47 protein-coding genes, 1 rRNA gene, 1 pseudogene and 1 riboswitch are annotated in these 49,494 nt (G+C 71.5%); of the genes and pseudogenes, 19 read left to right on the forward strand and 30 right to left on the reverse strand.

All coding sequences use genetic code 11. The features are described from left to right. Positions 1 to 188: 188 nt before the first annotated feature. A complete protein-coding gene (locus ACFWIA_RS29595; protein ID WP_387010325.1) occupies positions 189 to 791 on the forward strand; it encodes a TetR/AcrR family transcriptional regulator in 603 nt (200 codons plus the stop codon). 160 nt (positions 792 to 951) lie between these two features. Then, on the forward strand, positions 952 to 2,175 hold the full coding sequence (locus tag ACFWIA_RS29600) for a thiolase family protein (protein ID WP_387010326.1): 1,224 nt from the start codon (positions 952 to 954) through the stop codon (positions 2,173 to 2,175). 63 nt (positions 2,176 to 2,238) lie between these two features. On the opposite strand, the gene ACFWIA_RS29605 is transcribed toward ACFWIA_RS29600, so the two are convergent. From ACFWIA_RS29605 to ACFWIA_RS29625, 5 genes are all read right to left on the reverse strand, one after another. Further along, positions 2,239 to 3,147 carry a class I SAM-dependent methyltransferase gene (locus ACFWIA_RS29605; protein WP_387010327.1) on the reverse strand — a complete coding sequence of 303 codons (909 nt, stop codon included), beginning with the start codon at positions 3,145 to 3,147 and terminating at the stop codon, positions 2,239 to 2,241. Between the two features lie 80 nt (positions 3,148 to 3,227). Continuing rightward, positions 3,228 to 4,349 carry an NAD(P)-dependent alcohol dehydrogenase gene (locus tag ACFWIA_RS29610; RefSeq protein ID WP_387010328.1) on the reverse strand — a complete coding sequence of 374 codons (1,122 nt, stop codon included), beginning with the start codon at positions 4,347 to 4,349 and terminating at the stop codon, positions 3,228 to 3,230. Beyond that, positions 4,346 to 5,749, reverse strand: a complete 1,404-nt coding sequence (locus ACFWIA_RS29615) for an aldehyde dehydrogenase family protein (RefSeq protein WP_387010329.1) — start codon at positions 5,747 to 5,749, stop codon at positions 4,346 to 4,348. Before ACFWIA_RS29615 ends, ACFWIA_RS29610 begins: the two co-directional genes overlap by 4 nt. 8 nt (positions 5,750 to 5,757) lie before the next feature. Continuing rightward, a complete protein-coding gene (locus tag ACFWIA_RS29620) occupies positions 5,758 to 6,513 on the reverse strand; it encodes a (5-formylfuran-3-yl)methyl phosphate synthase (RefSeq protein WP_387010364.1) in 756 nt (251 codons plus the stop codon). A gap of 201 nt (positions 6,514 to 6,714) precedes the next feature. Beyond that, on the reverse strand, positions 6,715 to 8,052 hold the full coding sequence (locus ACFWIA_RS29625; RefSeq protein WP_387010330.1) for an aminotransferase class I/II-fold pyridoxal phosphate-dependent enzyme: 1,338 nt from the start codon (positions 8,050 to 8,052) through the stop codon (positions 6,715 to 6,717). Between the two features lie 103 nt (positions 8,053 to 8,155). Here ACFWIA_RS29625 and ACFWIA_RS29630 point away from each other — a divergent pair, with 103 nt between their 5' ends. Continuing rightward, positions 8,156 to 8,818: a pyridoxamine 5'-phosphate oxidase family protein gene (locus ACFWIA_RS29630; protein ID WP_387010331.1), complete on the forward strand. Its 663-nt coding sequence runs from the start codon at positions 8,156 to 8,158 to the stop codon at positions 8,816 to 8,818. Here ACFWIA_RS29630 and ACFWIA_RS29635 read toward each other — a convergent pair. The 7 genes from ACFWIA_RS29635 to ACFWIA_RS29665 form a co-directional block, all read right to left on the reverse strand. Then, on the reverse strand, positions 8,815 to 9,846 hold the full coding sequence (locus ACFWIA_RS29635) for a DMT family transporter (protein ID WP_387010332.1): 1,032 nt from the start codon (positions 9,844 to 9,846) through the stop codon (positions 8,815 to 8,817). The two genes, ACFWIA_RS29630 and ACFWIA_RS29635, sit on opposite strands and share 4 nt — an antisense overlap. A gap of 6 nt (positions 9,847 to 9,852) precedes the next feature. Beyond that, entirely contained in the window at positions 9,853 to 10,725 is an 873-nt protein-coding gene (locus tag ACFWIA_RS29640; protein WP_387010333.1) for an ABC transporter ATP-binding protein, read from the reverse strand. A gap of 46 nt (positions 10,726 to 10,771) precedes the next feature. Further along, positions 10,772 to 11,824, reverse strand: coding sequence for a FecCD family ABC transporter permease (locus ACFWIA_RS29645; protein ID WP_387010334.1), 1,053 nt, complete (start codon positions 11,822 to 11,824; stop codon positions 10,772 to 10,774). Then, positions 11,821 to 12,939 (reverse strand): iron chelate uptake ABC transporter family permease subunit, encoded by a 1,119-nt coding sequence (locus tag ACFWIA_RS29650; RefSeq protein WP_387010335.1) that lies wholly within the window; start codon positions 12,937 to 12,939, stop codon positions 11,821 to 11,823. Before ACFWIA_RS29650 ends, ACFWIA_RS29645 begins: the two co-directional genes overlap by 4 nt. Continuing rightward, complete coding sequence (locus ACFWIA_RS29655; RefSeq protein WP_387010336.1) at positions 12,936 to 13,823, reverse strand: siderophore-interacting protein; 888 nt, start codon at positions 13,821 to 13,823, stop codon at positions 12,936 to 12,938. The genes ACFWIA_RS29650 and ACFWIA_RS29655 overlap by 4 nt, the downstream gene beginning before the upstream one ends. Next, complete coding sequence (locus ACFWIA_RS29660) at positions 13,820 to 14,839, reverse strand: ABC transporter substrate-binding protein (RefSeq protein ID WP_387010337.1); 1,020 nt, start codon at positions 14,837 to 14,839, stop codon at positions 13,820 to 13,822. The genes ACFWIA_RS29655 and ACFWIA_RS29660 overlap by 4 nt, the downstream gene beginning before the upstream one ends. A gap of 119 nt (positions 14,840 to 14,958) precedes the next feature. Next, positions 14,959 to 15,849 carry an AraC family transcriptional regulator gene (locus ACFWIA_RS29665; protein WP_387010338.1) on the reverse strand — a complete coding sequence of 297 codons (891 nt, stop codon included), beginning with the start codon at positions 15,847 to 15,849 and terminating at the stop codon, positions 14,959 to 14,961. Positions 15,850 to 15,905: 56 nt separating this feature from the next. Between ACFWIA_RS29665 and ACFWIA_RS29670 the strand changes: the two genes are divergently transcribed. Both ACFWIA_RS29670 and ACFWIA_RS29675 read left to right on the forward strand, forming a co-directional pair. Next, a complete protein-coding gene (locus ACFWIA_RS29670; protein WP_387010339.1) occupies positions 15,906 to 17,699 on the forward strand; it encodes an ABC transporter transmembrane domain-containing protein in 1,794 nt (597 codons plus the stop codon). After that, positions 17,696 to 19,462, forward strand: coding sequence for an ABC transporter ATP-binding protein (locus ACFWIA_RS29675; protein WP_387010340.1), 1,767 nt, complete (start codon positions 17,696 to 17,698; stop codon positions 19,460 to 19,462). The genes ACFWIA_RS29670 and ACFWIA_RS29675 overlap by 4 nt, the downstream gene beginning before the upstream one ends. 59 nt (positions 19,463 to 19,521) lie before the next feature. Here ACFWIA_RS29675 and ACFWIA_RS29680 read toward each other — a convergent pair whose 3' ends face one another. Next, positions 19,522 to 20,136, reverse strand: a complete 615-nt coding sequence (locus tag ACFWIA_RS29680; protein WP_387010341.1) for a Clp protease N-terminal domain-containing protein — start codon at positions 20,134 to 20,136, stop codon at positions 19,522 to 19,524. A gap of 208 nt (positions 20,137 to 20,344) precedes the next feature. Here ACFWIA_RS29680 and ACFWIA_RS29685 point away from each other — a divergent pair, with 208 nt between their 5' ends. Next, positions 20,345 to 20,533, forward strand: a complete 189-nt coding sequence (locus ACFWIA_RS29685; protein ID WP_387010342.1) for a hypothetical protein — start codon at positions 20,345 to 20,347, stop codon at positions 20,531 to 20,533. A gap of 63 nt (positions 20,534 to 20,596) precedes the next feature. Here the strand turns inward: ACFWIA_RS29685 and ACFWIA_RS29690 are convergent, their stop codons facing one another. Continuing rightward, positions 20,597 to 21,199, reverse strand: coding sequence for a PadR family transcriptional regulator (locus tag ACFWIA_RS29690; RefSeq protein ID WP_387010343.1), 603 nt, complete (start codon positions 21,197 to 21,199; stop codon positions 20,597 to 20,599). A 287-nt stretch (positions 21,200 to 21,486) separates the two neighbouring features. Here ACFWIA_RS29690 and ACFWIA_RS29695 point away from each other — a divergent pair, with 287 nt between their 5' ends. Together ACFWIA_RS29695 and ACFWIA_RS29700 are read left to right on the forward strand one after the other, a co-directional pair. After that, positions 21,487 to 21,891 (forward strand): TnsA-like heteromeric transposase endonuclease subunit, encoded by a 405-nt coding sequence (locus ACFWIA_RS29695; protein ID WP_387010344.1) that lies wholly within the window; start codon positions 21,487 to 21,489, stop codon positions 21,889 to 21,891. Between the two features lie 454 nt (positions 21,892 to 22,345). Continuing rightward, entirely contained in the window at positions 22,346 to 22,699 is a 354-nt protein-coding gene (locus ACFWIA_RS29700) for a hypothetical protein (RefSeq protein ID WP_387010345.1), read from the forward strand. A 939-nt stretch (positions 22,700 to 23,638) separates the two neighbouring features. Here the strand turns inward: ACFWIA_RS29700 and ACFWIA_RS29705 are convergent. Beyond that, positions 23,639 to 24,604 carry a helix-turn-helix transcriptional regulator gene (locus ACFWIA_RS29705; protein ID WP_387010346.1) on the reverse strand — a complete coding sequence of 322 codons (966 nt, stop codon included), beginning with the start codon at positions 24,602 to 24,604 and terminating at the stop codon, positions 23,639 to 23,641. Between the two features lie 96 nt (positions 24,605 to 24,700). Between ACFWIA_RS29705 and ACFWIA_RS29710 the strand changes: the two genes are divergently transcribed. From ACFWIA_RS29710 to ACFWIA_RS29725, 4 genes and pseudogenes are all read left to right on the forward strand, one after another. Continuing rightward, positions 24,701 to 25,066: a VOC family protein gene (locus ACFWIA_RS29710; RefSeq protein ID WP_046929261.1), complete on the forward strand. Its 366-nt coding sequence runs from the start codon at positions 24,701 to 24,703 to the stop codon at positions 25,064 to 25,066. An 87-nt stretch (positions 25,067 to 25,153) separates the two neighbouring features. Beyond that, positions 25,154 to 25,360: pseudogene (locus ACFWIA_RS29715) on the forward strand (helix-turn-helix domain-containing protein); the annotation flags it as partial. 41 nt (positions 25,361 to 25,401) lie between these two features. Then, positions 25,402 to 26,049: an ankyrin repeat domain-containing protein gene (locus tag ACFWIA_RS29720; RefSeq protein WP_387010347.1), complete on the forward strand. Its 648-nt coding sequence runs from the start codon at positions 25,402 to 25,404 to the stop codon at positions 26,047 to 26,049. A gap of 177 nt (positions 26,050 to 26,226) precedes the next feature. Then, positions 26,227 to 26,820, forward strand: coding sequence for a DinB family protein (locus ACFWIA_RS29725; RefSeq protein WP_387010348.1), 594 nt, complete (start codon positions 26,227 to 26,229; stop codon positions 26,818 to 26,820). Positions 26,821 to 26,901: 81 nt separating this feature from the next. Here ACFWIA_RS29725 and ACFWIA_RS29730 read toward each other — a convergent pair whose 3' ends face one another. After that, positions 26,902 to 27,627 carry a class I SAM-dependent methyltransferase gene (locus ACFWIA_RS29730; protein WP_387010349.1) on the reverse strand — a complete coding sequence of 242 codons (726 nt, stop codon included), beginning with the start codon at positions 27,625 to 27,627 and terminating at the stop codon, positions 26,902 to 26,904. A 94-nt stretch (positions 27,628 to 27,721) separates the two neighbouring features. On the opposite strand from ACFWIA_RS29730, the gene ACFWIA_RS29735 reads away from it, so the two are divergent. From ACFWIA_RS29735 to ACFWIA_RS29750, 4 genes are all read left to right on the forward strand, one after another. Continuing rightward, a complete protein-coding gene (locus tag ACFWIA_RS29735; RefSeq protein ID WP_387010350.1) occupies positions 27,722 to 28,138 on the forward strand; it encodes a hypothetical protein in 417 nt (138 codons plus the stop codon). Between the two features lie 157 nt (positions 28,139 to 28,295). Further along, on the forward strand, positions 28,296 to 28,703 hold the full coding sequence (locus tag ACFWIA_RS29740) for a YciI family protein (RefSeq protein WP_385494763.1): 408 nt from the start codon (positions 28,296 to 28,298) through the stop codon (positions 28,701 to 28,703). A gap of 12 nt (positions 28,704 to 28,715) precedes the next feature. Further along, entirely contained in the window at positions 28,716 to 29,891 is a 1,176-nt protein-coding gene (locus ACFWIA_RS29745) for an RNA polymerase sigma factor (RefSeq protein ID WP_387010351.1), read from the forward strand. A gap of 92 nt (positions 29,892 to 29,983) precedes the next feature. Then, entirely contained in the window at positions 29,984 to 30,847 is an 864-nt protein-coding gene (locus ACFWIA_RS29750; RefSeq protein ID WP_387010352.1) for a PhzF family phenazine biosynthesis protein, read from the forward strand. Here ACFWIA_RS29750 and ACFWIA_RS29755 read toward each other — a convergent pair. Beyond that, complete coding sequence (locus ACFWIA_RS29755; RefSeq protein ID WP_387010353.1) at positions 30,844 to 31,653, reverse strand: CPBP family intramembrane glutamic endopeptidase; 810 nt, start codon at positions 31,651 to 31,653, stop codon at positions 30,844 to 30,846. The genes ACFWIA_RS29750 and ACFWIA_RS29755 overlap by 4 nt on opposite strands. Positions 31,654 to 31,783: 130 nt before the next feature. Next, complete coding sequence (locus tag ACFWIA_RS29760) at positions 31,784 to 33,304, reverse strand: glutamate-cysteine ligase family protein (protein WP_387010354.1); 1,521 nt, start codon at positions 33,302 to 33,304, stop codon at positions 31,784 to 31,786. A 539-nt stretch (positions 33,305 to 33,843) separates the two neighbouring features. Here ACFWIA_RS29760 and ACFWIA_RS29765 point away from each other — a divergent pair. Together ACFWIA_RS29765 and ACFWIA_RS29770 are read left to right on the forward strand one after the other, a co-directional pair. Continuing rightward, entirely contained in the window at positions 33,844 to 34,422 is a 579-nt protein-coding gene (locus ACFWIA_RS29765; RefSeq protein WP_387010355.1) for a hypothetical protein, read from the forward strand. A gap of 378 nt (positions 34,423 to 34,800) precedes the next feature. After that, positions 34,801 to 35,007 carry a DUF5999 family protein gene (locus ACFWIA_RS29770; protein WP_387010356.1) on the forward strand — a complete coding sequence of 69 codons (207 nt, stop codon included), beginning with the start codon at positions 34,801 to 34,803 and terminating at the stop codon, positions 35,005 to 35,007. Between the two features lie 121 nt (positions 35,008 to 35,128). Here the strand turns inward: ACFWIA_RS29770 and gcvP are convergent, their stop codons facing one another. After that, a complete protein-coding gene (gcvP, locus tag ACFWIA_RS29775) occupies positions 35,129 to 38,014 on the reverse strand; it encodes an aminomethyl-transferring glycine dehydrogenase (protein ID WP_387010357.1) in 2,886 nt (961 codons plus the stop codon). Positions 38,015 to 38,184: 170 nt separating this feature from the next. Continuing rightward, positions 38,185 to 38,282, reverse strand: a riboswitch (glycine riboswitch). Positions 38,283 to 38,393: 111 nt separating this feature from the next. Here gcvP and ACFWIA_RS29780 point away from each other — a divergent pair. Next, positions 38,394 to 38,792, forward strand: coding sequence for a PRC-barrel domain-containing protein (locus tag ACFWIA_RS29780; protein WP_387010358.1), 399 nt, complete (start codon positions 38,394 to 38,396; stop codon positions 38,790 to 38,792). 15 nt (positions 38,793 to 38,807) lie between these two features. Here the strand turns inward: ACFWIA_RS29780 and ACFWIA_RS29785 are convergent, their stop codons facing one another. From ACFWIA_RS29785 to rrf, 11 genes are all read right to left on the reverse strand, one after another. Further along, entirely contained in the window at positions 38,808 to 40,175 is a 1,368-nt protein-coding gene (locus tag ACFWIA_RS29785; protein WP_387010359.1) for a DNA polymerase IV, read from the reverse strand. Positions 40,176 to 40,234: 59 nt separating this feature from the next. Further along, positions 40,235 to 40,870, reverse strand: coding sequence for a MerR family transcriptional regulator (locus ACFWIA_RS29790; protein WP_385494770.1), 636 nt, complete (start codon positions 40,868 to 40,870; stop codon positions 40,235 to 40,237). 222 nt (positions 40,871 to 41,092) lie between these two features. Further along, complete coding sequence (locus tag ACFWIA_RS29795) at positions 41,093 to 41,566, reverse strand: bifunctional nuclease family protein (RefSeq protein WP_030794342.1); 474 nt, start codon at positions 41,564 to 41,566, stop codon at positions 41,093 to 41,095. 96 nt (positions 41,567 to 41,662) lie between these two features. Next, a complete protein-coding gene (locus ACFWIA_RS29800; protein ID WP_387010360.1) occupies positions 41,663 to 42,421 on the reverse strand; it encodes a MerR family transcriptional regulator in 759 nt (252 codons plus the stop codon). Positions 42,422 to 42,436: 15 nt separating this feature from the next. Then, positions 42,437 to 43,312 carry an FHA domain-containing protein gene (locus ACFWIA_RS29805; RefSeq protein ID WP_387010365.1) on the reverse strand — a complete coding sequence of 292 codons (876 nt, stop codon included), beginning with the start codon at positions 43,310 to 43,312 and terminating at the stop codon, positions 42,437 to 42,439. Positions 43,313 to 43,459: 147 nt separating this feature from the next. After that, positions 43,460 to 44,377 carry a DUF881 domain-containing protein gene (locus ACFWIA_RS29810; protein ID WP_387010361.1) on the reverse strand — a complete coding sequence of 306 codons (918 nt, stop codon included), beginning with the start codon at positions 44,375 to 44,377 and terminating at the stop codon, positions 43,460 to 43,462. Positions 44,378 to 44,400: 23 nt separating this feature from the next. Then, complete coding sequence (locus tag ACFWIA_RS29815; protein WP_073795017.1) at positions 44,401 to 44,733, reverse strand: small basic family protein; 333 nt, start codon at positions 44,731 to 44,733, stop codon at positions 44,401 to 44,403. After that, positions 44,730 to 45,560, reverse strand: a complete 831-nt coding sequence (locus tag ACFWIA_RS29820) for a DUF881 domain-containing protein (protein ID WP_387010362.1) — start codon at positions 45,558 to 45,560, stop codon at positions 44,730 to 44,732. Before ACFWIA_RS29820 ends, ACFWIA_RS29815 begins: the two co-directional genes overlap by 4 nt. 202 nt (positions 45,561 to 45,762) lie before the next feature. Then, positions 45,763 to 48,258: a sugar phosphate nucleotidyltransferase gene (locus ACFWIA_RS29825; protein ID WP_387010363.1), complete on the reverse strand. Its 2,496-nt coding sequence runs from the start codon at positions 48,256 to 48,258 to the stop codon at positions 45,763 to 45,765. 113 nt (positions 48,259 to 48,371) lie between these two features. Continuing rightward, the gene (locus ACFWIA_RS29830) at positions 48,372 to 48,980 is read right to left on the reverse strand and encodes a CDP-alcohol phosphatidyltransferase family protein (protein ID WP_385494776.1); all 609 of its coding nucleotides are present in this window, start codon (positions 48,978 to 48,980) and stop codon (positions 48,372 to 48,374) included. 215 nt (positions 48,981 to 49,195) lie between these two features. After that, positions 49,196 to 49,312 (reverse strand): 5S ribosomal RNA (rrf, locus tag ACFWIA_RS29835). Between the last annotated feature and the right edge of the window lie 182 nt (positions 49,313 to 49,494).

The following is a 49,494-nucleotide window of genomic DNA, read 5'->3' on the forward strand; positions in this document are numbered from 1 at the left end:
TTTTTTTTTTTTTACCCGCCGCGCCCCCGCCCCCGGGGCGCCCCCCGGGCCCGGCGCGCCCGCCCCCGCCCCCGCCGGCCCGCCCGGGTGTTTCCGCACGCACCGGATTTCCACCAACCGGACCGCGTGGTCATGTTTGAACCGTAGCACAACATGACCGTGCAGTCCGATTAGGTAGAGTGGGGACCATGATGAGAGCTGACGCCGTGCGCAACCGCCGCCTACTGATGGACGCCGCCGCGGCGGAGTTCGCCGAGAACGGCATGGAGGCGTCGATCACCCGCATCGCCACCCGGGCGGGAATCGGCAAGGGGACGGTGTTCCGACACTTCGACACCAAGGAACAACTGCTCGCCGAGGTCTTCAGCGACCGCCTGGAGGAACTGGTCGCAGCCGGGCTCCGACTCACCGGGTCCGCGGACCCGACCGCCGCACTCTTCGAGTTCATGACCATCGGCACCGAGATCCAGGCGCGCGACCGCTCCTTCTGTCAGGCCGCCGCCGCCCTCTCCCGTAGCGAGTCGGCCGTCCGCGCCTCGCGCGAACGCCTCGCGGACGTGGCCGAAACCCTCGTCGCCGAGGCGCAGCGGGCCGGGACGATCCGCGAGGACGTCACGGGACTCGACGTCGTGCTCCTGCTCAGCGCCGCCTCCCAAGCGGTGCTCAGCATCGGCACGGACGCGCCCGGCCTCTGGCAGCGCTACCTGTCCATGACCTTCGACGGCCTGCGCAGCCGGAACGCCCACCCGCTCCCCGTCCCCGCCCCCACCCGGGCCCAGTTCACGGGCTAGCCGGGCCGGACCCCGCCAGCGCCCCCGGGTGGCAACCGCCGTCTTGTCGCCGACCGAACATTCGGTTAGCGTGCGATGCATCCCGTGGTCCGTCCGCCGCCCCTCGGCCACTGCACCGTTCTCCGCGCGCGGCGGCCCGTGCCCCTTGAGGAGTCCGCCCATGCCCGACGAGGTCTTCCTGATCGACGGCGCCCGCACCCCCCAGGGCCGCTACGGCGGCGCACTGGCCCGGGTGCGCCCCGACGACCTGGCGGCCCTGGTGGTCGGCGAGGCCGTCCGCCGCGCCGGCGTTCCGGGCGGGGCCGTGGACGAAGTGGTCCTCGGGGCCGCCAACCAGGCCGGCGAGGACAACCGTGACGTGGCGCGGATGGCGGTGCTGCTCGCCGGGCTCCCGCACACCGTGCCCGGGTACACCGTCAACCGGCTCTGCGCATCGGGCCTCACCGCAGTCGTCTCGGCCGCCCAGGCGATCCGCTCCGGGGAGGCCCACGTGGTGGTGGCCGGCGGAGTGGAGTCGATGACCCGCGCCCCCTGGGTGATGGCCAAGCCGGGCACCCCGTGGGCCGCACCGGGGGAGGTCCACGACACCACCCTGGGCTGGCGGTTCACCAATCCGCGCTTCACCGCGGTCGACCGCGCGGCGCCCGCGGACGCCGGACCGGGCAACGTCCGGATCACCCTGTCGATGGGCGAGACCGCCGAGGAGGTCGCCGCGCTCGACGGCATCACCCGGGCCGAGTCCGACGCCTTCGCGCTCCGCAGCCACCAGCGGGCCGTCGCCGCCCAGGAGGCCGGGCACTTCGACCGCGAGCTGGTGCCGGTGCCGGGGCCGGACGGCGAGGTGACCCGCGACGAGGGCCCCCGTCCGGGCACGACCCTGGAGAAGCTGGGGCGTCTACGGACGGTCTTCCGGAAGGACGGGATCGTCACCGCCGGCTCCGCCTCGCCCCTCTCCGACGGCGCCTCGGCCCTGGTCGTCGCGAGCGGTGACGCCGTACGCCGGTACGGACTCGTTCCCCGGGCCCGGATCGTCACCGCGGCCTCCGCCGGCGTGCGCCCCCAGCTGATGGGCCTCGGTCCGGTGCCCGCCACCGAGCAGGCCCTCGCCCGCGCGGGCCGGGTGGCGGGCGATCTGGACGCCGTGGAGCTGAACGAGGCGTTCGCCGCACAGGCATTGGCCGTCGTCCGTCGACTGGGGCTGGACGAGGACAGGGTCAATGCCGACGGCGGCGCCATCGCCCTCGGACACCCCCTCGGCTCTTCCGGCGCACGCATCCTGCTCACCCTCCTCGGCCGGCTGGAACGCGAGGACGCCCGGCTCGGCCTGGCCACGCTCTGCGTGGGAGTCGGCCAGGGCGTCGCGATGCTGGTGGAGCGGGTGTGACCGGCGCGCCGTCACGGCCCGGTTCGGCAGGTGGAGCGAGGGACGGGTGGCCCGGTGGCGGCGTCACCTCCGGGGCTTGTTCGCGAACACCCACCGGTTGCCCGCCAGCGCGTCGTTCGGCTCCGGTAGCGGGCCGCGCCCGTGCCGGCGGGTGAAGTCGAAGGGGGTGTGGACCGCGGTGTCCCAGCCGTTGCCCGTCAGCCGGCCGACGGAGTCGGGCCGCGGCGCCCGGTCGAACAGGTCGAGCAGGTCGATGCCGATCTGGTCGGTGGTCGAGGTGTACAGCGGACTGTTGCGGTACTCCAGCAGGTCCTTGTCGAGTTTGACCTCGAACGCCAGGGCGCTGCCCGCGGTGCTCAACCGGTGCACCGTGTCGATGAGGTGCGTCTCGGCGGCGGCGGGCAGGTAGAACAGCAGCCCCTCGGCCAGCCAGACGCTCGGTGCGGCCGGATCGAAACCGGCGTCGGACAGCGCTCCGACCCAGTCGGCGCGCAGATCGGTCGGGACGGGGACCCGCGCCGCCTTCGGAACGGCCGGCAGCCCGTCGAGCACCTCGTGCTTGAACGCCAGCACGCCTTCCCGGTCGACCTCGAAGAGCACGCAGCCGGGAGGCCAGTCGAGCCGGAACGCCCGCGCGTCCAACCCCGCTCCGAGCAGCACCACTTGACGGGCGCCCGTGCGGTGCACCGACCGGAGGAGGAAGTCGTCGAGGACCCTCGTCCGCAGACCGAAGTACCGCGCGAACCGCCCCCACAGCGGGTTCGCGTCCCCGTCCGGAACCTGCTGCCCGCAGACCGGCCAGCCGGCGGACGCCGGTGCGGCGCGCACGAAGTGCTCCGCGTAGACGTCCCGGGCCAGGGCGTCGTGGCGGTAGGTCTCGATCGCCCGGGCCGCCGCGACCATCAGCGCGGTGAGACCCACGCCCCCTTCCACGCCTTCCACCCCGGTGTTCCGAGGTGCCGTTCCGACCATGTGTCCTCCATGGGTGAGTCGAGACCGTGAACAGCGGGAAGCCCGTGCGCGGGATCAACCGGTGCCCCGCGACGCCACGGCTACGGGCGTCCCGTTCCTCCTGAAGCGCGCGGGAGCAGGACGGGTTTGACCACCCGGCCCGCCGCGCAGTCACGTTCCGCCTCGTTGATGTCGGTGAGCGGATACGTACGGATCAGCTCGTCGAAGGGGAACCGCCCGGCCCGCCACAGCCCGATCAGCCGCGGAATCAGCAGCCCCGGCACCGCGTCGCCCTCGCAGATGTGGGACATCCGCCGGCCCCGGTCCAGGGTCCCGGGTTCGAGCGGTAGCGGGACGTGGAGCCGCGCCACCAGACCGAGGTGGCCGGTCGGTCGCAGCGCCCGCAGGGCATCGTTGATCAGCGGTGCACAGGCCGTGGTGTCGAGCGCGAACCGTGCTCCGCCGTCGGTCAGTCGTCGGATGCGGCCGGGCAGGTCGGCCGACGAGGCGTGCAGCGGGGTCGCACCGAACCGCTCGGCGAGGGCCAGCCGCTCGGGGTGTCGGTCGACGGCCACGGTCACCGCCCCGGAGGCGGTGGCGGCCATCACCGCGGCCAGGCCCACCGCTCCCGCTCCGAAGACCGCGAGGGTGTCGCCGGGGCCGATCGCGAAGGAGTGGAGGACCGCTCCGGCGCCGGTGAGGAATCCGCAGCCGAGCGGCCCGAGCAGTGCGACGGGGAGCGAGGGGTCGACCCGTACGGCGTTGCGGGCCGGGACCACCGCGTACTCGGCGAACGAGGACTGGCCGAACCACCGGGGGGCCAGTGCGCGCCCGGCCGCGTCGGTGAACCGCGCGGCGTTCTCCTCGCGCCCGCCGAAGAGGTTGAGCGAGGCGAAGGATTCGCAGTGCGCGGGGGCCCCGCCCAGGCAGTTCCGGCAGTGGCCGCAGGAGTCGAAGCTCAGGACGACGTGGTCGCCCTCGCGCAGACCGGTGAGCGGACCGGACGTTTCCACCACGACCCCGGCCCCCTCGTGGCCGAGCACCGCGGGCAGCGGCGAGCCGCCCGGCGCGCGCCGGACCGCGAGGTCGGTCCGGCACATCCCGCAGCCCGCGATCTCGACCAGGACCTCACCCGCGGACGGGCCCGCGTTCAGGATCACCTCCTCGACGGCGAACCGGCCCTCGGACGAGCGCAGCACCGCCGCCTCGAACCGCCTCGTCATGGCCCCTCCGGGCGGTGCACGACGAACGGTCGGAGGTTGCCGTAGAGACCCCACGGCCCGCCGGCGACGCCGACACCGCTGTCCTTGGTGCCCGCGAAGGGCTGGGCGAGGGACAGCTCGGCGTGGTGGTTGATCCATGCCGTCCCGCACTCCAGCCGCTCGGCCACGGCCTCGGCCAGGTCGAGGTCGGTGCCCCAGACCGAGCCCCCCAGCCCGAAGCCGGTGTCGTTGGCCGCCGCCACGGCTTCGTCGAGGTGCCCGTACGGCAGCACCGGCAGCACCGGGCCGAACTGTTCCTGCGTCACCACCGGGCTGTCGGGCGGGACGTCGGTGAGGATCGTCGGGGCGTGGAAGTAGCCGGGCCGGTCCAGTCGGTGGCCCCCGGCCGCGGCGCGGGCGCCGTCCGCCAGGGCCCGGGCCGTGTAGTGCTCGACCCGGGCCAGCTGGGGGGCGTTGTTGACCGGGCCCAGTTGGGTGTCCGGGTCGAGGCCGGCTCCGACGACGACGGTCTTCGCGCGCTGGGCCAGGGCCTCGACCACGTCGCCGTGCAGTCGGGCCGGGACGTAGACGCGCTTGACCGCCATGCAGACCTGCCCGCAGTTGCGGAACGCCGCCCAGAACAGCCGGTCCGCGATCCGCTCCACGTCCACGTCCGCCAGCAGGACGGCGGCGTCGTTGCCGCCGAGCTCCAGGGTGGCCCGGGTGAGCGAGGCGGCGGCGCCCACCGCGACGGCCCGCCCGGTGGGCACCGAACCGGTGAAGGTCACATGGCGGATGCCCGGGTGGCGGGCCAGCCGGGCGCCGAGGGGTTCCTGACCGGTCACGACCGTCAGCACGCCCTCGGGAAGGGCGGTGGAGACGACGGACCCCAGCAGCCGGGTGGCGAGGGGCGTGTGGGGGGAGGGTTTCAGCACCATCGTGTTGCCCGCGGCGAGCGCCGGCGCGAACTTCGCCGAGGCGAGCTGGAGGGGGAAGTTCCAGGGCACGATCGCGGCGACGGGCCCGAGGGACCGCCAGCGGACCTCGCTGCGTACCGGCCGGCCGTCGTCCAGGGGTTGGGGCCCCGGGGTGAGTTCGGCGAAGTACCGCAGACGGGCCGCCGTGCGGGCGACCTCCGCCTGCGACTCGGCCAGGGGTTTGCCCTGTTCACGGGTGAGCAAGGGAGCGAGGTCCGGCCCGGCCGCCGCCACCGCGTCGGCTGCGGCGCGCAGTGCGGTGGCCCGGGCGACGGGATCGGCACGCCAGCTGCGCCACGCCTCGTGGGCCCGGGCGACGACGGCGTCCAGCTCTTCGGGCTGCTGGTCGGGGACCTGCGCGAAGCCCTCGCCGGTGGCCGGGTCGAGGACGGCGAAGCGCTCGCCGGGGGTTCGGGGCGCGCGACGGGGCTGTCGGGTCGCCATGGCCGCGGTCAGCCCGCGGTGGGGGCGGCAGCCGCGTGTTCCCGGGCGTGCCGGTCCATCTCCGCCCGGAAGGCGGCCACCAACGACGGTTGGATCCTGCCGGTGGTGCGGTCGCCGCCCTCGCAGACCGCGCCGCGCACCCCCACGATGTCCGTGCCGATGCGGGTCAGTTCGCCGAGGTCCCCCGCCTTCAGGCTGCCCGCGAGGGCGGCGAGCAGACCGGCGTCGTGGGCCTGCCGGACGAACGCGGCGCAGACTTCCGGCGGAACGTGGTCGAACAGTCGGGTCCCGTCCTTGACCGCGGTGTCGAGCATGGCCGCGTCGGAGCCGGAGCGGCGGGCGATGTCGGGCAGGGCCAGCGGGTTGACGCAGCCGATCCGGTGGGCGTCGGCGTATCCCGAGGCGACGACGAACGCGTCCGGTCGGTGGTCCTTCACCGCCCGGACGACCCCGCGCATGACGTCGACGGCCTGTTCGGGCGTCGTGCATCCGTAGAGGCCGACCTTGATGTAGGTCGCCCCGGAGACGACGGCGCCGAGCGCCGCCTGGGCCACCGTGCCGGGCTTGTACGGGACGTCTCCCACGGTGGCCGAAACCGGTTTGTCCGCCGGGACCACGTCGCGGATCTCCCTGATGACCCACGGGAAGTTCGCGCCGAGCGAGCCCTCGTCGGGGTTCTTGACGTCGACGATGTCGAGGTGGTCCGCGGCCTTCGCACAGTCGAGGGCTTCTTCGACACCGTCGGGGGATATGAGCAGCAACAATCTGGACCCCTTCCACCGCGCGTCCTCCGGCCGGGGCCGGGTGCGCGGAGTCGTCTGGATCACGTGCGGTCCGCTCATCATCACTGCGGCCCCCGGCCGTCGGTAGGGCGCGCGGAGTCCGATCGAGTACGGCCGGGGCGTACTGGTGCGCCGTGCACGCCGGTGCGAACGAGTCCGCCCGGCGGTGCGGGGCCGCCGTTGCTAGGTGGAGCGCCGGGCCGGAGCGGGAGCCACCGCCCGGGCGACCGCTTCGGCCAGTTCCTCGACGTCCGTCCCGGCGCCGGACAGCGTCGACACGGTGATCCGCACCCCCTGGGGCGTCCGGGTGCGGAAGCGTGCTCCGGGGGCCACCGCCCACCCCGCGTGCAGCAACCGCGCGACCGCTCCCGTTTCGTCGGGCACGGGGACCCAGACGTTCATGCCGCTGCGTCCCCGGGCTTCGACGCCCCGTGCGGCGAGGGCGGTGATCAGGGCGTCGCGGCGCGCCCCGTAGGAGGCGGCCACCTCGTGGGGGTCCACCGCACCGGAGTGCCACAGGTGGGCCACGGCCTGCTGTTGGAGCAGGCTCACCCAGCCGGGCCCGAGGCTCTGGCGACCCCGCACCCGGTCCAGGGTGACCTGGTCGCCGGTGAGTACCGCGACCCGCAGGTCGGGACCGTACGCCTTGGCCGCGGACCGCACCAGGGCCCAGTGGGTGGTGCCGCCGGCCAGGGGGTGGAGCGGTTGGTCGACGACGCCGTGGCCGTGGTCGTCCTCGATCAGGAGCGTGTCGGGGTGGCGCCCGAGGACGGCGCGCAGGGACCGTGCGCGGTCCGCCCCGATCACCGCCCCGGTGGGGTTCTGCGCCCGGTCGGTGACGATCAGGGCGCGGGCACCGGCGGCCAGCACCCGCGCCACCTCGTCGGGCAGCGGACCGTCGTCGTCGACCGCCACGGGGGCGACGCGCAGCCCCAACGCGGGGACGAGGTCGAGGAGGCTGCCCCAGCCGGGGTCCTCCACGCCGACGGTGTCGCCGACCCGCAGATGGGCGGTGAGCACCCGTTCCAGAGCGTCCAGCGAACCCGAGGTGACGGCCGTCGGCCCGTCGGGCACGCCGTCCCGGTCGAACGCGCGGCGCGCGAACCGGGCGAGGTCCGGGTCGACGGGCTCGGCCCCGTACAGCACCGGATCGCGGTCGGCGCGTGCGGCGGCGGCCGTGAACGCGGCGGTGAGCGGGGGCAGCAGGGCGACGTCGGGGTTGCCGTCCGACAGGTTCCGGACGCCCGGGGGCACGTCCACCCGGATCGCCGCGCGGGTGGTGACCGCGGGTTTGGCGCGCACCCGGCTGCCGCGGCGGCCGTCGGTCTCGATGACCCCGCGTTCGCGGAGCGTCCGGTAGGCGGCGGCGACGGTGTTGGGGTTCACCCCGAGGCGTTCCGCCAGGGCGCGTTGGGGGGGTAGCGCGGACCCCGGCTCCCACGCGCCCGACGCGACGGCCTGCTCGACGCTGCGGGCGATCTCCGATGCCCCTCGACCCTGGATGGGATATTCTCCTAGCACAAACAACATTATGCACTAGTGCAATCATTTCCGCACGGGGCTCCGTCCGGGGTTCCGTGCGGAGCCCCCGGGCCGAGTGCCGATGACCACGAGGGAGCCGGAGATGCCGGACCAGAGCGCCTACGCACCGACGGAGCGGACCGTCCCCACCCGTTCCCGGGACCGGGCCGCCTACGACCGCGCCACCGTTCACGCGATACTCGACGCCGCCTACGTGTGCCACCTCGGGTTCGTCCGCGACGGCACCCCCGTCGTCCTGCCCACCTTGTACGGACGGGTGGGCGAACGCCTCTACGTCCACGGCTCGACGGGCTCCCGGCCGCTCCGGCTCGCCGGGGGCGGGGAACCGGGGCTGGCGGTGTGCCTGACGGTGACCCACGTGGACGGACTGGTGCTCGCCCGCTCGGCCTTCCACCACTCGATCAACTACCGCTCGGTGGTGGTCCAGGGCACCGCCCGGCCGGTCACCGACCCCGACGAGAAGCGCACGGCCCTCGACGCCCTGGTCGACCACGTGGTCCCGGAGCGCTCCCGGGACTCCCGCCCGGCGAACGCCAGGGAACTGGCGGCGACGGCCGTCCTGGGGCTCGACCTGGACGAGGTCTCGGCGAAGATCCGCACGGGCGGCCCCAACGACGATCCCGAGGACCTGCCGCTCCCCCACTGGGCGGGGGTCGTTCCGGTCCGGCAGACCTACGGGTCCCTGGTCCCGGCCGACGACCTCGCCCCGGGAACGGCCGTGCCCCCGTACCTCTCCGTGCTCTAGCCCGTGGGCTCCCGGTCGGCCGTCCCGAGCACCGGGGCGGCGGCCGGGCCGGCGGGCACCGGACCGCCTGCGGCCACCGGTGCGGACGAGCCCTTGACCGGTGTCGCGGACTGGGCGATGAACGCACCGACCATGACCAGGCACCCGCCGACGATCTGCGGCGCGGACAACTGCTCCCCGAGCAGCACCCAGGCCAGCACCGTCGCGACGACCGCCTCCAGACACGCCACGACCCCGGCGACCTGCGGTGACAGCCGCCGCACCGAGAGCACCCCGGTCAGGTAGGCGAGGACGGTGGCGATCAGCACCACCCAGCCGAGCAGCAGGTACGCGGCCACCGGACGCCCGTCCAGGTCCGCGGTCCCCGCGAGCAGTGACCAGTCCATGTTCCAGGGGCGCGAGATCACCGTCAGGGCGAGCGCCCCGATCAACAGCCCGTACGCGATGACCCCCAGCGGGTCGGGGGCCGCGTCGCCGGCGTCGCTGCCCTGGTCGGAGAGGACGAAGTAGCACGCCTGGCAGCAGGCCGCGCCGAAGGCGAACAGCAGCCCGAGCGCGTCGAAGCCCAGTCCCGACCACACCTCCACCACGCAGGCGAGGCCGCCGACGGCCAGCACCACGCCGACCGCGGCGGCACGGGTGACCGGTCGCCGTTGCACGAAGCGGATGTAGCCCAGGAGCAGGGCCGGGCCCAGGTACTCGACGAGCAGGGCGACGCCGACGGGGATGCGGGAGATCGACGCGAAGTAGAGGGCCTGGACGCCCGCCACGGCGAGCAGGCCGAACCCAGCAAGCAGCGCGGGGCGCCGCACCAGCAGGTCCCGGTGACGCCATGCCAGGGGCAGCATGACGAGGGCGGCACCCGCGACCCGCAACCACACCACGTGCAGGGGGTGCAGGCCCGCTTCGATCAGTGGTTTCGCCGCGACCCCGGAACCGCCGAAGGCGACGGCCGACAGGAGCGCGATCCCCAGGCCGGCGCCGCGGCGCCGGCCGCCGTCGTTCACTCCAGTCGTGTGCACCGGCACATGATGTCAAACACCGTCAGGAGCGTCAGCCCCCACGGCCCTGTCATCCGTCTCACATCCGGCGGCGCTTCCCAGCGGTATCACCAGCGGGCTCCCCGCGACCGGGTCCGTGATGATGGTGCAGGGCAGGCCGAAGACCTCTTCCACCAGTTCCTCGGTGATGATCTGCGCGGGAGTTCCCTCGGCGACCACGGAGCCGTCCTTCATGGCGATGATGTGGGTTCCGTAGCGGGCCGCCTGGTTGAGGTCGTGGAGCACCGCGACCAGGGTGCGGCCCTCCCGGTTGAGGCGGGTGAAGAGTTCCAGGAGTTCGATCTGGTGGGCGATGTCGAGGAAGGTCGTCGGCTCGTCGAGCAGCAGGAGCGGGGTCCGTTGGGCGAGGACCATGGCCACCCAGACGCGCTGGCGCTGTCCGCCGGAGAGTTCGTCCACGGGGCGGCCCGAGAGCGCGGTGGTGTCGGTCGCCGCCATGGCCTCCACCACGGCGGTCTCGTCCGCGGGCGACCACTGCCGGACGAGCTTCTGGTGCGGGTGGCGGCCCCGGGCGACGAGGTCGGCGACGGTGATGCCGTCGGGGGCGAGGGAGGTCTGCGGGAGCAGGCCGAGTACCCGCGCCACTTCCTTCGCCCGGTAGGTGGTGATGGCCTTGCCGTCCAGGACGACCTGGCCGGTGGCGGGCTTGAGGAGCTTGGAGAGTCCGCGCAGGAGCGTGGACTTGCCGCAGGCGTTGGGGCCGACGATGACGGTGAACGATCCGTCGGGGATCTCGACGGAGAGGTCCCGCGAGATGGTCCGGCGGTCGTACCCGATGGTGATGTTCTCCGCCCGCAGCCGGGCCTTCGCGGTGTTCATGGTGTCCTGGGTCTGGGCTGTGGTCATGTCCGGTGTCCTCGGCTGGGTGCTGCGGGTCGGGTGGTCCTGCGGGTCAGGTCCTGCGGGCTTCCCGCACCAGCAGCCACACGAAGTACAGGCCGCCGATCGAGACGGTCACGATGCCGACCGGCAGTTGCACGGGGGCGAAGAGGCGCTGGCCGATCAGGTCGGCGAGGACGAGCAGGAACGCCCCGAGCGCCGCGGACGGCAGCAGGGCCACCGAGGAGGAGCGGGTGATGCGCCGGGCGATCTGGGGTGCCACCAGCGCGATGAAGGCGATCGGGCCGGCCGATGCCGTCACCAGCGCGGTGAGTCCGACGCCCAGGACGACCGCGACGAGCCGTACCGCGTTGGCGCGGGTGCCGAGCGCCGCCGCCGCGTCGTTGCCGAGTTCGAGTTGGCGCAGTGCCGGGCCGCAGGCTGCGGCCAGCGGAAGCAGTACGACGAGGACGGCCAGGACCGGCCAGAACTGGTCGTAGCCGAGGCTGTTGAGCGAGCCGCCGCCCCAGACCGCGGCCAGCATGGCTTCCTCGATGTCGGCCTTCAGGACCAGCCAGGTGTTGAACGCGGCGAGCATCGCGGAGACGCCGATGCCGACGATGATCAGCTGGAACGCCTGCGTTCCGCCGCGGTAGGCGAGGAGGAATACCGCCAGTGCGGTGGCCAGGCCGCCGATCAGGGATCCCGCGGCCACCTGGTAGTACCCGCCGCCGCTGATCAGCATGACGACGAGCGCACCGGTGTAGGAGCCGGAGGAGAAACCGATGATGTCCGGGGAGCCGAGGGGGTTGCGGCTGACGGACTGGAAGATCGCCCCGGCGACGGCCAGTGCCGCGCCGAACAGCACGGCGAGGAGCGCCCGGGGGAGCCGCCATTCGACGACGATCTTCCGGGTCCCGCTCTCGCCGCCGCCCTGGAGGGTGCGGATCACCTCGCCCAACGGGATCTCGTAGGTGCCGTACGCCAGCGAGACGAGTACGGCGGCGGCGGTGAGGGCGAGGAACACCGCGCAGGCGACGGCGACGCGCAGGTCGAACCGGAGGGACCAGCGGGGGCCGCGGGACACCAGGGTCGGTTTGCCGAAGTCCACGGTCGAGCGGCTCACAGTCCGCTCGCCTTCTTGCGGCGGACGAGGAGAATCAGCACGGGGGCGCCGATGAATGCGGTCACGATGCCGACCTGGAGTTCCTGGGGGGTGAGAACGACCCTGCCGACGGTGTCGGAGACGAGCAGCAGGATCGGCGCGTGGACGAGGGTGTAGGGGATGATCCAGCGCTGGTCGGGTCCGACGAACCAGCGCACGACGTGGGGCACCATCAGGCCGACGAAGCCGATGGGGCCGGCCGCGCCGGTGGCGGCTCCGGCCAGCAGGGTGACGGCGACGACGGTCAGTACCCGGGTGCGGCCGATGCCGGCGCCCAGGGAGCGGGCCAGGTCGTCGCCGAGCGCGATGGCGTTGAGGGGGCGCGCCGCCAGCAGGGCGAGCAGCAGCCCCGCGCCGATGAAGGGGAGGACGGTCCAGAAGACGTCCCAGCCCCGGGCGCCGAGCGATCCGGCGGCCCAGCCGCGCATGGCGTCGAAGACGTCGGGCCGCAGCAGGGTGACGGTGGCGGAGATCCCGGCCAGCACCGCGCTGAGCGCGACTCCGACGAGGGTCAGTTTCACCGGGGTGGCGCCCGCCCGGCCCGCCGACCCGAGGACGTAGACCAGGGTGGTGACGACGACCGCCCCGAGGAAGGACATCCCCAGGTACTGCCCCGTGGAGGTGAGTCCGAGGAAGGCGATTCCCATGGTGACGGCGAACGCGGCTCCCGCGTTGACCCCGAGGATTCCGGGGTCGGCCAGCGGGTTGCGGGTGAGGGCCTGGATGAGGGCGCCGGAGACGCCCAGCGCCGCGCCGACGGCGAGGGCCAGGAAGGCGCGCGGAACCCGCAGGTCGCGCACGATGAAGGCGTCCTCCGAACCGTCGTAGGCCGTCAGTGCGTTCCAGACGTCGGCGACGGGGATGGACTTGGCGCCGAACGCCAGGCTCAGCACCATCGTCGCGGCCAGGGCGACGAGGGAGAGGAGGAGTCCCAGGGCACGGCCGGCGTTGGTGCGCACCAGGCCGGGGCGGTGGGCTCCGCCGTCGTGACCGTCGTCGGTGCCGGCTGAGCCGTTCCGGCCGGACGGCGGGGCCTGGTGCCGTCCGGCCGGAAGGGCGGCCGATGTGGTGCTCATAGCCCCAGACGCTCCAACTGGACTTCGTAGAGGTCGCGTCCGACTTCCACGTCACCGTTCTGGTTCCAGATGTCCTCCAGTCGGGTGACGGTCTCCGCGTCGAGGGACTCGTACCGCTGGAGCCACTCCTCGTGCTGGAAGGTCCAGTAGCCGATCACGTCGTACCACTGGGCGGACAGCTGCCGTTCATGGCGGAGGTGCCGGCGCGCCTTGCGGAGTTCCTTCGACTCGCCGGCCACCCACACGTAGGTGCCGGGGGCGATGGCGAGGTCGCGCAGTGACTCCGTCATGGCGCTGGGGCCGACGCCGTTGCCGCGGCCGGGGACCCAGCGCACGGTGAGCCGGCGGGCGGGGCTGGTCAGTTCGATGGCGTGGGAGGCGTCCGCGATCTCGATGACCGCCGTCGCCTCGGTGGCGGGGTCGAGCTGTTCGAGCAGTCGGCCCAGGGCGGGCAGGCCGGTCGCGTCGGTGACGAAGACCTGCTGGGCGGCTTCGGCGGGCGGCTTGTACAGCCGCCGGGGCGGGCCGAAGACGATCCGGTCGCCGGGCCGGGCGCTGTTCGCCCAGGCGGCGGCCCGGCCGTGACCGTGCAGGACGAAGTCGATGTCCACTTCGCCCGCCGAGGCGTCGAACCGGCGGATCGTGTAGGGCGCGATGTGGGGGTAGCGACCCTCGGGGTAGCGCCAGTCGCCGTTCTCGCCGATCTCGGGCAGGACGGGTTCGGCTCCCTCGTCGGGGAAGTGGACCCGGACGTACTCGTCGCCGATCTGCGTGGAGGGGTAGCCGTGGAGGGTCTCGCTGTGGAGCGTGACCCGGGTCATCCCGGGGGAGATCTGCCGGACCCCCGTCACCTCCGCGAGGACGTAGGCGGAGGTGGCGGTCATGAGCCGACCTTCGCGTCGATCTTCGCGAGGATGGTCTCCAGCTCGCCCAGGCTCTCGGTGCCCCAGTCGAAGGAGGAGACCACGGCGGCGGGCACGCTGGAGAAGACGAGGCCCTTCTTCACGGCCGGGAGGTTCTTCCACACCTTGTTGCGGTCGAGGGAGGTGACGAAGTCCTCCATCCCGTACAGATGGATGAGGATGTCCGCGTTGGAGAGCTTGCCGATCTGTTCCAGGGACAGCCATTCGCTCACGGTTCCGACGTCGCCCTTGTGCTCGCCCTTGGTGAAGGGGCGGAACTGGGCGCCGACGGCGTCCCAGACGGGGACGATGAAGTGCCCTGCGGGGTAGGTGCCCCAGGTGGACTGGTCCTGGCCGTGGTTGAACACCGCGATCTTGTTCTTGGAGAGGATGTGCCCGTACTTCGCCTTGAGGTCGGCGGCGCGCTTCTTGAACACCGCCTGCTGCCGCTTGCCCTCGTCGGCCTTGCCGACGGCCGCGGCGATCATGAGCGTACGGTCCTCCCAGGCGCCGACGCCGGAGGCGTCGAGCTGCACGACGGGGGCGATGCCCTGGAGCCGCTTCAGCTCGCCCTTCCGGAGGAAGCGGGTCTCCGCGAAGATCATGTCGGGGTCCTGCTTCGCCACCGCTTCGACGTTCAGCTCGTAGTACGTGCCGACGGTCGCGGTCTTCCCGAGCGCGTCGTAGTACCGCTTCGGCCGCAGGTTCGGGTCGGGGTCGTCGAAGCCCTCCACGACGCCGACCGGCTTGACGCCGAGGTCGACCAGGGCGGCGGGCGAGTAGAAGTCGACGGAGACGATCCGCTTCGGCTCGGCCGGGACCGTGACCTTCCCGGCGATGTCGGTGACCGTGCGGGTCTTGGCGCCGGAGCCCTTGCCGGATGTGCTTCCCTCCGCCGAGCAGGAGCTCAGGGCGAGCGTCGCGGCGACGCTCACGGCCGCCACCATGACGAACCTCCGTCGCAGGGGGCGGGAATCGGGGGTGGTACGGGGTGTCATCGGGCTCCTTCAGGGACCCCGCGGGACGGTCGACGGACCGACAATGCGGGCTTAGGGCAGGCTTACCTAAGTAAGGTAGCCGAGATCCCATCAAGGTATGGCGACAACCTGTTCCGGTTTCACGACACGGCGACTTTGGGGAGCGCGGGTAACGGACCCGATTCGTCGAGCCCGCTCACCGAACGGAAGTAGGCGGCCGGCGTATGACCGGTGACCTGCCGGAACAGATCGATGAAGGTGCTCGGATTGGCGTAGCCGAGTCGACGCGACACCGAGACCACCGGCTTGCCGGCAGCGATGTCGATCAGCGCGGACCGCACCCGGACGAGGATGCGCCACTGGGTGAGGCTGACTCCGGTGTCCCGCTGGAACCAACGCATCAGGGTGCGCCCGCTCAACCCCAGCTCCCGCGCCCACTCCTCCGTCGTGCGGTCGTCCGCCGGATCGGCGATGATCCGCTCGGCGACCGCACGCAGCTCCGGCGTCTTGGGCAGCGGGATGTCGAGCGAGGCGGCCTGGACCGGCTTGATGAGGTCCACCCCGACCCGCTGGAGGCGCAGCCGCTCCTCGTCCGGCATGGCCTCCCGCTGGTTGTGCAGCAGGATCTCGCGCAGCAACCGGCTCATCGGCACGCCCGTGACGGTGTGCCAGGCCGTCCGGGTGAGGTCGGGGTTGAGGTACGTGGCGTAGGTCACCGCACCCGCACTCGCCTTGACCCGGTGGGGCATCCCCGCGGGCAGCCAGATCCCCAGCGCGGGCGGCACGAGCCAGACGTGCTCGGCCGCCTCCACCGTCACGTTGCCGGTGCTCGACCACAACAACTCGGGTTCCGGGTGGGACATCCGCTCCCACTCCATCGACTCGCGCGCGGTGAAGGTGCTGGTGGTGAGCAGCCAGGGGTGCTCGACCTGCCGCTCCCCGCCGGGTACGTACGCGGTCCACTCGTCGGGTTCCAGGGTGGGAGCACCCCAGAGGCGCACCGCGGACGCCCTTTGTCGGCTTACCGTCATGAACTGTCACGATACCTGGTTGTGTCCCCGTCCTGGGCCTTCCTAGCGTGAGGCCGGTGACCGCTCCCGACACCCGCCCCGCCCCCCTCGCCCCACGACCCCGCACGGCCGGCACCCCCACCGGTGCGCCCGGTGGGGCCCCGCCCGCCGCCGGCCCCGGAGCGCTGATCGCACACGGCTCCTTCGGGGCGGGCCGGGGGTGGCGCCTCGGCCTCGCGAGTGCCGGGTTCGCGGGCCACCAGGTGGCGGAGGCCCTGGTCCCCGTCCTCATCGGCGTGGTGATCGACCGGGCGATCGGCCGTGGCGACCCGCACGTGCTGCTGGGCCTGCTCGCCCTGCTGGCCGGCCTGTTCGCCGTGCTGATCCTCTGCTGGCGCACGGCCACCCGCCTCACCACCGAGGTGTACTCCTCCGGAGAGCACGACCTGCGTCTGATGGCGGCGGGCCGGGTGCTGCACTCCCGCGGGACGGCCACGAAACGCGCGACCGGAGACGTGCTCACCGTCGCCACCTCGGACGCCTCGAACGTGTCCGGGGTCTCCTGGGTCCTCGCCGAACAGGGTGCCGCCCTCGCCGGACTGCTCACCGCGACCGTCGCCCTGCTCCTGATCTCCTGGCAGCTCGCCGTCCTCGTCCTCGTCGTCGCGGCCCTGCAACTCCTGGTCCTGCACCTGTTGAGCGGCCCCCTGGAGCGGCGGGTCCACGTCGAACAGCGCGAGGCCGCGCGGGCGGGCACCCTGGCGACCGACTTCACGCGGGGGCTCCGCGTGCTCAAGGGCTTCGACGCCGAACCGGCCGCGGCGGACCGCTACCGGGAAGCGAGCCGGGTCTCGGTACGGGCAGCGCTGCGCCGGGTCGGTTCCCTGGCGGACCTGTCGGCGGTGAACTCCGCGGTGTCCGGGGCCTTCCTGGCCGCTCTCGCGCTCGCCGCGGGCTCGATGGCACTGGACGGCACCCTCACCGTGGGCCAGTTGGTCACCGCCGTGGGGCTCGCCCAGGTGGTCGCCGGGCCGATGCAGACGCTCGGTTTCCTCGGTGCCGCCGTCGCCGCCAAACGCGGTTCCGCGCACCGGCTCGCCGAACTGCTGGCGATTCCGTACCGGGTCCCCGAGACCGGGCCCGGCGCGCCGAGCACCGGCACCCGGGACCGCACCCGGGACCCGGGCCCCCGCCCGCCCTCCGCGACCGGGTCGACGACCGCCGCCGGAACGCTCTTCGCCCTGCACCGGGGCCCATCGGTGATCACCGCCGAACGGGGGGAACTCATCGGCGTCCGCGCCCGGGACGCGTGGGCCGCGGACCTGGCCGACCTGATCGCCTGCCGACGTGCACCGGCGCCCGGAGAGTACGTACTGAACGGGCGCGACGCCTCGACGCTGACCCCCGACGAGGTCCGGCGCACCGTCTTCGCACCACCCCACGACTCCGTCGTGTTCAGCGGCACCGTCGCCGAGAACCTCGCCGCGGCGACGGCGGACCCGGCCGCGATCGCCGCCTCCGCACTCGACGACGTCCTCACGCACCTGCCCGCCGGCACCGCCTCGGACGTCGGCGAACAGGGCCGCTCGCTCTCGGGCGGCCAGCGGCAACGACTCCTGCTGGCCAGGGCGCTGCACCAGCCGCAACCGGTACTCGTCCTGCACGAGCCGACCACCTCCGTCGACAGCGTCACCGAGGACCGCATCGCCCGCGCCCTGCGCGGTCACGGTGACCGTGCCATCGTCCTCGTCACCACCAGCCCCACCCTGCTCGAAGCCTGCGACCGGGTCCACGAAGCGGGCCCTCCCCCACCACACGTCCCCCCGGACACCGCCGCCGCCTCCCGGTCCGACGAGGTGGACGCACGATGACCACCGCACCCACCGCGCAGCGCCCCTCCGACGCGACGCTGCTCCCCGTGGCCTCCACCCGGGACACCCTCCGGGGCACCGTAGGGCTGCTCGCACCGCACCGGGCCCGGCTCGGCGGCACGGTCGCGGTGCTGCTCGCCGGCACCGCCACCGCCCTGGCCGCGCCCGCACTGCTGGGCGTGATGGTCGACGCCGTGGTCGCGGACCGGCCACGGGCCGAACTCCTGCGGCCCGCCGGCGCGCTGCTCGGCACCGCGGTGCTCGGCGCCGCGCTCGGCCGGTGGGGACAGCTGCTGCTGGCCCGTACCGCCCAACAGACCCTCGCCGGACTGCGCGAGGACGTCTTCGCCACGGCGGTGGCACAACCCGCGGCGGTCCTGGAACGGGCCGGGACCGGTGATCTGGTGTCCCGGGTCGCCGGCGACACCGAAGCCGTCAACACCGTGATCGGGCGGGTGCTGCCCGCCTTCCTGTCCGCGCTCTTCACGATCGTGCTGACCCTGATCGGCCTGGGGGTGATCGACTGGCGGTTCACCGTGGCCGCGCTGGCGGCGGTGCCCCTCCAACACCTGGCACTGCGCCGGTTCCTGGCCCGGTCGGGTCCGGTCTACCGGGCCGCCCGCCGTGCCGAGGCGGTCCGCGCACAGCGACTCGTCGAGGCCCTGGACGGCGCGGACACCGTACGGGCCCTGCGGGCCCAGAGCGACCACCTCGCCGGGATCGCCGCCTCGTCCGAACGGGCCATCGCGCACGAACGGCACGCGGCTCGCCTGCGGACGGACTTCTTCGGACTGCTGAACGTCGCCGAGTTCGTCGGCCTCGCAGCCGTCCTGGTGGTCGGCTACCGGCTGGTCACGGAGGGCACCGTGAGCCTCGGTGCAGCCACCGCCGCGGCGCTCTACTTCCATCAACTCTTCGGACCCGTCGGCGTGCTGCTATCCCACGTCGACGAACTCCAGAACGCGGGCGCGGGGCTGGCACGCCTCATCGGGGTCACCACCCTGCCGAAGCGGCCCGTCAGCGCGCCACGCCCCGACCCGGACGCGCCCGGGCGGATCGTCCTCGACCGGGTCTCGTACGGATACGCCCCGGGCCGGCCGGTACTCGACCGGATTTCGCTGACCGTCGAACCCGGCGAGACCGTGGCGGTCGTCGGGGCGAGCGGGGCGGGGAAGACCACGCTCGCCAAGCTCATCGCCGGGAACCTCACCCCCGACAGCGGTGAGATCACCGTCGACGGGGCGGCGGCCGGTGCGTCCCGCACCCGAGTCGTGCTGGTCAGTCAGGAGGTCCACGTCTTCGACGGGACCGTCCGCGACGACCTGCGCCTCTTCGCCCCCGGAGTCGACGACGCACACATCAGGCGGACGGCTGCCCGGCTCGGTGCGGACGGTTGGCTCGACGCGCTGCCGCACGGGCTCGACACCCCGGTCGGCGCGGGCGGCCACGAACTGAGCGCCGCACAGTCACAGCACCTGGCGCTGCTGCGACTCGCGCTCGTCTCGCCCGCGGTCGCCCTCCTCGACGAGGCCACCGCGGAGGCGGGAACCACGGACGCGGGGCTGCTCGACCGGGCGGCCTCCGCCGCGCTGAGGGGACGGACCGGCGTGGTGATCGCGCACCGGCTCAGCCAGGCCGCACACGCCGACCGGATCGTCGTGATGGACGGCGGCCGGATCGTGGAATCCGGCACCCATGCGGAACTGTCCGACGCCGACGGCCCGTACGCCTCGCTCTGGCGGGCGTGGTCCCGACCACGGTGAACCCGGGAGGCGCCGACGGCCGGCGCACCGCTCAGGCGGTGGCCGGGCCCGGCCGGGACTCAGTACGACAGGCGTCCCCCGGCGCCGCCGCCCCGCTCCTCGCACCCCGCATCGGCCGGCCCGGCCTCGGCCCGCGCCACGACCTGGGCGGGCGCCACCCCCGCGTGCAGCAGGACTTCCACCGCACGGCACTCCCGGTCGGTGGCCAGCGCGACGAACAGGTCCAGCCCGCCGGCCCGTTCGTCGCCGCGGGCCCGGGCGCGCAGCACGGCCCGGTCCATCGCGGCGGCAGCCGCCGGTGACCAGCGCGCGACACCCACCGCGTCCCGCACGACGGGGAGCACGCCCGAGTCCTCGACCGAGGACTGCCACTGGAGTCCGTAGCCGATGCTGCGCTGCACCAGGTAGCCGAGGAGCCGGGCGGCCTGCGGGCCGTCCCCGAACAGCGCCCGGACCAGGGGATCCGCCTCCAGCAGGGAGTGCAACAGGTGGGCGGTGTCGACCTGGCGGTCGCCGTCACGCACGGCCCGTCGTCTCGCGCCCGCCACCACGGCGATCATCTCGACGCTGAGCAGGTCGTCGGTGGGAAGGGGCGTGGCACCGCCGGGGGCGGGCTGTTGCGGAAGGGGGAGGTGCACATCTCCCACCCCATCAACCGGGCGGGGAAAGCGCATCACCAAGAGGGAGCATTTGCGGGTCCGACACTGGTTGGGCATGGATGTTCCGGTTCTCCTCCTTACGGAGGAGATCGTCTGATCCTTCCCTTCCGGGGCGCGCCCCCTTGCCGCGCGCGCCCCGGCCCCTCACCCCGCCCGCCCCCCGGTGCGGAATATGCCCTTCCGATCGGCAACCGGCACCACCGCGGGGGCGTCCTTCAGGAGCATGGAGTTCGCGTACTGGCTCGTGACCCTGCCGTCGATCGACGGTCGTCGCTACGTGTACCGGGTCTACGCGCCCGATGACGCCCTGCCCGCGGACCTGTTCTGGGATGCCTGGCACTGCCACGACGAGGGACCGCACCCCCGGGCGTTCGACGTGTTCGACGCGGCGGAGATCCGGCGCCCCCGCTGACACCGCCGACCGGACCCGACCCCGCCGCCTCCCGCACCGCGGGGCGAGGGGCCCGACCGCTGCTCAGTCCTCGTCGGCGAGGATCAGGTACAGCTTCTTGCGGGCGTCGCCGATCACGGCAAGCGCCTTCTCCTGCTGCTCCTTGCTGCCGGACTTCCAGACCTGACCGAACGCGTCCAGCAACCCGAACCCGGCCTGCCGGACCTCGTTCAGCGCCTCCCAGTCGACCCCGCGCCCGGCCGCGTCCCAGGGCGCGTCGGGCCCCTCTTCGGCCGCCTGACGGCCGGACTCGGTGAGGGAGAACAGCTTCTTCCCGCCCTCGGTGGCACTGCTGATCAGCCCCTCGTCCTCCAGCAGCTGCAAGGTCGGGTACACCGAACCCGGGCTGGGCTTCCACGCCCCGCCGCTGCGCTCGGCGATCTCCTGGATCATCTCGTAGCCGTGCATCGGGCGGTCCTTCAGCAGGGCCAGGATCGACGCGCGCACATCGCCGCGCCGCGCCCGCCCCGGCGCCCCGCCCCGACCGCGCCCGCCCCAGTGCCCGCCACCGGGTCCGAAGCCCGGCCCGAAGGGCCCGAAGGCGGCCCGGCGCCCCTCGAAGCCGTCCCGGCCCTGATGGCCGGGGCCGCACGGACCGTGTCCGTGTTCATGCCCGTGAGTACGCATCTCGCTCACTCCATCCATCGTTGATCGATCGCGATACCTCAACGATATATCGATAACTTGTATCGAACAAGGCGCACCGCAGGCGGTCTTGCCCTGTGCCAGTGATCGCTGATCGATTGCCACTGAAGGATGATCAACGCTAGTTGTGCCACCGCAGATTGATCATTCGATGTACAGGTACGCGGGGACGTGGTGAGGGCACCTGTCGGTGTGTGCGAAGGGGCTGCCCTTGCGGCTCTTGGCACAAGGACGGTCGCGGGTTCGCCGGCTGGTACTACGCGGCGACGTTGCGGGATCACGTGGGCCATGAGTCGTGGCTGGAGCAGGACCGGCTGATCTTGCTGGACCGTGATCCGCAGGTGGTCGCGATCGCCTCGCAGCCGTTCTGGCTGCACTGGCACGACGGCACACGCAAGCGTCGGCACGCACCTGACTACTTCGTCCGGCTGGCCGATGGCCGCGCCCGCGTCGTTGACGTCCGTGCTGCGGACGAGATGGACGGGGCGACGCGCGAGGCGTTCGAGGCGACCCAACATGCCTGCAGAGCCGTGGGCTGGGAGTTCGAGTGGGTCGGGCGGCCCGAGCCGGTGTTCATGGCGAACATCCGCTGGCTGTCCCGATACCGGCGGGCCCGCTGCGGCCGACCGGTGGCGGTGGCGGATCGGTCCGGGAGGTCTTCCGCGAACCGATGAGGCTACGGGAGGGCGCCGGGCTGGTCGGAGACCGGTTGCAGGTTCTGCCGGTGCTGTTCCCTCTGTTGTGGTCCGGCGCTCTGATGACCGATCTGGCGGGAGGACTTGTGGAGACCGACAGTCTCGTCTGGACGGAGGGAATCCGATGGGCAGCTTGAAACGGCCGCCAGCCTTGATGGTAGGAGTTCGGTGACGTGCCCGACGCCGTCGTCGAGGCGATGCGGCAGGCGATCAAGGAGGGCGTCGAGACCTCCACACGCAACGGGGCCTACCTGATCTGGAGGACCGGGGAGATCATTCGGGAGAATGGCGGGAACCTGGCCGAGCTGCCCTCGCGACGGACTCTCTACCGACTGGTGGCGAAGCTGACGGCAGGCACGCATGCGACTGGGTCGGCCGTCACACGCAGGTCGAAGGCCCATGGGGCGTCGCCACCAGGACACTGGCCGCGGCGGTGCTCAGGCCCACGAAGAAGTCCGTCGACGCCAGCGTGCTGCTGGCCCGCACGGTCACCCCGGAGCTGATGAGACCGGGCTGGGCCGACGCGCTGAAGGGCCTGGTCGCGCAGATGGAGGCGAACCTCCTGCTGCACCAGCACACACGTGGCCCCCTGACTCGCTTGGACCGCTTCCTGCACACCCGAACGGGCGGCATGATCGGCACCCTTTCCCATCAGCTCCGCGGAGCTGCCGTGGATGCCATCCTCACCGGCGCAGAGAAGATCACCAAGCTCGGCCTACTGGCAGTCGACCTGGACATCGCCTCTCGTCGCAGGCACCCCGGCGGCCTCTCGGACGCGGATAAGTGACCCACCCCACCGCGGACAGTGAGCCGATCGCTGAACTTCCCTTCCAGGTCCGGCCGATTGCCGGTGAAGGCTGCTACCCCTTCGTCGCCCGCCTCGCCCGCGCCAACTGCCTTCCGCCCGCCTACCTGCGGCGCTTCCTCGCAGGACCGCCCAGATATCAGGGCCGTCCAACTTGGGCACGGATTTCCGCCGTCACCGGCCGTGACCCCGAACAGCTACGGAAGACGCTCGACACCGTCAAGTGCAAGAGATGCGGCTCCGACTTTGCGGTCACCCGCGCGTTCGGCGTCATGCCCGTTCACTGCTCGACTCGATGCCGCGTCCCCCAGAAGCATCCAGTCATGGAACCCTGCCGAATCTGCCGGCAGCCGATGAAGATCCAGGTCGGTCAACGTCACCGGCTGTGTTCCTCTGCCTGCCGCAGAGTGGCCTACGTCGAACGTCGTTCCCGCGAAGAGGACGCGGCTGACCGGCAGCCATTCCGCGATTGCGCCGCTTGCGAAGGCCCCATGCCGCCGACCCCTCAAATCGCCAAGCGCACCTGCTCGGAGACATGCGAACTGCAGGTCTCCCGCTGGGACCTGCTGATCGAGAGGGACGGGCTTCCCCTGCCTTCGAGGACATGCGTGTTCTACGGCATCCCGATGGAAGCGAAGTCGCCCGCCGATCCCCCTCGCCGTTGGTGCAGCCGCCGTTGCCGCACATGGTCGTCTGGGGGTGCTGACCCATCCATCTTCTTCGGGCCGGTGTCCTGCGGCCAGTGCCAGAAACCCATTGACCGCCGCAAGGACGGCTGGACTCGGCGATGGTGCTCGCGTGAGTGCTATCGGTTGTCCCGTGGCTGGCCTGAGCAGCCGCGACGAAGTTAGGCCGTGCTTTGAACGTGGCTAGATGTACTGACCGGGCACGTTGATGGAGAACAGGGGACCTGATCGGCAATCACGATGCGGGGGTTGAGTGACTGTCAGCCAGATTCCTGGCGAGCTGACTGATGCGTGCGCGGGCCGTCTCGGGGGCGAGCACCTCGATGTGGTCGCCGAACTGAAGAAGCTGACGCACCGACTCGATGTCGGGGTAGCGCACGACGACGACGCACGAGCCCTTTTCCGCGTCGGAGACATGGTGGATGCGGGTGCCGAGGATGCGCCGCGCCAGGTCGAGACCCCTTTCCGGCAGGCGGATGGTCACACTCACGCGATCTTGCTCCTCAGTGCGTTTCTTCAACACGGCCCATCTGGTGCGGAGGGTTTCGCCTGGTTGGAGCACGGCTGGTGCGGCTAGCTGTTCGAAGGCCGACAGTCGTTCCAGAGCGAGCAGCCGGCTGTCGCCCTGGTCATCGGCGACGAGATACCAGCGACCTGATTTCGCCACGATCCCGTACGGGTCGACCACCCGTGTCGAGACCTGGCTCTCGGCGCTGCGCCGGTACAGGATTCGAAGGCGTCGCCGGTGTCGCAGGGTCGAGGCCAGATCCGATACTTCGACCGCTGCCTCGGGCGCAGCAAACCACGCGGTGCTGTCGACAAGCACAAGGTCAGCCAGCCGCAGCGGGCTCGGCGACTCAGGTGCTGCAGCCTGGCGGGCGGCGATCTTGCGCTCGGCCGACTCCCACACCGCAGTTAGGCCCATTCGCTCACGTAGTGCGCTGTCCAAGCCGGCCACGGATAGGGCCTCCAGTTCTGGTGGTTCCAGATGGGATGCGCTGAGCCGTGCACTGGAGAGCAGGACGATCCCGCCGTTCCGCCCACGTTCGGCATAGACGGGCACGCCCGCTGTCGATAGCGCCTCGACGTCCCGCAGCACAGTCCGCCGGGACACCTCAAGACGGGCGGCGAGCTCCGTGGTGGTGAGCCGCTGACGGGTCTGCAGGAGCAGCAGGAGATGCAGGAGTCTTGAAGCCTTCATGCTTACCCATGTTCTCAGAAAAGGTGACAGGTTCCGTCGCGATTGGGCGATCCACTGGGTGCTGGACCGAGAAATCAACGAGTTGAGGAGCACTCCATGCCCGCACCGAACCTGTTCCTGATCGGCGTCCGCGACGCCGAGGCCGCCACCGCCTTCTACAGCGACCTGTTCGAGATCGAACCGACCTTCACCAGTCCCCACTACGTAGCCTTCGAAGCTGCCCCCGGTGTCCTGTTCGCACTGTGGACGGGCTACAGCGAGCACGCGGTCCCTAGCCTCCCTCGTACGACAGAGATCGGACTCATGGTGCCGGGGCCATCGCAGGCGATTGACGAGATCTTCACGAGGTGGGCCTCGAAGGGGGTCCACGTTGTGCAGGAGCCGCACGATGCTGTCTTCGGCCGCACGTTCGTGATCACGGACCCTGACGGCAACCTCATCCGAGTCTCCCCGGTCGACTGACCTGCACTGTCCCTCCCCGCATATCTCCAAGCTGAAGGGCCGGCCACACACCGTGGCCGGCCCTTCAGCCTGTCTAGGAGCTCAGAAATGTCGCATTCGAACGCGGCCCTCACCCCGCGCCACCGGCTGAAAGTCGCTCGACTCGTCGCTGACGACGGCTGGCCAATCAGCGAAGTCGCGGCCCGCTTCCAGGTGTCCTGGCCGACCGTGAAGCGCTGGCGACTCCGCCTGGCAAGCGATCGATCCGCTGTTCGGGGCTCCGCCTCGATGGCAGGTAGATCAAACCGTTGGCGACCCGGGTCTCCCTCGGCCCGGAGGCCCGGAATGATCGAGGTATGGACATTGCGAATCAACTGGTGCGGTCGGCGGCCGACGGCGACGTGATCGAGGTGGCCCGGCTGCTGGGGCAGGGTGCTGTGGTGGATGCGCCGGACCGTGACGGGCGTACGGCGCTGGACCGGGCGGTGGAGCAGGGGCACGCCGATGTAGTCAGCCGGCTGGTCGGAGCGGGCGCCGATCTGGAGCAGCGGGTGGGTGAGTACCAGGAGTCGACGCCGCTGTGCATGGCGGCGGGCCACGGGCACACGGCGGTCGTCGGGGTTCTTCTCGATGCCGGTGCTGACACGGGAGCCCAGGGACGGCTGAACCACGTACCGCTGGTGCTGGCAGCCACAACCGGCGACGAGGGGCACCCGGAAACGGTGGACCTGCTGCTGGACCGCGGGGTGGACATCAACGTGGTGATGAAGCACCGGACCGCCCTTGACTGGGCGGTCCGGTTCGGGCAGGAAGAAATGGTCTACCGCCTGCTCGGCCGCGGTGCCATCACCTCGGCCGGAACTCTGGCCGCCGCGCGTGAACGTCTCGGCCGTCATCCGGAGTCTCGACGGATGACCGAGCGCATCGCCGTCGCCCTCCTCGCTGTGGATGTCGTTCCGGGCGCGAACCAGGAGCCCGGAACGGAAGCCGGGCATCCGAGGTAGCGACTGTTCAGCATGGCAACGGCGCTCTGAGCAGGGGGCTTCGGCCCGGTCCAACTTCGCTGTCACGAAACCACCGGTCGTCCAACTTCAGTGGCAAATGATCCAGGTCCATGGCACGGGACACGGTCGACGGGAAAAGACGGTGACCGAAGATCACGGGCGCGGCAGACTGGCCCGATGACCGCACCTGACGCCAAGTCCGACCTCCACTTCTACTTGCAGTCCGCCCGGGACGCCCTGCTGTGGAAGCTCGAAGGGCTCTCGGAGTACGACGTCCGCCGCCCGCTGACACCGACCGGCACGAACCTCCTGGGTCTGGTGAAACACGCGGCCAGCGTGGAACTGGGCTACCTCGGCGACACCTTCGGACGACCGTCCGGCGAGCCGCTGCCCTGGCTGGACGAGGGTGCGGAGCCCAACGCGGACATGTGGGCCACCGCGGACGAGTCACGTGCGTACGTCGTGGAGCTGTACCGCCGGGCGTGGACCCACGCGGACGCGACGATCGACGCGCTGGCGCTCGACACGACCGGCAAGGTGCCGTGGTGGCCCGAGGGCAGGGACGAGGTGACGCTGCACCACGCCGTGGTGCGCGTGATCGCCGATACGCACCGGCACGCCGGGCACGCCGACATCCTCCGGGAGCACCTGGACGGTGCCGTCGGGATGAACGAGGGCAACGACAGCATGCCGCCGGGCGACGCGGCGTGGTGGGAGAACCATCGGAGCCGGCTGGAGCGCGCGGCTCGGGAAGCCGACCGGACCGCCTGACGACGCAGCGGAGTTCGCCGCCTCCCCGCGGTAGCGGAACGTCACGGCCGGTGGCCGGGGACGGCGCACCCCCTCCGGGGATCACGGGCGACGCGCCAGGAAGACGAACTCCTTCCCCGGACGGTCGGGTGCGTCGCGCACCTCGTCCACCACGAAGCCGTGGGCGAGCAGGTCCCGCTCGACCTCCGCCCGGTCCCGGAAGCGCAGGGTCGAATCCGAGGACAGCACCTGTCCGTCCGCTGCGAACCCGTAGGTCCAACGGAAGGTCACCAGGGGCAGGCTCACGTCGACCACCCGCCCCCAGGTCTCGACCGCGCCGACGCCCGGGACCTCCGTCACTTCGTGGGTCCGCTCACGCGTCCACCCCTCCCAGGCGCGCCGGGACGGGTCCCGCGTCTCGAAGACCAGGCGCCCACCGGGTCGCAGTGCCTCGTGGGCTCCTCGTAGCGTCCGCTGCCAGGCGTCCGGGGCGGCGACGGCCTGGGCGACGTTCCCGGTCATCGTCACGAGGTCGACCCGCAGCGGGGGGAGGTCCGTCGCGTCACCGCAGATCCAGCGCACCCGCCCACTGCCCGGTTTGGCCCGGGCGACCTCGATGGACGCCCGGGCGGGATCGACGCCGACGACCTCGATGCCGCGGTCGGCCAGCAGCAGCGCGAACACCCCCGTGCCGCAGCCGATGTCCAGCACCCGGCGCGCCTCGAACTCCGCCACGAGGTCCAGGTAGGCATCCAGATCGCTGCGGTCGGCGTGGAGCGGATCGTAGATCGCGGCGAGCCGTGGATGCGCGAAACAGTCGTCGGTCATGCGGCCGAACGTTTCACGGCCCGCCCCGGACGGCCACCGGATTTCGCCGCCCGGGGCACCGCCCCCGCGGGCCGGGCCGCGTAGGCTCGGCTCCGTGCCCCGCCACCCGAAGAAGCCACGCCGTCTGGTGGCCGACGGGCGCACGTTCCTGTGGACGCTCCGCCACGGTCACCGGGTGGCGGACGACGGCCGGCCCGCGGACTGCCGCCAGACGCTCACGCTGTACCCGCAGCCGGCCGGCACCGGTGGCCCGCTGCGCATCGTCTTCGCCGAAGGTCCCGGCCGGTACGTCCCGGGCGGGTTCCCCCTGGGCTCCGGCGACGTGGGGCACGTCCGGGGCGGCGGCCTGAACCTGCACGAACCGGGCGCCGTCCGGGCCCTGCTCGACGCGGCCTCGGCCCGCGGATGGCGGCCGGGGCAGCGGCAGGCGGTGGAGGTCGACGGCTGGCCCCTGCTGGCCGCGGCCGTCGCACGAGCCGGCACGCCTCCCGAGCGGGCGCGCGAGCGCTGACCCGGCCCCCGCGGCCCCGGACACCGCTGGACGGCGCACCCGGACTCGGCCACCGGGGTCAAAGGACGCGGACGGCGATGTCGAGAAACCGTGGCTGGCTCCGTCCCCGAAGTGAACGCGACCACCATGGGTCGCACCAGCACCCAGGAGGCACACCATGGCCAAGTACCTGCTGCTCAAGCACTACCGAGGTGCCCCGGCGCCGGTCAACGACGTGCCCATGGACCGGTGGACCCCCCAGGAGATCTCGGCCCATGTGCAGTACATGCGCGACTTCGCGACCCGACTCGAAGGCACCGGCGAGTTCGTCGACAGTCAGGCGCTCGCCCCCGAGGGGACCTTCGTCCGGTACGACGGCGAGGGGCGCCCACCCGTCACCGACGGCCCGTTCGCCGAGACCAAGGACCTCATCGCCGGCTGGATGGTGATCGACGTCGACAGCTACGAGCGCGCCGTCGAGTTGGCCGGGGACCTGTCGGCCGCCCCGGGCGCCGGCGGGCGACCGATCCACGAGTGGCTGGAGGTGCGCCCGTTCCTGGCCCCGCACTGCCCCCCGATCACCTGAGCGGTCGCCGACGTGGACGAGACCCTGCTCCGGAGCCTCGCCCCGAGCGTGCTCGGCATCCTGGTCCGCCGCGGAGCCGACTTCGCGGCGGCCGAGGACGCCGTGCAGGACGCCCTGGTCGAGGCGGTCCGGGCCCGGCCCCCCGACGGTTCCCCCGGCCACTCGCCCGCGGACTCCCCCGTGCGGGACCCGAAGGGCTGGCTGGTCACCGTGGCCTGGCGCCGGTTCCTCGACGCGACCCGCGCGGACACCGCGCGCCGCCGCCGCGAGGACCTCGTCAGCGAGGAACCGGCACCCGGGCCCGCGCCCTCGGTGGACGACACGCTCCAGCTCTACTTCCTGTGCGCCCACCCGTCGCTGACGCCGTCGTCCGCCGTCGCCCTCACGCTCCGTGCCGTCGGCGGGCTGACCACCCGCCAGATCGCCCGGGCCCACCTGGTCCCCGAGGCGACCATGGCACAGCGGATCAGCCGCGCCAAACGCACCGTCTCCGGGGTGCGGTTCGACCAGCCCGGCGACGTCGCCACCGTGCTGCGCGTCCTCTACCTGGTCTTCAACGAGGGCTACTCGGGCGATGTCGACCTCTCCGCCGAGGCGATCCGGCTCACCCGGCAGCTCACGGCCCGGGTCGACCACCCCGAGGCGACGGGGCTGCTCGCCCTCATGCTGCTCCACCACGCCCGGCGGGCCGCCCGGACCGCGGCCGACGGGAGTCTGGTGCCGCTCGCCGAGCAGGACCGCGGCCGGTGGGACACCGGGGCGATCGCGGAAGGCATCGAGATCCTGCGGAGCGCGCTCGCCCGCGACCGGCTGGGCGAGTTCCAGGCCCAGGCCGCCATCGCGGCGCTCCACGCCGACGCGCCCAGCACCGAGGAGACCGACTGGGTGCAGATCGTCGAGTGGTACGACGAGTTGGTGCGCCTGACCGACAGCCCGGTCGTCCGGCTCAACCGCGCGGTGGCCGTCGGCGAGGCCGAAGGGCCGCGCGCCGGTCTGGCGGCCCTCGCACCGCTGGACGACTCGCTGCCCCGCTACTGGGCGGTGGCCGCGTACCTCCACGAGTGCGACGGCGACCCGGTCACGGCGGCACGGCTCTACGTCGAAGCGGCCCGGAAGGCGTCCGACCTCGCCGAGCGCGACCACCTGACGCGCCGGGCCGCCCGCCTCAACGCCCGGGCGCGGCACTGACGACCAGCGGCGCGGACCGGCCCCACGAACCAGTCCAGTGGTCCTCCGGTGGCCTTGGCCGGTGCGGCGGCCCGCCGCCTAGAGTCCCTGACATGCGCCTGCGAATCGTCGATGCCTTCACCGACCGCCCCTTCTCGGGGAACCCCGCCGGAGTCCTCCTCTTCGGCGTGCCCGAGGAGCCCGGCGGCCCCGTCGGATCCCCCGCCGCCTTCCCCGACGACACCTGGTTGCAGCTGGTCGCCCGGGAGGTGAACCACGCCGAGACGGCGTTCGCGCACCCACTGCCGCCGGGCGGCGACGCCGACTGGGCGTTGCGCTGGTTCACGCCGACCACCGAGGTCGACATGTGCGGTCACGCCACGCTCGCCACCGCGCACGTGCTGGCCACCGCCGGGCTCGTCGACGGGCCGGTGAGGTTCCGGGCCCGCTGCGGCATCCTCACCGCCGAGCCGCACGCGGACGGCACGATCACCCTGGACTTCCCGACCGCCCCGCTGGTCCCGGTGCCCGCCCCGGACGGACTCGCCCGCGCGCTGGGCGCCGAGCCGCTGTCCGTGCACGACGCGGGACCCCAGATCGGCGACCTGGTGGTCGAGTTGGCGGACGAACGGACCGTCCGCGAGCTCACGCCCGACCACCGGGCGCTCGCCACGTTCTCGGACCGGGGCGTCATCGCCACCGCCCGTGCGGACGACCCCGGCCGGGGCCATGACTTCGTGTCCCGCTGCTTCTTCCCGCGGGTCGGCATCGACGAGGACCCGGTGACCGGGAGCGCCCACACCGCGCTCGCCCCGTTCTGGGCACCGCGCCTCGGCCGCACCACCCTGACCGGGCTCCAGGCGTCACCCCGCTCCGGCCTGGTGCGGGCCGAACTGCGGGGGCCGCGCACGCTCCTCACCGGCAGGGCGGTGACCGTCGTCGACGGCGAGTTGCAGGCCGCGCCCCCGGCTCACTAGGGCGTGGGCAGCCAGTCGACCTTCCCGGCGAGCAGGGCGTACCCGACGAAGGCCCCGATGTCGAGCAGGGTGTGGGCCACCACGAGGGGGCCGACCCGCCCCCACCGCCGGTAGAGGTAGACGAACACCACCCCCATCACCATGTTGCCGATGAAGCCGCCGATGCCCTGGTACAGGTGGTAGGAACCCCGGAGCACGGAACTGACGGCCATCGACGCCCAGGGCGAGAAGCCCAGCTGGTCCAACCGGCGCAGCAGATAGGCGAGGACGATGACTTCCTCCACCACGGAGTTCTGCGCGGCCGACAGGATGAGGACCGGGTACTTCCACCAGACCTCGGGCAACGCCTCGGGCACCACGGTCAGGTTGAACCCCAGACCGCGCGCCAGCAGGTAGAACGCGATGCCCGTGCTGCCGATGACCGCGGCGACGCCCGCCCCGCGCCCGAGGTCGAACCACGGCCGGGTCCGGTCGAAGCCGAGGGCCCGCAGGCCGGCGCCCTCCCGGATCAACAGATGGGCGACGAGGGCCACGGGCACCAGGGCGGTGGTGATGCCGAAGAGCTGCCACGCCAGGTCCAACCAGGGCCGCCCGGGGGCCGCCGAGGCGTTCATGGTGGCGGCCTGGTCCTTGAGCCCGCCCGGCTCGGTGACCGACCCGAGGAAGCTGATGAGCGCGGACACCCCGCTGGCGCCCAGCGAGAGGGCGAGCACGAGCAGGGTCTCGTCCCGCAGCGTCCGGCGCGAGAGCCGCTCCAGCGGCCGGGCCGGGCCGGGTCCGGCCGCCGACCCCGTTACCGTCTGCACCCTTGCCTCCAGTCGAATCGCTCCCGGGCGCGGGCTCCCCGGCCCGCCGCGGGACCCATCCTCTCCCGAGGACCTCCGCGGGCGGATCAGGGGGCGCGTCGCCCGGGGCGTCCCGCCACGGCGGGCGGGTTCAGCCCGGTGGCAGGGCGGGCCGCGGCAGGCCGACCGGCCAGGTGTGGACGGGCTGACCGGCGTGCATCAACTCGCAGTAGCGGCGGGTCGTCGCCGCCAGGGCCGCGTGGCGGTCCAGTCCGCCCTCCCGCGCCCGGTGGAAGGTCGTCGTCTGCCACGAGGCCCCGTTGACCCGCTGGCGACAGCGTCCCTCGATCACCCCGAGGTAGCGGTCGCGGTCCGCGGGCTCCACCCCCCAGGCGTCCAGTCCGCCCGCGGCCAGGGGCAACAGTTCCTCCAGGACGAGGGTGACGGCCGGAATGCGCCGCAGGGTGCCGTGCCGCCCCGGTCGGGGCCACTGGAGCTCGGCGTCGATGCCGTGGCGGCACGCGTCGTCGAAGTTCCTCGCCGCGGCCTCGAAGGGCAGCCTGCTCCACACCGGAACCGGGTCCTCCGCCAGGGCGCGGACGATTCCGTAGTAGAAGGCGGTGTTCGCCATGACGTCGATCACGGTCGGCCCGGCGGGCAGGACGCGGTTCTCCACCCGCAGGTGCGGCACGCCGTCGACGGTGTCGTACACGGGGCGGTTCCAGCGGTACACGGTGCCGTTGTGCAGGACAAGTTCGGCGAGCGAGGGCACCCCGCCGTCGTCGAGGACCTTGAGGGGGTCCTCCTCGTCGCAGATCGGCAGCAGCGGGGGGAAGAACCGCAGGTTCTCCTCGAAGAGGTCGTACGCGGAGTCGATCCACCGTTCGCCGAACCAGGTGCGCGGACGCACTCCCTGGGCGGCGACCTCGGGCGGACGGGTGTCGGTGGACTGCTGGAACAGCGGGGGGCGCGACTCCCGCCACAGCTCCCGGCCGAACAGGAACGGCGAGTTGGCGCCGAGGGCGATCTGCACCCCGGCGACGGCCTGCGCCGCGTTCCACACCCCGGCGAACCGGGCGGGCGTCACCTGGAGGTGCAGTTGCACCGAGGTGCAGGCGGCTTCCGGGGCAATGGACTCCGATGTGCAGGTGAGTCGTTCGACCCCTTCGATGTCGAGTTGGAAACTCTCGCCGCGCGCCGCGACGATCTGCTCGTTGAGCAGGGTGTAACGATCGGCCGCGGAGAGGTTCGCCCGCACCAGATCTTCCTGGGCAAGGGTGGGCAGAATGCCGATCATCACAATTCCGGCATCGACTTCGTTCGCTTTCCGGTGCGCATAGGCCAGCCCCGTGCGCACTTCCTCCGCAAGCTGGTCCAGCACGCGCCCGCCGAGCCGGTGGGGCGCGATATTCACTTCCAGATTGAACATGGCCAGTTCGGTCTGGAAATCCTGGCTGGCGATTCGTTCGAGGACTTCCGCATTCATCATGCGCGGTAGCCCGTCCGGGCCGGCCAGGTTGAGTTCGATCTCCAGGCCCATGAGGTTCTTGGGCCGGTCGAACCGCTCCTCCGCCAACAGGCGTCCGAGCCCCGCCAAGCACTGGCGGAGCTTCTCGCGGTACCGCTGCCGATCGGACAGGTCGACAACGCCCGCCACGACCTTCTCCCCCATCGCAGCGTCCCTCCTCGAAGTGGGCAGCCCACCGTCCGGCCGCTCTGTCCTGGGGGATGATGCCCAGACAGCGCGATCGATAACGCCCCATGACCCGCGCCCGGACGGCTACCGTGGACATGGTCACCCAGGGGGCAGTTTCAGAGGGCAATGAACGATACATGCGGGAATCACTGTCCGACATGGCGCGGAAGCCGCCCCCGGAGACGCGGAGGCGTTACCGAATTGTGGCGTAAAACGGTGGGGAAAATCGGCCGTCCAGCCTCGGAAAATATCACGAGGTCACGAAGTTGAAATCATGGCGAATGGGGAGAAAAATCCGCTGTACGCCGACCGAAACGCCCCTTGCTCACCATAATTCGATCAGCTAGGCGAATCATCAAACGAGCGCCTGTCGTATAAACTCCGCTACAGAGGCAGAGAGTTGGCGCTCGCGGCCCCGTCCCCCCGGCCGCCTCGCCCCCTCTGACCCCACGCGCTGACAGCGCCGTCCGCGCCCTTCCTGGTTCCGCCTGCCGGTGAATGAGAGGCGACCCACCATGCCGCTGGTCTTTCCCCCTGCTCCCGCGCCTGCCCTGCGCAGCGTCGTCGCGGCACTAGGTTCCCCCACGGCCGTCCGTGAGGCCAAAACCCCTGCCCTGCGCGCCGCGCAGGGCTCCGTCACAGCGGAACTGCCGCTGCCCGTCCATGTGTGGGACCGACTCGTGCCCGCATCGTCCACCACCCTCGCGGGCTGGCGTTACGTGATCCGCTGCGGTGACCAGTCCGTGGCGGCGGCGGACACCGTCCTCACCCCGGACGGCTGGGCCTTCTCCCACTTCTTCGAAGGTCCGTACATCGAGTCCACCCAACGGGCCGTCCGGCAAGCGGAGTCGCTCCCCGTCCCGTACCAGGCGCGGCTGCTGTCCGTTCCCGGGCTGTACATGCTCACGCTGTGGCTGCACGGCGACCCCACGGCCGACGCCGCCGAGGGCACCCTCGCGCCGACCGACCTGCTCATCCCCCTGGCACCGGCGCCCCCCGGCGTCACGGCGCACCGCACGCACCGCGCGGCCGAGCTGCTGCCCGCCCTGGGGAACCGCCTCACACCGGCACCCCCGCTCACGGCTCCGGCCTGAGCCCGCCGACCACCCCTCAGTCGACCGAACGACTGAACCGCAGAACGGCAGAACGGCAGAACGGCAGAACTCCCGAACGACAGACGGACGGCTCCGGTGCTCACGCAGAGCACCGGGGCCGTCCGTCTGTGCTAACAGCCCGAAAGGACTAGCCCTTTTCGACCATTCCTAACCCCCCATTCGGGCAAGCCATTTGGGCTGAACCATCCGTGCGGGTGATACGTCTCTAACGAGTAAGAACCTGCTGCCGCGAAATCCCTGCGGAATCACGCCCGTGGGGCAACACTGGGGATCAGACCGACGATACGGGGGGCGGCCATGAGCACCGAGTCCAGCCGCAGGACAGCCTTCACACCGCAGCGAAAGAACGCATCCACCATGTGCCAGCACCAGTCACCGTGCCCGACGGCGGAGTCCGCCGACCGCGAGGCCGCGCTCGCCGTGGCCCACCACCCCGAGCAGGGGTGGAGCCTGCTCTGCAACGGCGTCCTGCTCTTCGAGGACACCGGTGAACTGCTGCCCAACGGCGAGATCATCGCCCCGCACCGCCCGCTCGGGACGGACGGCGTGATGACGGCGGCGTAGACCCCCACCGGACCGGGAGCCGCACCGGTGGGGCCGACCGCATGGGCGGGGCCGACCCGGAGCACCTCCGGACCGGCCCCGCTTCCACGTCTGCGGCACGGGCCGTACGCCCGCGACGGCATCAGTCCTGGTACGCGTCCAGGGGCGGGCAGGAACAGACGAGGTTCCGGTCGCCGTACGCCTGGTCGATCCGGCGGACCGGCGGCCAGTACTTGTCCGCGGCCGACACCCCGGCCGGGAAGACGGCCTCGTCACGGCTGTACGCGTGCTCCCACGCACCGGACAGGGCGCGCGCGGTGTGCGGGGCGTTGCGCAACGGGTTGTCCTCGGCGGGCCACTGCCCCGAACCGACCTTCTCGATCTCCGCGCGAATGGCGATCATGGCCTCGCAGAACCGGTCCAGCTCGACCAGGTCCTCGCTCTCGGTCGGCTCGATCATCAGGGTGCCCGCCACCGGGAACGACATCGTCGGCGCGTGGAAGCCGTAGTCGATGAGCCGCTTGGCCACGTCGTCGACGGTGACGCCGGTGGCCTTGGTGAGGGGGCGCAGGTCGATGATGCACTCGTGCGCGACGAGACCGCCCGGACCGGTGTAGAGCACCGGGAAGTGCGGTTCGAGGCGCTTGGCGACGTAGTTCGCGGACAGCACCGCGACCTGGGTGGCCCGCTTGAGCCCCTCACCGCCCATGAGCCGTACGTACGCCCAGGAGATCGGCAGGATACCGGCGGAGCCCCACGGCGCCGCAGAGATCGGGCCGACGCCGGTCTCGGGCCCGGCCGCCGGCTGGAGCGGGTGGTTCGGCAGGTACGGCGCGAGATGGGCGCGCACGGCCACCGGTCCGACACCCGGACCGCCGCCGCCGTGCGGGATGCAGAACGTCTTGTGCAGGTTGAGGTGCGAGACGTCACCGCCGAAGCGGCCGGGCTTGGCGAGCCCGACGAGGGCGTTGAGGTTGGCGCCGTCCACGTAGACCTGGCCGCCCGCGTCGTGCACCTGCGCACAGATGTCCGCGACGTGCTCCTCGAACACCCCGTGCGTGGACGGGTACGTGATCATGAGGACGGCGAGTTGCTCGCGGTGCTGCTCGATCTTGGCCCGGAGGTCGTCGACGTCGACCTCGCCGTCGTCCGCGGTCGACACGACGACGACCTTCATCCCGGCCATGACCGCGCTCGCCGCGTTCGTCCCGTGCGCCGACGACGGGATCAGACAGACCGTGCGCTGCTCGTCACCGTTGGCCCGGTGGTAGCCGCGCACCGCGAGCAGCCCAGCCAACTCGCCCTGGGAGCCGGCGTTCGGCTGGAGGGACACCCTGTCGTAGCCGGTGACCTCGGCGAGCCGCTCCTCCAACTCGTGGATCAGCGTGAGGTACCCCTGCGCCTGCTCCGCCGGTGCGAAGGGGTGCAGCTGACCGAACTCGGGCCAGGTGACCGGCTCCATCTCGGTGGTGGCGTTGAGCTTCATCGTGCAGGAGCCGAGCGGGATCATGCCCCGGTCGAGGGCGTAGTCCCGGTCCGAGAGCCGGCGCAGGTAGCGCAGCATCGCCGTCTCCGAGCGGTACTGCCGGAAGACCGGGTGCGCCAGGTAGTCGTCGGTGCGCAGCAGCGCCTCGGGCAGGGCGTCCACGACGGACGCGTCCAGGGCCTCGACGTCGGCGTCGGCGTCGAAGGCGGTCCAGACGATGCCGAGCTGGGCCCGGGTGGTGGTCTCGTCGCAGGCGATGCCCACGTGGTCGGCGTCCACCAGGCGCAGGTTGACGCCGCCCTCCCGGGCCGCGGCGACGATCTCGGCGGCCCGGCCGGGCACCCGCGCGGTGACCGTGTCGAAGAACGCGCCGTGCACGATCTCCGTGCCCGCCGCCCGCAGGCCCTCGGCGAGGATCGTCGCGTAGCGGTGGGTGCGGCGGGCGATGATCCGCAGCCCTTCCGGACCGTGGTAGACGGCGTACATCCCCGCCATGACCGCGAGCAGCACCTGAGCGGTGCAGATGTTGCTGGTCGCCTTCTCCCGCCGGATGTGCTGTTCACGGGTCTGAAGCGCCAGCCGGTAGGCCCGGTCCCCGTCGCTGTCCACGGAGACGCCGACGAGGCGGCCCGGGAGGCTGCGGGCGAACTTCTCGTGGACGGCCATGTACCCGGCGTGCGGTCCGCCGAAGCCCATCGGCACGCCGAAGCGCTGGGTGGTGCCGACCGCGATGTCCGCGCCGAGCTCACCGGGCGGGGTGAGGAGCGTGAGGGCGAGCAGGTCGGCGGCGACGGTGACGACGGCACCGAGTGCGTGGGCCTGCGCGATGAGGGGCCGCAGCTCGCGGACCGCCCCGGAGGCGCCCGGGTACTGGAGCAGGACGCCGGTGACCCCCCGCTCGGCGACCTCGGCCGGGATGCCGGAGGACAGATCGGCGACGAGGACCTCGACCCCGGTGGGTTCGGCGCGGGTCCGGATGACGGCCACGGTCTGCGGCAGGGTGTCCGCGTCGACCAGGAAGACGCCGTTCTTGACCTTGCCGACCCGTCGCGACAGTGCCATGGCCTCGGCTGCGGCCGTGCCCTCGTCGAGGAGGGAGGCCCCGGAGGTGGGCAGTCCGGTCAGCTCCGCGACCACGGTCTGGAAGTTGAGCAGCGCCTCCAACCGGCCCTGGGAGATCTCCGGCTGGTACGGGGTGTAGGCGGTGTACCAGGCCGGGTTCTCCATGACGTTGCGGAGGATGACCGGCGGCGTGAAGGTGCCGTAGTAGCCGAGGCCGATCATCGAGCCGAGCACCTCGTTGCGGTCCGCGAGGGAACGCAGCTCGGCGAGGACCTCGGCTTCGGTGCGGGCCGCGGGCAGGTCCAGGGCCTCGGCGTTCTTGATGACCTCGGGCACCGCGGTCGCCGTCAGCTCGTCCAGCGAGCCGTACCCGACCTGCGCGAGCATCTTGGCACGGGCTTCCGCATCGGGTCCGACGTGGCGCCGCTCGAACGGGATGCCCTGTTCGAGCTGGGCGAGGGGGGAACGCTTGACTGTCATGCGGGGGCCTCCTGGTCGGCACGACCTGCGAGGGGCACCGCATTGCGGGTGCCCGGACGGCCCTCCCCCTCTGTCATCTCAACCTGAGAGCTTCACCGGGCCTGAGCCCGACTTTCACCGTCGGTGAGGGTGGGAGGCCGTCGACCTTCCGCCCTGCTTTCCAGAGTGACCTCACCCGTGCGGTACTGGGGGCCTGAGAGATTCCGGGGAGGATTTGCTCCTTCGGCGCCCCCGGTCGTCAGCCGGGGAGCTCTCCCGCACAGGGTCAACAGCCGTTTCCACCCTACCAGCGGGCCCTCGCACGGGGCTTCGAGTGGCCGCCCGTCGGAATGTGGACTTTCGTAGTGCTTACGGATGAGTTGCGACCACTGGAGGGCACGTGCAGACCGACATCGATCCGCGCAACCTGATCGGCCGCAAGGCGTTCGACCTCCACGGCACGAGGATCGGCACGGTGGACGAGGTCTACCTCGACGACGCCACGGGGGTACCGGAGTGGGCGGCGATAAGGACGGGGCTCTTCAGCCGTGACGCGTTCGTCCCGCTGGAGCCCAGCGAGCTGGTGGAGGGCACCTTGCGGGTGCCCTTCGAGCGGACCCTGATCAAGGACGCCCCGGACTTCGGCGTCGGCCGCCACCTCTCGCCCCAGCAGGAGCTGCGCCTCTACCACCACTACGGGCTGGATCTGGCGTCCCCGGGCCTGGCACCACCGGCGGTACGGGACTTCGGTGAGCTGGCCGGAGCGGGCGACGACCCCAAGCCCCCGGACGACCGCTAGGCCCCCTCTTCCGGATCAGGCCGGGTCGTCGGAGGCGGGGCGGTGCACCAGGGACACCGGGTCGGAGGGTTCGAGGGCGGGGTCGTCCACGGCGAAGGTCCGCACCCGGCCCGGCCCGGAGTACGGGGTCTCGAACCGCACCGTCACCCGCCCCACGCCGCTTCCCTGCACCCAGCCCCGCCCGTGTTCGGCGTGGTGCACGTCATGACCTGCGGCCCACGGGGCGGGCGGACGGGCGGACGCCGCGGACGCCCCCTCGGGTTCGGCGGCGGGGTCCTCGGCAGCGGCTCCGTCGGCCTCGGTCCGTGCGCCCGCCGCCTGGGCGAACAGGTCCTCCTGGGTGTAGTCGGCGAGCCCGCTCACGCCCACCCCGAGGAGGCGCACGCCCCCGGTGGTGTCCACGGAATCCAGCAGACGGGCGGCGGCCTCCCGCACCACCGCGGGATCGTCGGTGGGTCCGCGCAGCGTCTCGGAGCGGGTCAACGTCGAGAAGTCGTACCTGCGCACCTTGAGGACCACGGTCCGCCCGGAGTGTCCCGACTCCCGCAGCCGCCGCACGCACCGATCGGCCAGTCGCTGCACCTCCCACCGCACCCGCGTGCGGTCGTGGATGTCCACGTCGTACGTGTCCTCCACGGACACCGACTTCGTCTCCCGTTCGGCGACGACCGGCCGCTCGTCGTGCGCGAGGGCCATCGCGTACAGCGCAGCCCCGTGCGCCTTGCCCAGCAGCCGCACCAGTTCGTCGGCCCCGGCCTCGGCCAGTTCGCCGACCGTGGTGATCCCGGCACGCCGCAGCTGGTCCCCGGTGGCGGGCCCGACGCCCGGCAGCACCCGGACGGGCATCGGGGCGAGCAGCGCCCGCTCGGTACCGACCGGTATCAGCAGCAGCCCGTCGGGCTTCGCCTCCTCCGAAGCGACCTTGGCCAGCATCTTGGAAGCGGCCAGACCCACCGATCCGGTCAGCCCCGTGGTGGCCTCGATGTCGGCGCGCAACCGTGTCCCGACCGTGCGCGCCGACGCCTCGTCCCGGGCCGCTCCGGCGGCTTCCAGGTCGACGAACGCCTCGTCCAGGCTGAGCGGCTCCACCAGCGGTGACAGCTCCCGCAGCAGGCCCATGACGTGGTCGCTGATCTCCCGGTAGAAGGCGAAGCGGGGCACCAGGTAGGCGGCGTTCGGCGCGAGTCTCCTGGCCTGGGCCGTGGGCATCGCGGAGCGCACTCCGAAGCGGCGCGCCTCGTAGGACGCGGTGGCGACGACCCCGCGCGGGCCGATGCCGCCCACCACCACCGCCTTGCCCCGGAGGCTGGGCTTGGCGGCCTGCTCCGCCGAGGCGTAGAAGGCGTCCATGTCCAGGTGCAGGATGGTGGGCTGGTTCCTCACACCCCCGATGCTGCCCTACGGGTCTGACAACGCCCTGGTGGGCGGGGGGCGCCGGCGCGTCAGACGGCCCGGTTGCGGCGCCGGGCCAGCTCGTCCGCGGGATGGTTCCCGACCAGCGTCTCCCCCGTGTCCACGCGTTCGCCGTGCAGCTGGGACAGGGCGCTCTCGACGTCCTGCCAGACCACTCCGACGGCGATCCCGAAGATTCCCTGACCGCCCTGGAGGAGTTTGTGGACCTCGTCGGGCGAGCCGCACTCGTAGACGGTCGCTCCGTCGCTCATCAACGTCATGCGCTCCAGGTCACGGAATCCGCGCTCCCGTAGGTGCTGGACGGCGGCCCGGATGTTCTGGAGCGAGACACCGGTGTCGAGGAACCGCTTCACGATCTTGAGGACGACCACGTCCCGGAAGCTGTACAGCCGCTGCGTGCCGGAACCGTAGGCGGGTCGGACACTGGGTTCCACCAGCCCCGTCCGGGCCCAGTAGTCGAGCTGCCGGTAGGTGATGCCCGCGGCGGCACACGCCGTGGGTCCGCGGTAGCCGACCTGATGGGGTTGCCGGTCGTCGTCCTCGACGGCCGGGAGCGGACGCCCCGGCACCTGGCCGGTCCGACCGCTGTGGAGCGCGTACGGGCCGCCTTCCCCCGGAATCCGCCCGGGGGCACCCCCAGCCGTACCGTCGCCGCTGCTTCTCACGCCGACCTCCGTCCTTGACCTGCCTTCCCGACGGTAGGCAGTCACTCGGGGTGCGTCAACGATCGCCACACTCGCCACGCCGAGTGATAATCACCCTACGAGTGGTTTCCCGTGTCTGATTGCGGGAAAGGCTAGCCGAATGTGCGGAGAGGGCCGCCCCGGGTACCGGAACGACCCCCGGATCCGGCCGACCGCCGCCGGCGGCCGACGCACGCGGCGTGGTCACTGGCTGTTGGTGCCGAAGTCCTCGGGCGAGATCTGGTCCAGGAACTCACGGAACTTCTCCACCTCGTCCTCCTGCTCGTCGGGGATCGCGATCCCCGCGTCGTCGAGGACGCCGTCGCTGCCGTAGATCGGCGTTCCCGTGCGCAGCGCCAACGCTATGGCGTCGGAGGGACGGGCACTGACCTCGACACCGCTCGCGAAGACCAGCTCCGCGTAGAAGACGCCCTCGCGGAGGTCCGTGATGCGCACCTCGCTCAGTTCCTGACCCACGGCCTCCAGCACGTCCTTGAACAGGTCGTGGGTCAGCGGCCGTGCGGGCGCCATGCCCTGCTGGGCGAAGGCGATCGCCGTCGCCTCCCCGGGGCCGATCCAGATGGGGAGGTAACGGTCGCCTCCCACTTCACGCAGAAGCACGATCGGTTGGTTGGAGGGCATTTCGACCCGGACACCTACGACGTCGAGCTCGTTCACACAGCAACCCTAGGCCGTGCCCGGCACCTTTGGGTAGTCGGGCACTCCGGCCGGCTGGCCAGCGGGGCGCCCTTGCGCGGCCCGCACCGGGCCCCGTCAGGGCAGTCGCACCCCTAGGGCCGCCTGAACCAAGGCCGAATGCAGCCCCACGGTCAGCTCCGCCAGCTCCCGCGTCCGCGCCTCGGCGTGCGCCCGGGTCTGCGGATTGCGGTGCAGCCGCAAGGGGGCCACGACCTGGTCGACGAGCCCGGCCTCACGTTCCGCGGACGCCTTCATGGCCCGCAGGTGACGCGGCTCGATGCCGTGCCGGCCCAGTTCGACGACGAGGCCGGCCACGGTGACGGCCGAGGCGTCGTACCCGCCGTCGGGCAACGGGACGAGCAGCCCGTAGGACTCCCACTCCGCCAGCCCGTCCTCACCGACCCCGACGGCCGCCATCAGCTCCTCGCGGCCCACCCGGGCCGCCGTGGGCCCGGATGCGCCCACGGAGCCCGCCCGGCCCGTCAGCGGGTCGTCCTGGGGCTCCCCGAGGCGGCCCAGGGAGGGCAGCTGTACGGCCTCCCCCCGTTCCAGGGCGTCCAGGTACTCCCGGATCACCCGGAGGGGAAGGTAGTGGTCCCGCTGCAACCGCAGCACCTGAGCCAGTCGCTCCACGTCCTGCGGGCTGAACTTGCGGTAGCCGGACGGCGTGCGCTGGGGCTCGATCAGCCCCTCGGACTCCAGGAAACGGATCTTGGAGATGGTGACCTCGGGAAACTCCTCCCGAAGCGCGTTCAACACGGTGCCGATGCTCATGAGGCGGCTGGCCGCCGCGGCGGTGCCGTTGCCGGCACCGCCGCTCGGTTTGTGCAGCATGGGGCCTTCCCCGGGTCAGACGCCCCGCTGGCTCGCGTAGAAGACCAGCCGGTACTTGCCGATCTGGACCTCGTCACCGTTGGCGAGCCGGACGTTGTCGACCGGCTCGCGGTTGACGTACGTGCCGTTGAGGCTGCCGACGTCCGCAGCGGTGAACGCACCGTCCGGACCGCGGCGGAACTCGACGTGCCGGCGCGACACCGTGACGTCGTCCAGGAAGATGTCGCTCTGCGGATGACGCCCCGCGGTCGTCAGGTCACCGTCCAACAGGAAACGACTGCCGGAGTTGGGACCGCGACGGACCACCAGGAGGGCCGAACCGAAGGGCAGCGCGTCCACCGCGGCCTGCGCCTCGGGCGACAGGGAGGGCGACTGGGTCTGCCCGGTCACCTCCGCGTCGTACGCCTCAAGGCCGGAGATCGAGATGGTCGAGGTCGTCTCCGACGGCCGCTCGACGCCACCGCGCAGGGGCGCTCCGCAGTTGGAGCAGAAACGGCTCGCCTCCGCATTGCGGTGACCACACCTCGTACACACCAAGGTCATGGACGGACCCCCTTGCGGCTGCCCACCGGGGGCATGGGACGCGTACGGGTCGGGGGCAAACCCTCCACCCGTACCTGAGGTTGACGGTTCCCCGGAACCTATGCGGCCGGGCGCGGCAGGGTCAACAGGGGACGCGGCCTGTCCGCCCGGAATGTCACCGCCTGGAGCACCAACCTGATCACGGAACAGCGGGCGTTCACCGGACTGCTCCTCGGCTCCCCCGTGGCGGGGGGCACGGTGTCGTGCCGTGGCGTTGCCACGGTCCTCGCGTGCGCTCTTGCCGAACAACTTCGCAAACAACTTCACGGGCGATTCCCCTTGACCGAAACAGACCCGCCCGTGGGGCAGGACGAACCCTGACTACACACACCTGCCGACCCGGACACCTTCACAACGTCCGTACCCACCGGACAGTTTCCACCACGCACCGCTCTTCCGGTGCGCCGACCCCCCGCAACCGCGTGCACCCGCCGAGTGACCCCCGCGTTCCCCGGATCACCGGGAGGACGACCGAGCGTAGTCAGGCTGCTTCGCCGGCCGCAAGGCGTCCACGACGATCTCCTCCGCACGCGTCACCGTCACGCTGGCCTGCTCCTTCTCCAGAGTCTGCACCACGCCGCCGGGGATGTGGAGCGCTGGTTCCAGGTCCTGCGGCCTGCCGATCACCTTGAACCGGTACGGCGCACTGATCGCCTTCCCGTCCACGCTCACCCCTTCCCCTTCGCCGCCCGTCAGGTACGTACCGGCCACGATCCGCACTCCGTTGAGCTGGATCGCCTCGGCACCCGCCGCGCGCAGCTCCTGGACGGCGTCCAGCAGCATGCGCGACTCCACCGCCGCGTGCTCGTCGGTGACCACCATGGTGATCCCGGGACCCTCGGCGCCCACGGTGCCGGCCAGCACGCCCAGTTGCTTCTCCCTCTCGACGGTCTGCTTGCGCGCCGCTTCGGCCTGGTCCGAGCTGTTCTCCAGTTCGGTGCGCTGGCCTTCAAGACGCCGCTTCTCATCATCTAGACGTTCCGTGCGGTCATCCAGTTCATCGAGGATCCGTACCAGATCCTCCTGTCGGGCCCCACGCAGCACACTACTGTCACTGGTGGCCGCGACCTGGACGGCGAGGCCGAAACCGAGGCCCGCGAGCAACAGCGCGACGATCAGCTGCGCCCGGCTGAGGCGCGGCGGCCACAGCCCCTTCATGAGGCGCTGTCTCCCCGTCAGACCCGGTTGCGTGACCCGCTGGCCGTGCGGCCCCTGCGCGTCGAGGTCTCCCTGACCACCCGCGGCGGGCCCCACGGGCACCTCGGCCGGCAGTTCCCTGCGCAGCTGGTGGGCGGAGGCGTCCTGCTGCTGCCCCCCACCGCCACTCACGGCCTCACCGTCACGGCCGGGCGCGCCCTGTCCCTCGGAGTTCATCGGCCCCTCGGAGTTCATCGGCCTCACGCCCGGAACACATGACGGCGGATCGCGGCGGCGTTGGAGAAGATGCGGATGCCGAGCACGACCACCACACCGGTCGACAACTGCGCACCGACGCCCAACTCGTCGCCCAGGAAGACGATCAGGGCCGCGACGACGACGTTCGACAGGAACGACACCACGAACACCTTGTCGTCGAAGATGCCGTCGAGCATGGCCCGCAGCCCTCCGAAGACGGCGTCCAGCGCCGCGACCACGGCGATCGGGAGATACGGTTCGACCACCGCGGGGACTTCGGGCCGGACCAGCAGTCCGGCCACGACTCCCAGGACGAGGCCCAGTACGGCGATCACGATGTGCCCTTCTCTGTTCTCGGCTGTGCGGTGCGGACGATCACGCTCGGCGCCGCGGGCAACCGCAGGTCGTCGTGCGCGGAAATCCCCGTCCTGATCCCGAAGTTCTCCTGGAGCGCGTTCAGGTACAGGCCGTCGGGGCTGTTCTGGAACCGGGTGCTCAACCGCTGGCGGTCGCCGACCGCGAGCACGGTGTAGGGCGGTACCAGGGGGCGGTTGTCCACCAGGACGGCGTCTCCCGCCGCCCGGATCGCGGACAGGGCGGTGAGCCGCTGTCCGTTGATCGACACGGCTTCGGCCCCGGAGTGCCAGAGCCCGTTGACGACCCGCTGGAGATCACGGTCCTTGACGCGGCCCGTGTCGGAGAAGCCCGAGGTGCCGCGCGGACCGTCACCGTCCGCGTCGGCCTCCTTGGCGTCGTCCACCGTGAGTTTGACCCCGGGGCCGTGCACCGCGGAGGAACCCGCGAGGACGCCGACGAGGTCGTCGGAGCCCTCCTCGTGCTGCAGCGCCTCGCGCCTGCGGTCGTGCACGTCGTCCCGGAGGGTGTCGACGCTCTTCTCCAACTCGTCGGCCGCCGCCGTCTCGGCCTCGACCCGGTCGATCAGTTCCTCGCGTTCCTTGGCGATCACGGGAGCCGTCACCCGCGCCTGCGCCGCGCCCACCGTGACGACCAGTCCCGCCAGGACCAGCCCCACCGCCAGGCCGAGCCGCGCGCGCAGGGTCTTCGGCAGCCCGCCGCTCTCCCCCTGGGCCCGCTTGCGCGCCGCGGCCTCCGCATAGCCGTCGTCGAGGCTGTGGTCCATGACGTTCGTCAACAGGGACATGGACGCGTCCGGGCGCCGGGGACGCGAAGTCGTACTCCGAACAGGGGGCGGCTGCGGCATGCCGCACATCGTCGCACGTCGGCGTCCATTCCTCCGAATGGCCCTGACGGACCGCCGGACGGCGCCCGGCAGGGGCGCCGTCCGGCACTCGAAAGACGTACCCGTCACGCCGCGATGACGGCCCGAGCGGGTGATCGACGGGTCAGTTGCCCGCGCTCTCGACGACCCCCGACCACTCGTCCAGCAGGGCCTGCGCCGAGGCGTCGTCGGGACCCTCCGCCCACAGATGGGTGACCGCTTCGGCACGGTCGGGGAGGACCAGCACCCAACGGCCGTCCGCCTCGACCACCCGCACGCCGTCGGTGGTGTCCACGGACCGGTCCCCCGCTTCCTCCACCACCCTGCGCATGACCAGGCCCTTCACGGCCCACGGGGTCGCCACATCGCGCTTGAGCACATGGGCACGGGGAATCCGTGCATCGATCTGGCTCAACGTCAGCTGGGTGCGGGCCACCAGGCCGATCAGGCGGACGAAGGCGGCCGTGCCGTCGAAGACGCTGCTGAACTCCGGGACGATGAAACCGCCGCGCCCGTCGCCGCCGAAGATCGTGGTTTCCTCACGGCCCACCCTCGTCAGGTCGTCGGGGGACGTCGTCGTCCAGTCGACCTGGGTGCCGTGGTAGGCCGCGACCTGCTCGGCGATCCGGGTCGTCGTCACCGGCAGGGCCACCCGCCCGCTCCGGCGCTCGGCGGCGACCAGGTCCAGCATGACCAACAGCGCACGGTCGTCCTCGACGATCCGCCCCTTCTCGTCCACCAGCGACAACCGCTCGCCGACCGGGTCGAACCGCACCCCGAACGCCGCCCGGGCCGAGGCCACGATCTCCCCGAGCCGCACCAGGCCGGCCCGTCGCGCGTCCGCCGTCTCGGTGGGCCGCGCCTCGTCCAGACCCGGATTGACCGTCAGCGAGTCGACACCGAGTTTGCCCAGCAGGCTCGGCAGGACCAGGCCGGCGCTGCCGTTCGACGCGTCGACCACCACCTTGAGCCCGGAGTCCGCGATGCCCGTGGTGTCGACGTTCCGCAACAGGGAACCCGTGTACGAGTCGAAGACGCTCGCCGGGAAGTGCAGGTCGCCGATCTCGCCGGGGAACGCCCGACGGTACTCCTGGCGCGCGTACACCCGGTCGAGCTTGCGTTGACTCGCCTGGGAGAGGTCGGCGCCCCGTCCGTCGAAGAACATGATGTCGACCGAGTCGGGCACCCCGGGCGACGTGCGGATCATGATGCCGCCGGCGCTGCCCCGTGCCGTCTGCTGCCGCGCCACGGGCAGCGGCACGTTCTCCAGGTCCCGCACGTCGATCGCACTGGCCTGGAGGGCGGAGATCACCGCGCGCTTCAGGGCCCGGGCGCCCCTGGAGTGGTCGCGGGCGGTGGTGACCGTCGCTCCCTTCTTCAGGGTCGTCGCGTAGGCGCCGGCCAGCCTCACGGCCAGCTCCGGGGTGATCTCGACGTTCAGGATGCCGCTGACCCCGCGCGCGCCGAAGAGGTGCGCCTGGCCGCGGGACTCCCAGATGACCGAGGTGTTGACGAAGGCGCCCGCCTCGATCGTCTTGAAGGGATAGACCCGCACATTGCCCTGGACGATCGATTCCTCACCGACGAGACACTCGTCGCCGATGACGGCACCGTCCTCGATGCGGGCGGCCCGCATGATGTCGGTGTTCTTCCCGATGACGCAGCCCCGGAGATTGCTGTGCTCCCCGATGTAGACGTTGTCGTGGAGGACCGCCTTGTGGAGGAACGCACCGCTCTTCACGACGACGTTCGAGCCGACCACCGTGTGCTCGCGGATCTCGGCGTTGGCTTCGACCTTGGCGTAGTCCCCGATGTACAGGGGGCCCCGCAGCACCGCGTCGGGGTGCACCTCGGCGCCCTCGGCCACCCACACCCCGGGGGAGATCTCGAATCCGTCGAGGTCGACGTCGACCTTGCCCTCCAGGACGTCCGCCTGGGCCTTCACATAGCTCTCGTGCGTGCCGACGTCCTCCCAGTAGCCCTCGGCGATGTAGCCGTAGATGGGCTTGCCGTCCTTCATCAGCTGGGGGAAGACGTCACCGGACCAGTCGACGGACACATCTGCCTGGACGTAGTCGAAGACCTCGGGTTCCATCACGTAGATACCGGTGTTGACGGTGTCGGAGAAGACCTGGCCCCAGGTGGGCTTTTCCAGGAAACGTTCGACCCTGCCCTCTTCGTCGACGATGGTGATGCCGAACTCCAGAGGATTCGGTACCCGGGTCAGACACACCGTGACGAGGGCTCCCTTCTCCTTGTGGAAGGCAATCAACTCAGTGAGGTCGAAATCGGTGAGGGCGTCACCGGAAATGACCACGAACGCATCGTCCTTGAGCGCCTCTTCCGCATTCTTCACACTGCCCGCGGTTCCGAGTGGCTTCTCCTCGTTGGCGTAGGTCAACTCCATGCCGAGTTCTTCACCATCGCCGAAGTAGTTCTTGACGAGGGAAGCCAGGAACTGGACGGTCACGACTGTCTCGGTGAGCCCATGCCTCTTCAGCAGCCGCAGCACGTGCTCCATGATGGGCCGGTTGGCCACGGGCAGGAGCGGCTTGGGCATGCTTGAAGTCATGGGGCGAAGGCGTGTGCCTTCGCCACCGGCCATCACAACGGCCTTCATGTCGGAAGCGTCCTCCTTGAGAGACGACGGTCTAGCCGACTGCGCCCTCAATTGTCCCGCACGGATCCGCTACGGGCCATCAGGCGAGCACCCAGGCACCATCGGCGGGGCGCTCAGCCGGCCATGGCGTCCGCCCGCACCAAGCGGCGAACCTGGACCATGTACAAGACTCCTGCCCACCAGTACAGGGTTGTACCCCATCCGGCGAACGCCCATCCGAAAATAGCAGCGAGTGACGCGATCCATCCGCTTCCGTCGCTGAGCAGCAACAACGGGAAGGCGTACATCAGGTTGAAGGTGGCGGCCTTGCCGAGGAAGTTCACTTGCGGCGGCGGATATCCGTGCCGTCTGAGGATGCCGACCATCACCAGCAACACGAGTTCACGCGCAAGCAGTACGGCGGTGAGCCAGACGGGCAGGATCTCCCGCCAGGTGAGGCCGACCAGGGTCGACAGAATGTAGAGCCGGTCGGCCGCGGGATCGAGCAGTCGGCCGAGGCTGCTCACCTGGTTCCAGCGACGCGCGAGCATTCCGTCCAAATAGTCGCTGACACCGCTGAGCGCCAGGACGAGCAGGGCCCACCCGTCGCTCTTGGGGCCCCCGAACTCGGGGCGGAGGATCAACCACAGGAAGAGCGGCACGCCCAAGAGGCGCGCCATGCTGAGGATGTTGGGGATGGTGAGGACCCGGTCCGTCTGGACACGCGTCTCCTGGACCTCCACCCGGGGGCCTCCTGTGGGAACGAGCCAACGATACGACCTGACCTTACCGCCCAGCGGAGAACCTTCCGTACGGAGGGGTGCACGGCACTCCGGACAACGGCCTACGAGCCGGTTGCCCGGGTTGCCCCTGGTTTCCCGACCCGTAAACGCAAAAAAGAGCTGTGGGCCCCGGAGGAATAACCCTCCAGAGCCCACAGCTCTCTTATTCAAAGTTTGTTCGGCGGCGTCCTACTCTCCCACAGGGTCCCCCCTGCAGTACCATCGGCGCTGTGAGGCTTAGCTTCCGGGTTCGGAATGTAACCGGGCGTTTCCCTCACGCTATAACCACCGAAACACTACGAAACACACACCGCACACACCCCAATCACCCAAACATTCGGGGATCGAAGGGTGTGTTGGATGTTCGTGGTTTCAGAACCAACACAGTGGACGCGAGCAACTGAGGACAAGCCCTCGGCCTATTAGTACCAGTCAACTCCACCGGTCACCCGGCTTCCATATCTGGCCTATCAAC

This window comes from Streptomyces sp. NPDC127068 (assembly GCF_042724695.1).
In the GTDB taxonomy this organism is placed as follows: domain Bacteria; phylum Actinomycetota; class Actinomycetes; order Streptomycetales; family Streptomycetaceae; genus Streptomyces.

Bases quoted from the DNA above. Each gene is read 5' to 3' on its own strand.
- ACFWIA_RS29650 (WP_387010335.1), bottom strand. From the start codon at position 12,939: ATGAGCACCACATCGGCCGCCCTTCCGGCCGGACGGCACCAGGCCCCG.
- ACFWIA_RS29690 (WP_387010343.1), bottom strand. From the start codon at position 21,199: ATGCGTACTCACGGGCATGAACACGGACACGGTCCGTGCGGCCCCGGC.
- ACFWIA_RS29825 (WP_387010363.1), bottom strand. From the start codon at position 48,258: ATGAAGGCCGTTGTGATGGCCGGTGGCGAAGGCACACGCCTTCGCCCC.
- ACFWIA_RS29595 (WP_387010325.1), top strand. From the start codon at position 189: ATGATGAGAGCTGACGCCGTGCGCAACCGCCGCCTACTGATGGACGCC.
- ACFWIA_RS29640 (WP_387010333.1), bottom strand. From the start codon at position 10,725: ATGACCACAGCCCAGACCCAGGACACCATGAACACCGCGAAGGCCCGG.
- ACFWIA_RS29800 (WP_387010360.1), bottom strand. From the start codon at position 42,421: ATGCTGCACAAACCGAGCGGCGGTGCCGGCAACGGCACCGCCGCGGCG.
- ACFWIA_RS29765 (WP_387010355.1), top strand. From the start codon at position 33,844: ATGCCGCTGGTCTTTCCCCCTGCTCCCGCGCCTGCCCTGCGCAGCGTC.
- ACFWIA_RS29730 (WP_387010349.1), bottom strand. From the start codon at position 27,627: ATGACCGACGACTGTTTCGCGCATCCACGGCTCGCCGCGATCTACGAT.
- ACFWIA_RS29710 (WP_046929261.1), top strand. From the start codon at position 24,701: ATGCCCGCACCGAACCTGTTCCTGATCGGCGTCCGCGACGCCGAGGCC.
- ACFWIA_RS29820 (WP_387010362.1), bottom strand. From the start codon at position 45,560: ATGTCCCTGTTGACGAACGTCATGGACCACAGCCTCGACGACGGCTAT.
- ACFWIA_RS29705 (WP_387010346.1), bottom strand. From the start codon at position 24,604: ATGAAGGCTTCAAGACTCCTGCATCTCCTGCTGCTCCTGCAGACCCGT.
- ACFWIA_RS29760 (WP_387010354.1), bottom strand. From the start codon at position 33,304: ATGGGGGAGAAGGTCGTGGCGGGCGTTGTCGACCTGTCCGATCGGCAG.
- ACFWIA_RS29605 (WP_387010327.1), bottom strand. From the start codon at position 3,147: ATGGTCGGAACGGCACCTCGGAACACCGGGGTGGAAGGCGTGGAAGGG.
- ACFWIA_RS29740 (WP_385494763.1), top strand. From the start codon at position 28,296: ATGGCCAAGTACCTGCTGCTCAAGCACTACCGAGGTGCCCCGGCGCCG.
- ACFWIA_RS29810 (WP_387010361.1), bottom strand. From the start codon at position 44,377: ATGAACTCCGAGGGACAGGGCGCGCCCGGCCGTGACGGTGAGGCCGTG.
- ACFWIA_RS29720 (WP_387010347.1), top strand. From the start codon at position 25,402: ATGGACATTGCGAATCAACTGGTGCGGTCGGCGGCCGACGGCGACGTG.
- ACFWIA_RS29665 (WP_387010338.1), bottom strand. From the start codon at position 15,849: ATGACGGTAAGCCGACAAAGGGCGTCCGCGGTGCGCCTCTGGGGTGCT.
- gcvP (WP_387010357.1), bottom strand. From the start codon at position 38,014: ATGACAGTCAAGCGTTCCCCCCTCGCCCAGCTCGAACAGGGCATCCCG.
- ACFWIA_RS29615 (WP_387010329.1), bottom strand. From the start codon at position 5,749: ATGGCGACCCGACAGCCCCGTCGCGCGCCCCGAACCCCCGGCGAGCGC.
- ACFWIA_RS29655 (WP_387010336.1), bottom strand. From the start codon at position 13,823: ATGACCGCCACCTCCGCCTACGTCCTCGCGGAGGTGACGGGGGTCCGG.
- ACFWIA_RS29610 (WP_387010328.1), bottom strand. From the start codon at position 4,349: ATGACGAGGCGGTTCGAGGCGGCGGTGCTGCGCTCGTCCGAGGGCCGG.
- ACFWIA_RS29630 (WP_387010331.1), top strand. From the start codon at position 8,156: ATGCCGGACCAGAGCGCCTACGCACCGACGGAGCGGACCGTCCCCACC.
- ACFWIA_RS29685 (WP_387010342.1), top strand. From the start codon at position 20,345: ATGGAGTTCGCGTACTGGCTCGTGACCCTGCCGTCGATCGACGGTCGT.
- ACFWIA_RS29675 (WP_387010340.1), top strand. From the start codon at position 17,696: ATGACCACCGCACCCACCGCGCAGCGCCCCTCCGACGCGACGCTGCTC.
- ACFWIA_RS29725 (WP_387010348.1), top strand. From the start codon at position 26,227: ATGACCGCACCTGACGCCAAGTCCGACCTCCACTTCTACTTGCAGTCC.
- ACFWIA_RS29770 (WP_387010356.1), top strand. From the start codon at position 34,801: ATGTGCCAGCACCAGTCACCGTGCCCGACGGCGGAGTCCGCCGACCGC.
- ACFWIA_RS29660 (WP_387010337.1), bottom strand. From the start codon at position 14,839: ATGACACCCCGTACCACCCCCGATTCCCGCCCCCTGCGACGGAGGTTC.
- ACFWIA_RS29600 (WP_387010326.1), top strand. From the start codon at position 952: ATGCCCGACGAGGTCTTCCTGATCGACGGCGCCCGCACCCCCCAGGGC.
- ACFWIA_RS29680 (WP_387010341.1), bottom strand. From the start codon at position 20,136: ATGCGCTTTCCCCGCCCGGTTGATGGGGTGGGAGATGTGCACCTCCCC.
- ACFWIA_RS29750 (WP_387010352.1), top strand. From the start codon at position 29,984: ATGCGCCTGCGAATCGTCGATGCCTTCACCGACCGCCCCTTCTCGGGG.